The following is a 57,671-nucleotide window of genomic DNA, read 5'->3' on the forward strand; positions in this document are numbered from 1 at the left end:
AATATCGAGCACAAGCGCTTGCCTTATTTGCCCTACAACAAAATAGTAATATCAAAATAACCTTTAATGACGGCAGAATCGATTATTTTCAAGAATTCTTACCCGATGATTTAAAACATCAACTAACTTAATAGATTAAAAATCATGATTGAATCATCGTTGCTTGATATGCAAAGCCAAATTCAAAAATGAAATTATAAAATGAATTTAAATGAAGAATTATTAGAACTATTAAGAGAAAATGCTAAAAAAGGTAAAGAGATTAATTTTTTAATAAAGTTAATCAAGGATAGAGTTGATTCTAGTGACTTTAATTCTTTTCTTGTAATAAATTACTTTATGCAAGCGTATCATTTATCTTTTTGTCAAATAAAAGAGTTACCAGGTGCTTTTTGTATGGGAGGAGGCGTATACTCTGATGAGGAAATCAATGCACTTATTTATCCACATATAAAGAAAAGTTTATAACAATCATATTGCCTTTTTGTAATTGGATACAGCAAAAATATAACCTATACTAAATCTTGAACACTAGGTGTTGATAATATAAAAAGATTAAGGTTCCCATATGATGAAAGTCAGAATAGAACTGAATCAACTAGAAAAGCGCAGTAATTACTACTTTTATAACGATACGCCATTTAATGGCGAAGCTTACGATCATCGAGATAATCAACTTTATCAGGTATACGAAATTACCGACGGTATTATTACAGGTAGTCGAGATTATGGTGTTTTTGAAGCCAATGGTATGATAAAGGTCGATTATGAATTGTTACATAGCGGTGACTTTGATTATGAAATGAACGACATCCGTTATTCTTATCAAGGAAAACCATTTACAGGTTTATGTTATCAATATAGTTTTGGTTTTGTACAAGTCGAACATTTGTGTATTGATGGTTGGTTTGTTAAAACTATCGGTTATTATCCCGATGGTACAGGCCGAATAAAAAGATACGAAGAAAAACAAATTGATATTACCGAAACAACTGGTGATAGAGAGTGGTTATTGGAGTGGGAAAATAATGTATGTAAAAGGATTGAATCTCGCTATTTAGATTATGCAGAAACAGATCATTCAGGTAATATAAAATTATATTTCAACGATCAAAAACAGATCAGCCGAGCAATTATTGAGGATGATTATGTTTATGTTTCCTTATTAGTACCTAGAGATGATTTAGGTCTTGATTTTAAAACCTTTGATGATTTATTGGCAAAACAGGATATTTTTGCCGATAACCTCTCTCTTTGGTCAATTGATGATTCATTATTTAACCAACTGTTAGATCGCGGGCTCTTAAATCAGATAACGCAGTTAGAGTTATTTCACACTAACGTTCAACCGTTAACGATAACAAAAATACAAAAGTTACACTCTTTACAGCAATTAAAAATATCAGAATGGAAAATTTATGAAACTGATAAGCCTTTATTCATTAAACAACAAAAACAACGCTTTTATGAGTTAGCCTCAGCACTCTTCTTATTGAAAGAAAGTTGCTCTATTGACGTCATTTTAGCGGATGACGATGAAAATATTTTCGAGAAATATTTACCCGATGACTTAAAACAACAGCTTACTTAACAGATTAAAATATCGTGCTAATACAGAACAAAGCAACGAATCAACAGTAAGTAATCAACTTAATCGTAAGTTTACCGTAGGCCAACAACGCAAAGTGTTAGTGGCTGATTTAACTTATGTGAGAGTAAAACAACAATGGCATTACCTTTGTATGATTATTGATGTAAGCAATCGAGAAATCGTGGGACGAAGTGCAGGAAAACATAAAAATGCTCAACTGGTTATGGATGCTATCAGCCAAATCCCTATTAACTTAAATTCAGTTGAGTTATTTCATTCAGATAGAGGAAAAGAATTTGATAATCATCTACTTGATGAATGTTTACAGGAGTTTGGCATTGAGCGTTCATTAAGCCATAAGGGATGCCCTTATGATAATGCTGTTGCTGAAGTAACATTTAAAGCGGTGAAAACTGAATTTGTGTCAAACACGATTTTTGATTCACTTGAACAACTCAGGTTACAATTTAACCACTATGTGGATTGGTTTAATTACAACAGGCTTCATTCGTCTTTAAATTACCAGTCACCCATTGAATATAAAATGAATCTATGACCTTATCTTTTTGGTACTAAAAAGTGTGGACATACCAAAGAAACGAGTTAATCAATTATGGACGACATCTTTATCTTCTTCTGCATTAAATATTTTAAAGGAGACATTTTTTGATATTAATGGTGAAATTATAATTGCGCCAAATAAGGTTTATCCATTAGATATTAATTTAGGTAAATTAGGCGAAAGCCATGCATGGCTTGCATTAGCACTGGCTGCTGATGGGGTAAATCAGGGACAAAAGGGGCAAATGATTGCTGCGCAAGGAAATAACGATATTTATATTATGCAATTATCGGATAGAACCGTCCAAAGTAACGAAGAAAATGACGAATTATTTATTTTCCCTATGGTTTATTTTTTTAGTCTTGTTTTTTGTCTGTATTCTATTATTGCTTTATTGGCCGTTCATTATATTGAATTGAAGGATATATTATCAATAATCGTTTTTAGTACTTTTTTATCGATGATTGTAGTTTGTATTTCTCTTTATTTTAAAATCCAAATTTATCAAGAGGAGTTTGATGAAATTTGGTGTGAATCTTTTAGATGATAACTTAAAGGTCGTTTGTATGCGGGGGAAGTGACGTTAGTTAGCTTCAGCTTTATAAAGTCATTGTTGTAATATTCTAAAAAAGAAGTGCCAACTATAAATTTACCCCTCGGTGAACATTCATCGAGGGGTAAAAATTGATGTGATGTGGTATCAATTTTTTACTGAAACGTAGATGTTATTTGAAACTTTTTGACAAAAAATTAGTTTTTTGCTGTCTTTTTTACTCGCTCAACAAACATCATCACAACAAAAGCAATAACCGTTAAATAGATGATAAAGATCCCATAGGTTGAAAGCATATCAATAAACGAGCGCCCACGCATAGCGCAGTCACGGAAAAATCGGAATAACCAAACTAATGGAAAGGCATGACTGGCATAATAGGCCCAAATAGGCATAATTCCGACCGCCATGGTTGAGCCGCCCATGATGAATCCCGGTGGCACTAAAAATATCATTCGGCTTGCCCCTTCACCAGGATGGTTAGTGTTCCAAGAAAGTAAAAATCCTAGCCAACCAAATGCGAGTCCTGTCATAAATACGCTAGGTACGAATGCAAAATAGTTACCATCAAAACGCAGTTGTCCAAAAATGACCAATATGGCGGTAATTAACGTTAGCGCGGTGGTGTAAAATAGGGCATAAGGCACGGTTCGCGCCAATAGTGGCAAAAATCCACGCTCGACAACGGTATTCCACATTCCTGTGCTTTTTAAGCGGCCGATAATCATTAACGATGTTAGTCCATAAGTCAGCGACGAGAAGAAGTAAACAAAATAAATAATTGTCGATATTGTTGATGAGCTCGCCGGGTTAAACATGTAGCGTGTTTTTAATTGCATTGGTGATAAAGTCGCTTCGGTTGCTTCTCTTCCTTGCCCTAATGCAGCAACTTTACCAACGCTTAATTCTACCCCTAGCTCAGGAATGATTTCGTTAAGACTTTGCATGACTTTAGCGTTTTGTGCATCATTCGTATCATCAACAAAGTAACCTAATTTAACCGTTTGATCGCCTTTCTTTAATGACTTTTCCAGCCCTTTGGGAATATATAGCACCCCTAAATTACGATCGTGTGAAACTAAGGTAATTGGATTTATTGGTGAGTGAATGACCTCAGATATTTCAATAAAAGGCGAGGTATTCACTTTGCTGATTAGTTCAGTGGAATAATTCGAACTATCTAAATCAATAACCGCAATTTTTCCTTCAAAAACAGAGCCATGGCTCAATACCATTGAAAAAATAAGCGACACGATAGCGGCTAAGCCCAAACACACTTTATAATAAGGGATGAAGTGGCCTGATAGCATCGCATCAAGCTCTTCAAGCATAGATTTAATGATGTTTTGCATCATTGATTAACCTCAAGTGTCATTCCAGTTAATAATTTAGGAATGGATTCTATATAAATTCTGACTTGGTAAGATGTTAAATCGGCTTGGCCGCGTTCGCGAGTCATGCGTAAATCAGCAAACGAAGGCGCCGCGGTTGCAAAACGTACGGTGCCTTTTACTGTTTTGTCGAGTGCAATAACGTTCGCTTTTACCTGAGTACCTGGCTGATAATCATTAACCATTTTTTCGTTAACATAAATATCAACATATTTGCGATCAGTTTCTAACAATACCGCAGGTGCACCAGCCGGCACCATTTCACCATCTTCAAACATCAGCTTTAGTACTTTGCCATCCTCTGGTGCAACCAATGTAAGGCGGTTGTAATTGACTTTGAGCTGTTTTAAATCGGTTTCCGCTTGTGCTAATTGAGCTCGGATCTGAGCAAGTTGATTTTGACGATTTTGCAATTTTTGTTTAGCAATTGTGATTGATTGCAATGTCATACCGGTTGCATTTCGGGTTTGTTCAAATTGCGTCATTTGTTCAGGGGTTGCGCCAATCATTAATGTTGACAATTGGCTTTCAATCTGGACAACTTGCATTTTTGTGCTGATGTAGGCATTGCGCGCCGCGTCGAGCTGCGATTGTGAAGATCCACCTGCTTTTCTTAATTGAGTATGGCGTTGAAATTCAGTATTAGCCAAATCTCGAGCTGATTTGGCTGCCTCTAAGCCTGCTTTGACTTCTTCTATTTTGCGCCATGTTGATAGTTCATTAAGATTGATTTCGTTTTCAGTGATTTCGATTGCTGCTTGTTCTTGATTGACCGCAGCGGTTTGGCTATCGACCAATGCTTGTAAGCGATCGATAGATAACTGGGTATCAATATCTTCAAGTTGCATTAAAGGATCGCCTTTTTTTACGAATTGTGATTCTTGAACAAATCGTTTTATGACCTTCCCACCAACATTTTGGAATGCAATATTGATTTCATCAGCAGTTAATACCCCTGATTTGATACTTTTTGCCACAGTGACGGCATCGTTTCTGGAACCAAGACAAATTAGTATTGAGCCAAAAAGAAGTAGCAATAAAAAGATAACAGGGATTTTAATGTTTTTAGGTAAATTATTGAAGTTTAATTTATTTTTCATTTATTTAGTCAGCTAAGTATATGGTTAAAATATTACGATTATTAATAAATACTAGCAATTATTTCCGCAATAATTTGCGCAACATTGCAATTAAAGATTCTTGCTCTTGTGGATTTAAGACTTGAGCAAAAGCGCGAATCGATTTTAAGTGATCAGGTAATGCTTTTTGAATAAGATTCACTCCCGTCGTGGTGAGCGTGATGAGTCGGGAGCGGCCATCTTGTCCACTTTTCGTCATTGATATTAAAGGATCTTGGGTAGCTAACATTCGTTTTACCATTACCGAAACGGTTGCCGGTGTAACGCCGACTCTTAATGCGAGCTCGCTAGCACAAGTTTCTCCTTCACTATACAAGGACATTAACAACGCAAATTTTCCTTCAGATACATCATAATCTTTTGCCAGTTGCGCATAAATATTTGAGCGAATTAAATCGGCGGTAGTGATTAAACTAAGGACAAGATCGACACCGGAAACCTCAATGGTTTCATCAGTAAATCTTTGCGCTTTTGCTAAAGTTTCGCGTGAAGGAAGTTTTCTTGAATTGTAATTCAATTATCATTACTCAATTTATTTAGTCGGCTAATTATATAAAGTTAATTATAATTGGCAACTTTTTTAACTATTTTTTATGGGTTGGTTATGGGAGTTGAGTCGATATTGTTTTATAACTAATTGTCATTGTTGCTTATTTTCAAATAAACTTTTTTTAAAATAGCCTTATCTTTACCACTAAAGTAGTAATCCTTGAGAGTAGTTATATTCTGTACAAAGTTTCATACAATGTGAGCAAAATAAAAATTAAATGATTAAATTAAAATAAATTTGGAGTTGTTGTATGAGTAAAACCAACCTCGTTATCATTGGTAATGGAATGGTTGGGCATCGTTTTGTTGAAGAGTTAATTGATAAAATGTCGCCTAATCAATTTAATATTACTATTTTTTGTGAAGAGCCTCGCCTTGCCTATGATCGCGTTCATCTTTCCTCTTATTTTTCCGGTCATACTGCTGAAGCACTTTCTTTAGTTCGTGAAGGGCTATATGAAGAAAATGGCATTAACATATTACTTAATGAACGCGCTATTTTAATCAATCGTCAGCGTAAAGAAGTTCATTCACAGACGGGGCGAATTGTTAGTTATGATAAATTGATCATTGCAACAGGATCTTATGCATGGGTTCCACCGATTAAAGGCGCTAATGGTTTAAATTGTTTTGTTTACCGAACCATTGAAGACCTTGATGCTATTGCTGAATGTGCTAGCCACTGTAAAACGGGGGCGGTTGTTGGTGGTGGCTTGTTGGGGCTTGAAGCTGCCGGTGCATTAAAAAACTTGGGAATACAAACACATGTCGTTGAATTCGCACCAGTATTAATGGCAGAGCAACTTGATGTAATGGGAGGCGAGCAGTTACGCCGAAAAATTGAAAGTATGGGCGTTAGCGTTCACACTAGCAAAAATACCCAAGAAATTATTCACACACCATCGGGTAAAATTATGCAATTTGCTGATGGCACATCACTTGAAATTGATTTTATTGTTTTCTCAACAGGTATTCGCCCGAATGATCAGCTTGCCAAAGCATGTCAGCTTGAAATTGGCCAACGTGGTGGCATTGTGGTTAATGACTATTGCCAAACTTCTGATCCTGATATTTACGCTATTGGTGAATGTGCTTGTTGGCAAGGCAGAGTATTTGGTTTAGTTGCACCAGGATATAAAATGGCGCAGGTTGCCTTGGCGCATTTAATGGGTGAGCAAAATCCATTTGAAGGCGCAGATATGAGCGCTAAATTAAAATTAATGGGAGTAGATGTCGGCAGTATTGGTGATGCTAAAGCGAAAACAATCGGTAGCCGTAGCTATGTTTATTTAGATGAAACGGTTCCTATTTATAAAAAATTAGTTGTCTCTCAAGATAATAACAAGTTATTGGGCGCAGTGCTTGTTGGTGATACTTCAGACTATAGTAATTTATTACAATTAATGCTTAATGATATGGATCTGCCAGAGCACCCCGATACTTTGATATTGCCTGCTCATGCAGGAGCAAAACCTACGATGGGCGTTGAAGCGCTTCCTGATTCGGCCCAAATTTGTTCTTGTTTTGATGTAACGAAAGAAAAAATTGTTAATGCAATTAATGCAGGTTGCCATACCGTTGCAGCAATAAAAGCCGAAACAAAAGCGGGCACAGGGTGTGGGGGGTGTATTCCCTTAGTGACCCAAATCCTTAATATGGAATTAGCTAAACAAGGGATCGAGGTTAGTCACGCATTATGTGAGCATTTTAAATATTCTCGTCAGGAGTTATACCATTTAATTCGTGTTGAGGGTTTAACGTCATTTGATCAAGTGATTAAAAAACATGGTCAGGGCTATGGTTGTGAGGTTTGTAAACCTACCGTTGGATCGTTATTAGCCTCAAGTTGGAATGATTATATTCTTAAAGATGATTTAATCCCTTTGCAAGATAGTAATGATATTTTCTTGGGAAATATTCAAAAAAATGGTACTTATTCGGTGATTCCGCGTAGCGCCGGTGGTGAAATTACGCCAGAAGGGTTAATTGCTGTTGGTCAAATAGCTAAAAAATATCACCTCTATTCTAAAATTACTGGTTCACAACGTATTGGCTTATTTGGTGCGCAAAAAGATGATCTTCCAGCTATTTGGAAGGAGCTTATTGATGCCGGTTTTGAAAGTGGTTATGCATATGCTAAAGCATTAAGAATGGCAAAAACTTGTGTTGGTAGCACATGGTGCCGATATGGTGTGGGTGATAGTGTGGGTTTTGGCGTTGAGTTAGAACATCGCTATAAAGGTATTCGGGCACCGCATAAATTTAAGTTAGGTGTATCAGGTTGTACGCGTGAATGTGCCGAAGCCCAAGGTAAAGATATTGGTGTGATTGCTACAGAGAAAGGGTGGAATCTTTACGTTTGTGGTAATGGTGGTATGAAGCCTCGCCATGCTGATTTACTTGCGGCTGATCTAGATAAAAATACGCTAATTCAATACATTGACCGTTTTCTTATGTTCTATATTCGTACCGCTGATAAGTTACAACGTACATCCGTCTGGCTTGAAAATCTAGACGGGGGTATTGATTATTTGCGTAGTGTTATTGTTGACGATAAGTTAGGGATTAATGCTGAACTAGAAAGCGAAATGGCGCGCTTACGTAAATTAATGGTGTGTGAGTGGAAAAAGACGGTTGAAAATCCTGAAAATCAAGTTCGATTTGCTCACTTTATTAATAGTAATCAGCGTGATGAAAATGTGCAAATTGTAGCGGAGCGCGATCAGCATCGACCTGCTACAGCAGAAGAACGTAAAATAATGTTAGGGGAATAGTATGAGTCAATGGATAACGGTTTGTAAGCTTGATGATATTTTGCCAGGCACCGGAGTTTGTGCGCTTGTTGGTCATGATCACGTTGCTATTTTTCGTCCATATAATAATGCTGATCTTTATGCGATTAGTAATATTGATCCTTTTGCTAAGGCAAGTGTGTTATCGCGAGGCATTATTGGACAGCATGAAAATGAGCTATATGTTGCCAGCCCACTAAAAAAACAGCGTTTTCGTTTAAAAGACGGTTATTGTTTGGATGATGAACAATATTCTATCGCCTATTATCAAGTGAATGTTAATGATGATGGTACTGTGCAGGTTAAATCAAATTAAATATCTTTTTAAGAGGGTAAAAATATGTATACAGAGACAATCAATAAATGTGCTGCTAATGCAGCGCGTATTGTTCGCTTGGCAAAAACCAATCCATTCGGTTTTTGGGTAAGTTCAGCCATGGCGGGTGCTTATGTAGGTTTTGGTATTATTTTAATTTTTACTTTGGGTAATTTGGTTGAAACTTCAATAAGACCTTTAGTTATGGGGGCGACATTTGGGATCGCATTAACGTTAGTGGTAATTGCTGGATCAGAATTATTTACTGGGCATACCATGTTTTTAACGCTTGGGGTGAAATGCAAAAAAATTACACACACGCAGATGTGGTTAGTATTGCCACAAACATGGCTGGGAAATTTAGTTGGTTCAATTTTTGTTGCGGCACTGTATTTTTATGCGGCAACGCCTTTATTATCTACCGATACTAGCCTTGTGCATACTGCGGCTTTAGCAAAAACATCGGCCGCGGCTTGCCCATTATTTTTTAGAGGTGTGTTATGTAACTGGCTAGTTTGTTTAGCAATTTGGATGGCTAATCGTGTTGAAGGGTCTGCAAAATTTATTGCAATTTGGTGGTGCTTGTTAGCATTTATCGCTTGTGGTTATGAGCACTCAATCGCCAATATGACGCTTTTTTCGCTTTCTTGGTTTGGTAACCATAGTGATGCTTACACGCTAACTGGAATTGGTCATAATCTATTATGGGTATCATTAGGAAATATTGTTTCTGGTGCGTTATTTATGGGGCTCGGATACTGGTATTCAACGCCTAGAGCTGAGCGACCTTAAGTACTGCTGAATAAAAAGTTGGTTATTCAACTCATTAGCTTAAATCGGAGGGGCGATATAGCGAATTTCCCCTCTTTCAATAAAGAATGTTTAATGAGCATTGTGTTTGGCGTTGATTGTTACAAGTCATACAAAATAGCAAGGTAGTTAAACACAGAATAATGCATAGAGTGCTATTGTTAGATTGATTATCAGTAAATTGTTAAAAAGATGTTTTATTTTGAGGTGTTATGGATTATTTCCCCTTATTTTGTAAGTTAGAAAACCGTGATTGTTTGTTAGTCGGTGGTGGTGAAGTTGCTGAACGTAAAGCGCGGCTATTACTTGAAGCGGGCGCACGTCTTACGGTTAATTCTCAATCGTTTAATGAGCAATTTATGTGTTGGCATGAACAACAGCAACTTACCCTAGTTCAAGGGGAATTTAATGCACAATTACTTGATAATAAGTGGCTGGTTATTGCTGCCACAGATTGCCAAGATATTAACCAAAAAGTGAGCCTTGAGGCTGAAAAACGGTGTGTTTTTTGTAATGTGGTTGATTCTCCTAAGGAGGCTAGTTTTATTATGCCTTCAATTATCGATCGCTCGCCTATTATGGTAGCCGTGTCTTCAGAGGGGCATGCTCCTGTTTTGGCTAGATTATTGCGTGAGAAATTAGAATCTATTTTGCCCGAACATTTAGGAAAACTGGCTAAATATTCAGGTTATTTGCGCAATAAAGTTAAAAAAACCTATCAAACAATCACTGAGCGCCGTCGTTTTTGGGAAAGGTTGTTTTCTCATGACAGGTTGGCTCAAGCAATTGCAAATAATGATTCTGAGCGTGTTGAGAAGCTCACTAATGAGTTATTTGATGCCTCGCTTGATTCTCGAGGTGAGGTTGTGTTAGTCGGAGCGGGTCCTGGTGATGCTGGGTTATTGACTTTAAAAGGATTACAACAGATCCAGCAGGCAGATATTATTGTCTATGATAGATTAGTCTCAGATGAAATTATGAATCTTGCTCGCCGAGATGCTAAACGTATTTTTGTTGGTAAACGAGCCGGATTTCATTGTGTGCCTCAAGAACAAATCAATCAAATTCTTTTACAGCAAGCTAAAAAAGGTAAGCGTGTTGTGCGTTTAAAAGGTGGCGATCCGTTTATTTTTGGTCGAGGTGGTGAAGAGTTAGAAACATTATTTAACGCTGATATTCCTTTTTCGGTCGTGCCAGGCATTACGGCAGCGTCGGGGTGTTCTGCTTATAGTGGCATTCCATTAACGCATCGAAGTTACGCGCATAGTGTACGGTTAATTACAGGGCATTTGAAAGATGGTAGCCACCTTGATTGGCAAAGTTTAGCAGCCGAAAAACAAACACTGGTTTTTTATATGGGTTTATCTCAAGCTGCAAACATCGAAAAACAGTTAATTAAGCATGGTATGGATGCAAATACGCCAGTTGCCATTGTAGAAGAAGGTACAACAACGAAGCAAAAAGTTATATCGGGTTTGTTATGTCATTTAACGCAACTATCATTACAAGCTTGTAGTCCGAGTTTAATTATTATTGGCCCGGTTGTGGCATTACGTGAAAAACTGAGTTGGTTTTCTGATAGTAATGGGAACAGCTAAATTAGTTTTAGTTGTGCGCAATGCTACGATTGTATTTTTTCGTTACTTATAAAAGGTTCAGTTATTCACTTTAAAAAATGGCTAATGAGATGAATCATTAGCCAATGAATAAAGTATCTACTAATTTAATACGGCATGGTGCCTGCTAAATAATAAGACAAAATATTAGGTCGGTGTATCGACATCATCCCAATCCGCATTTTCAAAGCAAGTTAACCAATTTAATGCATAATGGCGCTCTTGAATAACGTCACTTATTATTGAAGCGGGTGGTTGCTTATCTTTCATTTGATAATCTGTGGTTATCCAATGTAAGCGGTAATGTAAATCTAAAGCATCTAACAATTCACTAACTGGTCTTAAGGTTACTGTAGAATTATCTTGCTCACAGTGTTGCATCCCTTCGTCAACTAACGATGAAACATTACAGATGGTATCAGCAAAAGGGAGCTCAGATTGCCACTTGATTGCCCATTGTAAAGGTAATAGTGCCTCATATTTCCAAGACATATCTATTACATCTTGCTCTGTTGGTTGCTCGCTATAAATAAAGTCACGTTCATTATTTGATAAAGCCGCAAACCCCGTTGGGCAACGTTCTTTAAATTCCATCGGATTAATCGGATCATTTTCTCGAAAACTTTCGGCTTGAATACCTGTTAACATTATCGCCAAAGCACGTGCAGCGACTTCTTCTGGTGTTCTAAGTATGACTTCTGATTCAGCAATAACCGGTGGTAAATGTGTCGGTGCATGTAATCCTAATTTAGCTAAATACTGCTCCGTTTTTGCTTTGCGCTTTAATGCTTCTGGTGGGTAAGGCATAGCTGCATCTAAATCAATATCCCCATCAGGATCTTGTAAGACGTCGCCATCAGGATTTTGGATCGTACCATCTGGCATAAATATAATGGCATTTACCTGCCACCCCCAAGTAGTAAATTCATTGAAATTATCTTCTTCAATCTCAAAGGTCCATTGGTGTTTAACTCGTTGGATATGGCGATACAAAGCATAACGACGTGAATTCATCTGCCCATCGCCTGCTTGCATGACATAACCGATAAAACCATCAAGGTGTTTCATCAATTCAGGATCATCTAATCCACGATGACATAAACGTTCACAAGGGAAATCAATGGCTGGTGGGTGAGTGACTGTCGAATAAGCATTAATCAATATTGGCATTTCAAATATTCCTATTGTAGATTTTGTGTGTATGGCTATAAATAGCAGCTATTTATTTGCACAATTCTATTATAAGTTATCATATCTTTCTAGTTTTCAATGCTTTGTTTGATTTTTGTGATGTTTGTTATTTTGTTAAATGAATAATGTTATTTACTAATTCGCCGAACAGGAAGTTTTTATGTTATAAATTGTTTTACTCTATTAAACAAAGATAACGTATAACGATTTATCTATTTTTATTTTTCAATGGATAAGATTATTCCTTACTTTGTAGATACCATACGGTCATTTCCATTCGTGATTTAAAATTAAGTTTTTTGAATATGCTTTTGATGTGTACTTTTACAGTACTTTCTACGATACCTAGCTCTTTTGCAATTAATTTATTCGGCAGGCCTTGAACTAATAAATTAAAAATTTCATTTTCTCTTGGTGTCAACAGGCTTACATCGTGAGTTTGATTAGTAAGCTGTTCTTCACCATGACGCATGTAATTGAGGATAATATGTGAAATCGCATCATCCATAATTAGCTTTCCAAGCGAGATTTCTTTGAGTGATTTTAGAAAATCCTCTGGTTCCATATCTTTTAATAAATACCCATCAGCACCTGTTTTTAGTGCCGTGATAATATCTTCTTTTGCGTCCGATACGGTGAACATAATAATGCGACTTGCGATGTTTTTCTCCCGTAAATAGCGCAATATTTCTAGCCCATTGACATCTTGCATATTGATATCGAGCAGAATAATATCAGGATCGAGCTCTTGGGCTAATTTAACCCCTTCGATACCTGAGCCAGCTTCTCCCACAATTTCAAAATGGTTTACTGTGTTTATTAATTGTTTCACGCCATTTCTTAACATTGGGTGATCATCAATAAGAAGAATTGAACTATTTATTTGTTCCATTTTTTACTCATCTATTTTTTTTAATGGAATGGTTTTGTTTGCTTTAAATGCTACCATAATTTGTGTTCCTACATGAGGTTTGCTGTTGATTGATAAATTGCCATTTAGTATTTCAACCCTATCACGCATAATAATTAGTCCATAACGATTATCCTGTTTAATATTGTTTTGTAAACCAATACCATTATCTTCAATACAAACAGAAACAATTTGATCATCATTCATTTTTAAATTGACAGCGACTTGTGTGGCTTTTGCATGTTTGTATATATTATTTAGCCCTTCTCGAATAATCTGTAATAAATGAAATGCATATTTACTATTAATAATATTAAGTGGTAATTGGTATTCAAATTGAATATTGAATTGTAATTTTTGGTTAAACTCTTCAATGAGTTCGATTAAACTTGCATAAAAGCCTGTGCGATTGAGACGTAAACGGAAAGAGGTAATAAGTTCTCTTAATTGTGAATAGGTAAGATTGATCTCTTTACGCATGGTTGCCAATAAATCAATACTGCTTTGCGATGTGAGATCTGATTGCATTTGTAAGCAACTAAGGTGTATTTTTAAACAAGAAAGTGATTGTGCTATCGAATCATGCAGTTCTCTGGCCATAGCAGAGCGTTCTTTCATTAATAAATATTGTTTCTGTTGTTCTATTTTTCTCTCTAGCTTCATTGCTGTAGTCATTTGCTCAATGAGCCCCATAATTAAGCTTTCTTGCTCATCGGTTAATATTAATCCCGTTGGTTGCAAAGCAAATAATATCCCATATTTTTCTCCGTTTTCTTGAAGATACCAATGGCGTTGAAGGTTTTTTTCGGAACCATGCTTGGACGAGATTAAACATGCATTGCATTTAGGGCTTTGGCAATAAGGTAATTTTTGCTCGTTATCGTAACTGGCTTGTTGATAATGCTCAGGATCATCGGATTCATAAAAGCGAATTTGAAAGTGAGTTAATGGCACTAACTCTTCTAATTGACGTAGGATTTTTAAAAAACGGGCACATAATGGCTCTGAAGTATGTAGTTGCTTCGTTGCTTGGTATTGAAATGAAACGATTTTATTGGTTTGTTGTAGCCTGGCTGTTTTTTCAGCAACTTGTTGTTCTAGCAATAAATATTGTGATTCGATCTGCTCTGACATCCGATTAAAAGCCAGCCCTAGTAAATCAAACTCATTTTTTGGGGTTCTAATATTAAAACGTTCTTTAAAATTGTGATTTGTAATAGCTTCAGCCATATCTAGTAGCTTTTGCCATGGTGCAAGCAGGTAATAACGCAAGTAATAAATTTGAACAATTAAAAAACAGACAATAATGGCAATAAATAATTGTTGTAATTGAGAAATATAGTAAATTTTACTTTCGGTTTTTTGATCAATCTTATGCACCAAATGGTTGATACGAGTCACATAGTTTTCAATGTCAGTTTTTATCTCATTCAATTTTTTTGCTTGCTGTATTTTAATGGCAATGTGAGTATTCCAATCAAGTTGTAATTGATTAAATTCATTCATTAAGTCATAACGTTGTAAAAGCATTAAATGCGGTTGTGATGAAGCAATATCACTAAATATATTTAAACGGACATAGTCTTTTTCGTTCAGTGGAATCATAGTAAGCAATTGGTAGTTTTTCATTCTCAGTAGCCCCAATTGATTTACCATGTATGCGCCACCTTTGGCATCGTTGGCTACCTGAATTGAAAACGATAATGCGACTAAAGCAATCATCCCTAAAAAAAACAATAATAGCGTTAAACGGTTAATAATTGATGCGGTGTGGCCAATTTTTCTTTTCGGTGTATAAGCACTCATCATTATTTTATAATTTGTTTTGGGTAACTAATAATTTATGATTATTGTAGCTTGAAAAAAGTGTACCGCTGATCTTTTTTGTAACTTTTTGCGATCTTTTGGTAAACAGCGCTTGCAACAAGCATAAATTTTGCGTAAAATTCACGCCCTATAAGATTAATCAATGCAGACATATATGTTTAATCAAGTAATCGTCTGCTTTTTATTGCGGAGTTAAGTATGTACGCAGTTTTCCAAAGTGGTGGTAAGCAACACCGAGTTAGCGAAGGGCAAGTCGTTCGCTTGGAAAAAATTGAAGTCGAAACAGGTTCAGAAGTTGTTTTCGATAAAGTTTTAATGGTAGCAAATGGTGAAGACATCAAAGTTGGTGCTCCGTTTGTTGAAGGTGCAACAATTAAAGCAGAAATTGTTGAGCACGGTCGTGGTGACAAAGTGAAAATTGTTAAATTCCGTCGTCGTAAACACTATCGTAAACAACAAGGTCACCGTCAGTGGTTCACTGATGTGAAGATCACTGCAATCGCTTAATAGGAGTATCGCACAATGGCACATAAGAAGGCTGGTGGTTCATCACGTAATGGTCGTGATTCCCAAAGTAAACGTTTAGGTGTTAAACGTTATGGTAGTCAAGAAGTTCTTGCGGGTAATATTTTAGTTCGTCAACGCGGAACTCAATTTCATCCAGGTACCAATGTAGGTTGTGGTCGCGATCATACTCTATTTGCCTTAATTGATGGGCAAGTAAAATTTGAAGTTAAAGGACCTAAAAACCGTCGTTATGTTAGCGTAGTTGCAAATAGCTAACTTAATAGCGGGTCAAAAGTTATAAAAGCCTCACAGTTATTGTGGGGCTTTTTTCTTTTCTTTAAACGCATATAAAATCGATAGCGATATGATAAAACAGCAAAATGTTAAATTAGGTTTTGCACTTGCCATGTTAACTGCGGTGATGTGGGGTATTGTGCCAGTTGCAATGAAATATGCACTAGTGGTTGTTGATCCCTTGACATTAGCCTGGTCTAGGTTAGCTATTTCAGCGCTTGGGATTACCATTTGGTTGGCTTACAAAAAGCAATTTCCTAGTTTAATGATGTTTAAAAAACGCCGTCGCTTTATTTTATTGATAATTGCTGGATTTGGATTGCTGGGTAATTTTGCTTTATTTGCTAGTGCAGTTCAATACCTTTCAGCCACAACAGCCCAAGTTGTTGGGCAAACTGGCATTGTGATATTTATGGTGTCAAGCGCTTTAATTTTTAAAGAGCGACTAAGACCAACTCAGATCATTGGTATTTTAGTCTTACTAATTGGGTTAGGGCTATTTTTTAATAAAAATATTGCAGATCTGTTTTCTAATATGTCTTCGTATGGTATAGGGGTTTGGCTTGGTTTACTTGCTTCGGTCTCATGGGCTTGCTATGCACTTGCTCAAAAGGTGTTATTACGTAAATTACGTGCAGAACAGCTACTTTGGTTAATTTACCTTATTTGTACCGTGTTTTTAATGCCATTTACTTCACCAAGCAGGATTGCAAATGCTGATGCAACGCAACTTTTTGCAATTATATTTTGTGGTTTAAATACTATCATTGCATATGGTGCGTTAGTGATGGCAATGGAGCGGTGGCAAGCGGCACAAGTTAGTGCTATAACAACCCTAACGCCATTATTTGCACTTGTCTTTTCAGATCTGTTTGCATTAATTTGGCCTGAAAAGTTTGCTATGCAATATTTAAATATTTTAGGTTATATTGGCGCAGTGTCTGTTGTTGCGGGCGCAATGTTTGCGACCATTGGGCATTATATTTGGCATCCAAGAAAAGGCTGGCTAATTAACCGCAATAAAGGGGAAGAATAATGAAATTTGTAGATGAAGCTTCAATTCGAGTCGAAGCTGGAGATGGTGGAAATGGTTGTGTTGGTTTTCGCCGAGAAAAATATATACCTAAAGGTGGCCCTGACGGTGGTGATGGTGGTGATGGTGGTGATGTATTTTTTATTGCTGATGAGAATTTGAATACACTTGTTGATTTTCAGTTTGAAAAAAATTACCGTGCTGAACGTGGTCAAAATGGGCAAGGTTCTGATTGTACCGGTAAACGAGGTCGAGATATCACTGTTAAAGTGCCTGTAGGAACGCGAATTACGGATAAATATACTGGTGAAGTTATTGGCGATTTAACGCATCACCAACAAAAAGTATTGGTTGCTAAAGGTGGCTTTCATGGCCTAGGAAATGCACGTTTTAAATCATCAGTAAATCGTGCGCCAAGGCAAAAAACGGACGGTACGCCAGGCGAAAAACGCGATGTGTTATTAGAGTTATTATTACTTGCTGATGTGGGGATGTTAGGCTTACCTAATGCGGGTAAATCAACGTTTATTCGTGCTGTTTCAGCAGCCAAGCCAAAGGTAGCGGATTACCCATTTACAACATTAGTACCTAGCTTGGGTGTGGTTAGAATGGATAACGAACAGAGTTTTGTTGTTGCTGACATTCCCGGATTGATAGAAGGTGCATCTGATGGAGCAGGGCTTGGTATTCGTTTCTTAAAACATCTTGAACGTTGCCGAGTGTTAGTACATTTAATTGATATCGCACCAATTGATGGCTCTGATCCGATCGAGAATGCAAAAGTCATTATCCAAGAACTACATCAGTATAGTGAAAAACTAGCTAATAAACCGCGTTGGTTAGTGTTTAATAAAATGGATGTATTAGGTGCTGAAGAGGGGGCTGAGAGAGCGGCTGAAATTGCTAAGGCACTTGGTTGGCAAGATAAATATTATACTATTTCTGCAATTAACCACGAAGGTGTAAAGGCTTTATGCTGGGATTTAATGGAATATATTAATGCACATCCACGTGAAACCGAGCAGGCAGAATCATCGCCAGAAAAAGTGGAGTTTATGTGGGATGATTATCATCAACAAGTAATGGATGAAGCTTTTGATGATGATGAAGAATTTGAGGATTGGGACGAAAGCGATGAAGAGGGTGTTGAGTTTATTTATCAAAAATAATAAGGATGATTGTCTTAATCTAAAATAATTTATTCATTGCGTGAAATCGTATTATAAAAGCAGAAGGGAAAGCTTCTGCTTTATTTTTTTGTATTGAGCAACTGTAAATTTATTATTTATAAAATAAGAGAATAATAAATTTATTGCTATGTAACTAGAAGTAGTCAAAAAAACGCTTGATTTTAATAATGATAATCATTATCATTATCATTAATTCGTACTTTGTTAGAGCGTAGAAAGGCTTCTGGAAAGTATGACATTGCTCACATTGCTTCCAATGTTTGCCAGCTTAATTAAGCTGGCTTTTTTATTTTACAGATAGCAGTTTAGTGGTAATCAACCCAATATTAAAATTAGTTTTCTTTTCTAATTTATTGCTAAATAATTTTGGGTATTGCACTTTAACATTTTTCCTAACCTCTCTATACCTATTTATCTCTATCATATGATTTTTTTGTTTTTCCATTATGTTGAATATTTAGTCATCCATTTTATACGGATATTTTTTGCTATGAAAAATGAGTGTAACAAAGATATATTTTATGCGACAACGTCAATATTTTGTTCGACAACAATGATTGCTTTGTTAGCTATATGTTGTGAGTCGTATAACAATAAATATTATGAAATAATATGATTGAATATTTTTGAATATATCGATGAGATATATGTTATTTTAAATATTTGTTAATTCATTAATATCAAATAAAATCAATAATGCAGCACTACCACCAAACTCTTTGGGGGCTTGATGAAAACAGATAATACGTGGATGTTGTGCAAGCCACAGTGGTGTTTGTTTTTTTAGTATATTTTTACCATGACCATACATAATACACGCACAATGCGCTCTTTCTCTTAAACATGCAGCGATAAGGGCTGCAATTTCTTTTTTAGCTTCTTGTTGAGTAAGCCCGTGCAAGTCTAAAAAGAATTCTGGATTATAAAATCCACGGCGCAATTTTTTTACTTCGTAAGGATCAGCATTTTCTCTGCTATAGCGGATAGGATCTTCTTGCAATAATGGTTGGTAATTATCGGAAAAGTAAAATTCAGCATGATCTTTTTCATGTTGTAATTTTTTTGTTTCTACCGTTTTTTGTGAGCGTTTTATCGGTTTATGAATAACGGTATCTTGCTTAATCTTTTTGATATTACCAATACTGTTTTTAAATAAGTCGATATCTTCATGATCTAATTTAAATTTATTTAGCATGATTCTCACTCTGGGTAAATTTTTTCTTTAAATTCGCATAAATCTTCAATCACACAAGAACCGCACCGAGGCTTACGCGCAATACAGGTATAACGGCCATGCAAAATTAGCCAATGGTGGCAATTGATTTTGTACTCTTTAGGTACAACTTTCAGCAATTTTTCTTCAACAGCCTCAACTGTTTTTCCAGGTGCAAAACCAGTGCGGTTGCTGACTCGAAATATATGAGTATCAACGGCAATAGTTGGCCAGCCAAAGGCTGTATTTAAGACAACGTTAGCCGTTTTTCGTCCAACGCCAGGCAGTTCAATAAGCGAATTAAAATCTTCTGGCACTTCGCCTTGATATTTATTAACTAAAATTTGGCATGTTTTTATAATATTCTCAGCCTTACTATTATATAGCCCAATAGTGCGGATATAACTTTTTAATTTATCAATACCAAGCGCCAAAATTTGCTCAGCAGTATTGGCAACAGCAAACAAGGGTTTAGTGGCTTTGTTTACACTCACATCAGTTGCTTGTGCTGAAAGCACAACGGCGATTAGTAGCTCAAAAGGTGTTTGATAAATTAGCTCTGTTGTTGGATCTTTAATATGATCCTTTAGTCTTTCTAAAATTTGGATTCGGGTTAATTGTTTCACGAAATAATGATATTAAAAGTTATTTAGACATATTATATACTTTTATTTATTGTTTATCTGTAGGTCATTGTTAGTTTTTCTAGAGTTATAAACAATAAAATTGGTAGTGTACTAATTGATAGTGTACGAAATTACAGATTGTGAGTTGAATTTATTTGAAAAATTATATCGGTTTTATTTATTTGCGTATTTACATTCATCATCACTGTCTTTTTAGCATGCTGATTTTATGGTAAGCTAGCCGACTCTTTTTAATTTCATCAAATAAGGTTTTTTTTAATATGTCCTTACCCATGATTGTTACCTTTGCTGTGTACATTTTAGGAATGATTGCGATTGGCTATTTTGCGTTTCGATCAACGCAGAATTTTGGTGACTATATTTTAGGTGGGCGTCGTATTGGTAGTGTTGTGACTGCGCTTTCGGCGGGTGCATCTGATATGAGTGGCTGGTTGCTGATGGGGTTACCAGGTGCGGTTTTTTTGTTTGGTATTTCTCAAAGTTGGATTGCCATTGGACTTATCATTGGCGCATACCTCAATTGGTTATTGATTGCTGGGCGATTGCGTGTTTTTACTGAAGTCAATCATAACTCTTTAACATTACCTGATTATTTTGCGCGGCGATTTGATGATAAAAGTTCTTTGCTTCGCATTATTTCAGCTTTGATTATTCTTATCTTTTTTACCATTTATTGTGCTTCGGGTGTGGTTGCTGGAGCAAAGTTATTTGAAAGTACATTTGGTATGAGTTACGGCTGGGCTATGTTAGCTGGTGCTGGTGCAACAATTATCTATACCTTTATTGGTGGTTTTTTAGCAGTAAGTTGGACAGATACCATTCAGGCTAGTTTGATGATGTTCGCCCTTATCTTAACGCCAATTATGGTTATGGTAAATGCAGGTGGTTTTTCTGATGCAATGGTATATATTGAATCACTTAACCCTGATTATACCAATTTATTGGCTCATATGGATTTTATTTCTGTTATTTCCTTATTAGGTTGGGGGCTTGGTTATTTTGGTCAACCTCATATTTTAGCTAGGTTTATGGCGGCTGATTCTCATGAAGTTATGAGAAACGCGCGTAGAATTAGTATGACTTGGATGGTTTTATGCTTAGGTGGTGCAATTACCGTTGGCTTTTTTGGTATTGCCTTTTTTGCTCATCATCCAGATTTAGCTTATTTGATTAATAATGGTAAACATGAACGTATTTTTATTGAGCTATCTAAGTTGCTTTTTAATCCTTGGATTGCTGGTATTTTGCTAGCGGCTATTTTAGCGGCAGTAATGAGTACATTAAGTTGCCAATTGCTGGTTTGTTCAAGTGCACTAACAGAAGATTTTTATCGTGCATTTTTTAGACCGAAAGCAAAACAAAAAGAACTTGTTTGGGTTGGTCGTATTATGGTGTTGTTAGTTTCAGTTATTGCTATTTTATTAGCCATTAATCCAAATAATAGCGTACTTGATTTAGTGAGTCACGCTTGGGCTGGATTTGGTGCGGCATTTGGACCTATAATCATATTTTCTGTTTTTTGGTCTCGTATGACTCGTAATGGTGCTCTAGCTGGAATGATAACAGGTGCTGTAACGGTATTGCTATGGATTAATTTTAATTGGTTTAATCTTTATTCACTTATTCCTGGGTTTGTTTTTTCTTCTATAGCAATTATTATTGTTAGTCTTATTGATAAAAAACCTAACAATATAGTGGAAGATCATTTCAAACAAGCGTATAAACGTTATCATAACAAAACAGAATAACATTTTATTTAAACTAGAATATAAACGTAATAAATTTAATAGGTAAAATATCATGACAAAAAATGTGATCAAACAACTACAGGAACGTGGGCTGATTGCTCAACTTACCGATGAAAAAGCGCTAGTAGAACAAATTGAGCAAAATTCAATTGCGCTTTATTGTGGTTTTGATCCAACTGCAGATAGTTTACACCTCGGCCATTTAGTCCCATTACTTTGTTTAAAACGATTTCAGTTAGCAGGCCATAAGCCTGTAGCTTTAGTCGGTGGGGCAACAGGATTAATTGGTGATCCAAGTTTTAAAGCGGTTGAACGTAAACTTAATACTGAAGAAACAGTGGTTGAATGGAGTGAAAAAATTAAACAGCAAGTTTCTCCATTTCTTGATTTTAATTGTGGTGAAAATGCAGCCATTGTTGCCAATAACTATGATTGGTTTAGTGGTATGAATGTACTGACCTTTTTACGTGACATTGGCAAGTACTTCTCGGTTAATGCGATGATCAATAAAGAATCAGTTAAACAACGTATTGATCGCGATGAGGCGGGGATCTCATTTACTGAATTTTCTTATAGTTTATTACAATCTTATGATTTTGCTTGTTTGAATAAATCGCATGATGTTGTTTTACAAATTGGTGGTTCTGATCAGTGGGGTAATATTACTGCTGGTATCGATTTAACCCGTCGCTTACATCAAAAACAGGTTTATGGTTTGACTGTACCGCTAATCACTAAATCAGATGGTACCAAATTTGGTAAAACAGAAAGTGGTGCAGTATGGTTAGATCCGAAAAAGACAAGCCCTTATAAATTCTATCAGTTCTGGATCAATACGGCAGATGCTGATGTGTATCGATTCTTAAAATTCTTTACATTTATGCCATTAAGTGAAATTGATGCATTGGAAGAAGAAGATAAAAATAGCGGTGTTGCGCCAAGAGCTCAATATGTGCTTGCTGAACAAGTTACGCGCCTTGTTCATGGTGAAGAGGGTCTGGTTGCGGCAAAACGTATTACAGACAGTTTATTTTCTGGTAAATTAGCTGACCTATCAGAAGCTGATTTTGAACAATTAGCTCAAGACGGTATGCCAACGCTAGCCGTTGATTCGGAAGTTGATTTACAACAAGCGATCGTTAATGCACAGTTTGCTCCTTCAAGAGGGCAGGCAAGAACGATGATTGAATCTAATGCTATTTCTATTAATGGTGAACGTAATACAACAACAGATTACCGTTTTGCTGATAGCGATAAGCTCTTTAATCGTTATACTTTACTTCGTCGTGGTAAAAAATATTACTGCTTGTTAATTTGGAGCTAATTTCATGAAAAATATTTTATCGATTCAGTCTCATGTGGTATTTGGTCATGCTGGAAATAGTGCAGCTGAGTTTCCTATTCGTCGATTAGGTGTCAATGTTTGGCCTTTAAACACCGTACAATTTTCTAATCATACTCAATATCGCCAATGGACTGGAACGGTAATGTCGGCGTCTCATTTAACCGAGATTGCCGATGGGATCAATGAGATTGATGAATTAAAACGTTGTAATGCTGTGTTAAGTGGTTATATGGGCTCGCCAGAGCAAGGTAATGCCATTATTGAAATAGTTAAAAAAGTAAAAGCTGTCAACCCTGATGCCATCTATCTTTGCGATCCTGTAATGGGACATCCAGAAAAAGGATGCTTTGTTGCTCCTGGGGTATCTGAATTTTTATGCAATACAGCACTGCCTATGGCAGATATGATGGCACCCAATATCTTAGAACTTGAAGAGCTAAATGGCAAACAACGGATTAATAATGTTGACGAAGCAATTTTAGCTTGTCGTGAGCTATGCAAAAAAGGACCTAAAGCTATTTTAGTTAAACATTTAAGCAGAGCTGGCTATAAAAATGATCGTTTTGAAATGTTGCTTGTAACTAAAGACGAAGCATGGCATATTGATCGTCCATTAGTTGATTTTGGCGTAAGGCAACCAGTTGGTGTTGGCGATATGACTAGCGGGTTATTTTTAGCTAATATTTTACTGGGGAAATCATTGGTTGAAGCCTTAGAACATACTACTTCAGCTGTCTATGCTGTTATGCTTGAAACGTTAAGACAAGATGAGTATGAGTTACAATTAGTGGCAGCACAACATGAAATTGAAAAACCAACACAATGGTTTAATGCAAAAAAAATTGATTAGTTGTAGAATATGTAAAGAAGGTGTTTTACAGCGGTTAGTATTAAGTTTATGAGGGGATAATGGACAATATTTCACTAGGAGTGATGCTCACTGATTTACGAGAACAAATGGGATTAACTCAAGATGATATTGCCAATAAAATTCATGTGCGGAAAACGGTAGTTGCTGATATCGAAAAAGACCAATTGCCTCACGCCCCTCTTGTTTTTGTAAAAGGTTATATTCGATCTTATGCCGATATTGTCGGTTTACCTGTTGATCAGTATCAACCTTATATTGATGAGTTAACCCAACAATCTCAATCTCAGCAAAAGAAATACCAAACGCAAGCATTTATAACTAAAAAGCCAGGAAAGCTCCCCTTTATTTTTATTGCCTTATTTATTCTTTTTTGTGCTCTCGGTATAACGTTATATTATGTGAATAAAGAAAGTAAAAATAACCTTATTGAAGTAAGCCATTATATTTCACCATCCCCATCTACTCGTGTTAATAGTTAGCAAATTTTCTTATTCTCATACAGACATTTGTCTTAAATCTTGTTAAGATTGCTGGCTAGTTATTTTGTAATATAGTTAAGAGTGTATGAGCCATCAAGATTCGCCAATTTTTAGACGAGAATCTACCCGAATTTATGTCGGTAATGTCCCTATTGGTTGCGGAGCGCCAATTGCGGTTCAATCGATGACAAATACTCGCACCACTGATGTAGAAAAAACCGTAGCCCAAATTCAAGCGCTTGAGCGTGTTGGTGTGGATATTGTGCGCGTTTCCATTCCAACGATGGATGCAGCAGAGGCATTTAAATTTATTAAACAACAATCCAAAGTTCCGCTCATTGCTGATATTCATTTTGATTATCGTATTGCTTTAAAAGTGGCGGAATATGGTGTTGATTGTTTGAGAATTAACCCTGGTAATATTGGTAATGAGTCAAGAATTAGGGCTGTTGTTGATTGTGCCAAAGATAAAAATATTCCTATACGCATTGGTGTTAATTCGGGTTCGCTGGAAAAAGATATTCAAGAGAAATATGGGGAACCAACACCAAAAGCGATAGTTGAGTCAGCAATGCGCCATGTTGATATACTTGATAGGTTTAATTTTGATCAGTTTAAAGTGAGTGTAAAAGCTTCAGATGTATTTACTGCAGTGGATGCTTATCGATTGTTAGCGAAGCAAATTAAGCAACCATTACATTTAGGTATAACTGAAGCCGGTGGCGTGCGTAGTGGTGCTATTAAATCGGCGATTGGATTAGGGTTATTGTTATCAGAAGGCATCGGCGATACGCTCCGAGTATCTTTAGCCGCAGATCCTGTTGAGGAAGTTAAAGTTGGTTTTGATATATTAAAATCACTGCGTATACGGTCTCGGGGTATTAATTTTATTGCATGCCCAACCTGTTCTCGCCAAGAGTTTGATGTGATTAATACAGTCAATATACTAGAACAGCGATTGGAAGACATTATTACACCAATGGATGTATCTATTATTGGTTGTGTGGTCAATGGTCCAGGGGAAGCATTAGCTTCAACTATGGGAGTTGCTGGCGGTCATAACAAAAGTGGTTTTTATGAAGATGGTGTGCGTATTGGCCGTATCAATAATGAACAGATGATTGATGAATTAGAAGCTAAAATTCGTGCTAAAGCATCCATGTTGAAAAATAGAATTGCAGCAACTGAATTATAATTTTACTAAATAGCGAATAAATAAATGACTGAGAAAAAGATCCAATCAATACGAGGAATGAACGACTTACTTCCAACAGATAGTGCAAGTTGGCAACAAATTGAAAAAATTGTCAAAGGCGTATTAAATAGCTATGGTTATAACGAAATTAGAACACCGATTGTTGAAGATACGGCACTATTTAAGCGAGCTGTTGGTGAAGTCACTGATATTGTTGAAAAAGAGATGTATACTTTTAACGATCGTAATGATGAAAGTATAACGCTGCGCCCAGAACTCACCGCAGGTTGTGTTCGTGCGGGGATTGAGCATGGTCTTTTTTACAATCAAGAGCAACGCCTTTGGTATTTAGGACCAGCTTTTCGTTATGAAAAACCTCAAAAAGGACGTTATCGCCAATTTCATCAATTTGGTGTAGAAGTATTTGGACTAGAGGGTCCAAACATTGATGCGGAGCTTATTTTATTAACAGCTCGTTTTTGGAAAGCGCTTGGTATTGAACAATATACTTCTCTTGAGCTTAACTCAATTGGTTCGTTAGAAGCCAGAGCCAATTATCGAAATGCACTCGTTGCTTTTCTTGAACAATATAAAGATAAATTGGATGAAGACTGTGTGCGTAGAATGTATACTAATCCATTACGCGTACTTGATTCAAAAAATCCAGTGGTACAAGAGCTACTAAACCAAGCTCCTCAACTATTTGATTATATAGATGAAGAGTCCAAAATTCACTTTGAAGGTTTATGTCGATTATTGGATAATGCTGGAATCAAATACAATATTAATCAAAGATTAGTTCGTGGGTTAGATTATTATAATCGTACTGTTTTTGAGTGGGTCACAAGCAGTTTAGGTGCTCAAGGTACCGTTTGTGGTGGTGGTCGTTATGATGGTCTGGTCAGTCAACTGGGTGGTCAACCAACACCAGCTGTTGGTTTTGCCATGGGCGTTGAGCGTTTAGTGTTATTAGTTCAGGCGGTTAATCCAACATTAAATTGCGATAATTCGATTGATATTTATATGATATCATCTGGTGATGAGAAGACAATTGCAGCCACACAGAGTGTTGCTGAGCTGTTGCGTGATGGTCTACCTGATTGGCGAATTATGACAAATTACGGTAGTAGTAATTTTAAGAAACAATTTGCTAAAGCCGATAGGTTAGGTGCTAAAATAGCTGTTATCATTGGTGAAAATGAACTAGCTAATCATTCAGTAATGATTAAAAATTTACAAACAGGCGAACAAGTTGAAGTTGCACAAAAAGACGTAGTTCAAACTTGCTTGTCAATTAAGTAAAAAATAGGAGAAAAACGTGAGTCATCAATTATCGAGTGAAGAACAACTTGAAGAGATAAAGGGCTTTTTTGCTAAAACATGGAAAATTATGGTTGCGGTTCTTGTGATCGGATTATTCGCTTTTTATGGCTGGCGTTATTGGCAATCTTGTAAAGCTGAAAAAGCGATAGAATCATCAGATAAATATGAGCAATTACTTACTCAATTAGATGATAATAAGCCAGATTCAGTTAATGAATTGGTTTCTTTTGCGAAAGATGACGATACTATTTATAGTGTGTTTGCGAATTTACGCGCTGCAAAATTTTATGTTGAAGTATTAAAAGATTACCCTGGTGCACAAGCATTATTATCTGATGTATTAAAGAAAACCGATTCAGAGCCTGTCAGAACCATTACCCATATTCGTATTGCACGCTTACAGTACCAACAAGGTCAATATCAAGACAGTTTAACATCGTTAAGCAATGTAACAAGCGAAAGTTGGGGAGCTGTTGTTAATGATATCCGTGGTGATGTGTTAGTTAAAATGATGCGTTATGCAGACGCAGTTAACGCTTATAACGTTGCTCTAACTTCTAATCCAACCAAAGATTTAGAAGGAAATATTAAAATGAAGTTGAATCAAACTGAATATTTGCAATCAAAACAACAAGTTGAACAAGAAGCCCAAGCAGCTAAAGAAAAGGCAGAACAAGAAGCTAAGGCAAAACAAGCTGTAACTGACGAAAATAAAAATTAATTATCCTGCGATAAGGGGCTATACAATGAAGTTATCAAAATATCTTTTTACTGGTGTTTTAATGTTTTCACTTGCTGGGTGCTCTTTATTCGGTGGGGAAGAAGAAATTGTTCAAATTTCACCTTCACCGAAAGTGGATAACCAATTTTCTATCCAACAAGTGTGGAAAAATAGTACGGCTGGCAATACTCATATTTACTCATTATTAGGACCAAGTAATTATGATAATGCTATTTACGTCGCCAGTCGTAGTGGACAAGTTAAAGCCATTGATTTAGCTAGCGGTAATACTATATGGGATGTAAATTTATCTCAAAGCACCCTTTTTAGTAGTAAAACCGCACTATTTTCAGGGGGCGTAAGTGCCGATGATAAATATGTCTATGTAGGTAGTGAGCGCGCTGTTGTATATGCATTAGATCGCTTAGATGGTAAAGTGGTCTGGGAAAAGCCTGTAAAAGGTGAAGTGCTTGCTCGCCCTGTATCTTCTCAAGACAAATTAATTATTCATACAGCAAGTGGTATTTTGCAAGGTCTTAATCGCGATACCGGTGATAATTTATGGGATGTTTCTTTCGAAGTTCCTGCACTGTCGTTAAGAGGTAACTCTACACCAACGATTGCCCATGGTGCAGCCATTGTTGGCGATGATAATGGTCGAGTAAATGCTTACTATATTAACGACGGCCAATTAATTTGGCAGCAACGTATTTCTCAGCCATCAGGCTCTACTGAAATTGCTAAACTAAATGATGTTGACTCTAGTCCTGTAGTTGAAGGTAATTTAGTCTATACTGTTGGTTATAATGGTAGTGTTGTTGCACTCGATTTAAGTAATGGTCAGCCTGTTTGGCACAAAGAACTTGGCTCTATTCATAACTTTGCGGTTGATACACATCAATTATTTGTTATTGATCAAAATGATAATGTTCAAGCGATTGCTAAGAACAGTGGGGCTGAGCTTTGGACTCAAACAAGCCTTTTACATCGCCAGTTAACAGATCCTGTTATCTACCAGAATTATGTTGTATTTGGTGATTTTGAAGGTTATTTATATTGGTTGAATGTTGAAAATGGCGAAATTGTTGCTAAGACAAAAGTCAGTAGTAGTGGATTAATTTCGAAACCATTAGTTGTGGATAATAAAATTATTGTTCAGGCTAAAAATGGTGATATTTACGCATTCACAAAAAAATAAAGTAATTGAGAATAAATATGATACCTGTTGTCGCACTAGTTGGTCGTCCGAATGTTGGAAAGTCGACTTTATTTAATCGATTAACTCGAACTCGAGATGCCTTAGTAGCTGATTTCCCTGGATTAACGCGTGACCGTAAGTATGGGCGCGCAGAGATCAAAGGGCATGAATATATCGTCATTGATACTGGTGGTATTGATGGCACCGAGGATGGGGTTGAAAGCTTTATGGCTGAACAATCCTTACAAGCAATAGAAGAAGCAGATATTGTGCTTTTTTTAGTTGATGCAAGAGCTGGTGCTATGCCTGCTGATCATGCCATTGCTAAACATCTTCGTTCTCGTCAAAAAGCAACATTTTTAGTTGCTAATAAAATTGATGGTATTGATGCTGATAGCGCTATTTCTGATTTTTATAGTTTAGGATTAGGTAACATTCATCCGATTGCAGCAAGTCATGGTCGTGGTGTTAATGTGTTAATCGAAACGGTATTAGATCCTATTTTTCATTTTGAAAATGATCAGCATGAGGTTTTGTCTGATGAGCCTACCGATGATGAGCTTCTTGATGCTTATGATGATGTTGAAGATGATGCTGAGTCACTGATTAACCAGCCAATCAAAGTTGCTATTGTTGGTAGACCGAACGTTGGTAAGTCAACACTCACTAATCGAGTTTTAGGTGAAGAACGCGTCGTTGTCTATGATATGCCGGGTACGACGCGTGACAGTATTTATATACCTATGACACGTGATGATCGTGAATATGTCATGATTGATACCGCAGGTGTTCGTAAACGCGGAAAGGTTACCGAAACTGTCGAAAAGTTTTCAGTTATTAAAACATTACAAGCAATTGAAGATGCTAACGTTGTTATTTTGGTTATAGATGCCAGAGAAGGTATATCTGATCAGGATTTATCATTACTTGGTTTTATTATTAATAGTGGGCGATCACTTGTGATAGCCGTTAATAAGTGGGATGGTTTATCTCAAGATATTAAAGAGCAAGTAAAGTCAACGTTAGATGATCGGTTAGATTTTATTGATTTTGCACGTGTACACTTTATTTCGGCACTTCATGGCAGTGGCGTTGGTAATTTATTTGATTCCATTCAAGAAGCCTATGATTGTGCAACGCGCCGAGTTAATACCGCTTTATTAACCAAGATTATGCAAATGGCGCAAGACGATCATCAGCCACCTTTGGTTCGAGGGCGTCGCGTTAAATTAAAATATGCACATGCGGGTGGCTATAATCCTCCAATTGTGGTGATTCATGGTAATCAAGTTGAAGATTTACCTGATTCTTATAAGCGCTATTTAATGAACTACTTTAGACGATCGTTAAAAATTATGGGGTCACCAATTCGAATTCAATTTAAAGAAGGAGCCAACCCATTTGAAGGGCGTAAGAATAGTTTGACGGCTTCTCAACAACGTAAACGTCGCCGTTTAATGAAACATGTACGAGGTCGTAAATAGCTGATGACAACAAAAAAGAGCGTTGATGGTGGTGGGCAAGAAGGTATTTGCCCAAAATGCCATAATAAAATGAGTACTGTGTCGCCACAACATTACGACTGTCCTCATTGCAAACAGCATTACCTAGAACAGTATGTCTGCCCCATTTGCCAGCAGAGTGCTCAAATGGTTAAAGGTTGTGGCGCTATAAACTATATTTGTCACACTGATGGCTTAATCTCCAGCAGTAAAGTGATATTTCATTATTTACCAGAATAGAAAATTGTATCTATATTTAAAGCCATAAGAGGTTATTTTATGCGAATTATTTTATTAGGCGCACCAGGAGCAGGAAAGGGAACTCAAGCACAATTTATTATGCAAAAATACGGTATTCCCCAAATTTCAACGGGTGATATGTTACGTGCAGCGGTAAAAGCGGGTACGCCTCTTGGTTTGCAAGCAAAAGAGTTAATGGATGCAGGTAAATTGGTTACCGATGAGCTTGTTATTGCATTGGTTAAAGAGCGTATTGCGCAAAGTGATTGTGCAAATGGGTTTTTATTAGATGGCTTTCCACGTACCGTTCCGCAAGCAGATGCAATGAAAGCAGCTGGCATTAACGTTGACTATGTACTTGAATTTGATGTGCCCGATGCAGTGATTATTGATCGTATGAGTGGCCGTCGTATTCATGCTGCTTCAGGTCGTGTTTACCATATTCGCCATAATCCGCCAAAGGTTGAAAACATTGATGATGTGACAGGTGAGCCCCTCACCATTCGCAAAGATGATAATGAAGAGATCGTTCGTAAACGCCTTGTTGAATATCATGATTTAACTAAACCACTTATTAATTATTATCAGCATGAAGCAAAAGAGGGACGCACAAAGTATTTCCGTGTTGATGGAACACAGCCTGTCGCTCAAGTAACAGAACAATTAGCGAAAATTTTGGGATAATTCGTTATCGATTAAAAGCGCAAGAGGGTTAACATGATCTTGCGCTTTTTTAATTCATTAGGTTAATTTTTCTATTTATACAACAATAAACTAAAAGACAATATATCATAAACTTTACTAAAAAACATTCAGAAAACCCATTGATTTTATTGAATTTTTTTATTTTTAGTAACGTGCCGATTTTTCTCAATTTTTTAGCTATCGGATTGATTCAATTCAACCTATTTTATAATCAATAGAGAGTCTTATTTGTGAAAATAAGACTCTATTTTTAATAAAAAATAAAATATTATAAAACCATTCTAACAATATCGATTTCGCTTAATTCTTTATAAAGATTTTCAACTTGATCAATATGAGTGGCATTAATAGTAATTGACACAGAATGATAATTACCTTTGCTACTTGGTTTAATTGATGGCGTATAATCACCAGGAGCGTGGCGTTGAATCACTGATACCACTTTGTCTACCAGCTCTGGCTTTGCTTCTCCCATGACTTTATAGGTAAAAGAACAAGGAAACTCTAATAATTCATTTAATTTTGTTTTTTGCATAATTGTATTTTTCTCACTTAATTGGAGCAATGTATCAGTAAGACTACTAAGAATAGTCACTATATATAGGCAATTTAGTCTTCTTCAAGTAATGAAATATAAACATTGCTTTTTAAAGGCTATAATTTGATCTATGATAAGAAAATTCTAACAGCTTGATAAATGTATCTTGCTATTCATTCTCTATAAGGTTAATACAATATGTTATCTCAGCTCAGTGATAAAGAACCTTTCGGAACATTATTAGGTTATGCGCCAGGTGGCGTTGCCATTTATTCTTCTGATTATGAAACATTGGATCGAACCCAATACCCGACTGATGCATCATTTCGTAGCTATTCTGGGTATGAGTATATGGGATATAAATGGCAATGTGTTGAATTTGCAAGGCGATTTTTATTCTTAAATTACGGTATTGTATTTACTGATGTGGGTATGGCTCACGAAATTTTTTCACTACGCTTTTTAAGGCAAGTTGTTAACGAAGCCATTTTACCTTTACAGGCGTATGCTAATGGCAGTAAAAAAATACCAGAAGCAGGATCTTTATTGATATGGGATGATGGCGGTGTATTTGATAGAACAGGTCATGTCGCTGTTATTACTGAAGTGTTTGAAGATAAAATTAGGATAGCTGAGCAAAATGTAATACATACCCGCTTACCCATTGGGCAACAATGGACGCGCGAACTTAAAATGACAGTGAGCAATGAGGGCTATCAATTACATGATACGTTTGATGACACGAAAATCTTAGGTTGGATGATTCAAACTGACAAAACCGAATATACTTTACCACAACCAACAATTCCTAAGCCTTTACTTGAAATCCACAGCGCTCATATTAAAAATGAAAGCCAATTTGCTAAAAAATGGTTAAATGAATCAGACCCATTAGAAAATGCGTATGTATTAGCAGCAGGTCATGCGATTAGCCATGATGATCAATATCGTTATTTCACCATTTCAGAAAGTGCCGAACAAGAGTTAATTCGGGCAACAAACGAATTACATTTAATGTATTTACATGCTACCGACAAGGTGTTAAAGGATAATAATTTATTAATTAATTTTAATGTTCCTGAAATATTATGGCCAAGATTACGTCTTTCTTGGCAGCAACGCCGTTATCAAATGATTACTGGACGATTAGATTTCTGTATGGATGAGCGTGGCTTTAAAGTTTATGAATATAATGCCGATTCGGCCTCTTGTCATACGGAAGCGGGGCATATTTTACAAAAATGGGCAATCCAAGCGGGATTAACCCGAGGAACTGATCCTAGTTGTGGCCTACTTAATTCTTTAGCTAACTGTTGGGTGCATAGTGACGCCGAACCTTTTGTTCATATTATGCAAGACAATGATAGTGAAGAAAATTATCATGCACTATTTATGCAAAGTGCTCTTACTCAAGCTGGATTTAGTAGTAAGATTTTACGGGGCCTTAATGGGCTATGTTGGGATAAACGTGGGCGGCTTGTGGATGATGAAGGCCGTCAAGTAACTTGTGTCTGGAAAACATGGGCTTGGGAAACGGTTTTAGAACAGCTTCGAGAAGAAAGTGAAGCACAAGTTGCTGGGTTACCTATTCGTACAGGGCACCCTGAAAATTCAGTGAGATTAATTGATGTATTATTACGGCCAGAAGTGTCTGTTTTTGAGCCATTATGGACGGTTATTCCAAGTAATAAAGCTATTTTACCTGTGTTATGGTCATTATTTCCTAACCACCGTTACTTATTAGAATCGACTTTTGAACTTAATGAAAACCTAATTAAAAAAGGTTATGCTATTAAACCGATCGCAGGACGGCGGGGTAGCAATATTGAATTAGTCAATAGTAAAGAACAAGTGCTTGATAAAACACTGGGTAAATTTGCAAAACAAGAAAACATCTATCAAGAATTATGGTGTTTACCTAAGGTCGATGAGCGGTATCTACAGTTATGTACTTTTACTGTTGGTGGGCATTATGGCGGTGCTTGTTTACGGTCAGATCCTACATTGGTTATAAAAGGTGAAAGTGATATGCAACCATTACGCGTTTTAACAGATGATGAGTTTATAAAGTGAATTTTTGTAGAGAGGTTTCGGATAATTCATACGTTTTAGTATAAAACAGAAATAATAGCAATTGCGCTTATTGGATAAAATTAACCGGATAATCGCGTGGCTTTTTTAAAATAATTTTTATATAACCTATTATTTTTTATGATGAATTGATTGTATTTTGAGTTAAAAAACAGATGAAAAGCTCATAATATCGGCTAGCAAACCAATTACAACATTCAAGTTTTTCTGTTAGAATTGATATAATCCTATAAAAAGATAAATAAAATTAAGGAATAAAAAGGAATATATGGCAAATACATTACTTCGAAGTGGTGATATCAAAGATTTCAAAATGTTAGGGCATGATGGTAAGGCTGCCTATCTCGTTGCAACTCAAATCCGCGAAATGTTTCGAGTTAAATTAGGTAAGCAATATGCTGATTGTTTAGCTATCCCCCAACGTAATGATCAAGGCAATATTATTGATTGGTATATTCCTTTTGACTCAGACCAGCCTGATGGCCAATATTATATCGTACCTTGGAGCTCTGCTAGCGAGTCTGAGCAAGAATCAGCACTAACTTTGCTTAGAGAATTTGAACATAAAGTGATGAATTTCGGTAAGCAACTAGCGAGTAATCCTAATTTAGAAGGGGATCAACTCCTTTTTAGCCGCCTTATTTATGATCCCAAAAATAATGCCGACAGCGCTGAGCCTAATTTGATGGCGATACGTTTTCCAAGTAATCAATTTGTTTATATCGTTAATGACAAACCCGTTATTACTTTTTGGGGATTTGTTTATCCGCACATACCTCAAGTTAATTCTCCATTCTATTGTTTAGAACCCGCAAAAAAAGTTGCATCAACAGCAACGGTGCCTCCAGTTCAGACACCTATTAATAATAAACCATGGTGGAAGCGTTGGTGGATATGGTTACTGGGATTATTACCTTTATTGTTGCTTTTGCTAGCATTGTTTTTATTGCGTGGTTGTTGGTTAAAACCTGAAATATCAATTAATCCAAATTTGTCTTTAGAAAATGCTCCAATTAATCAAGCAGAAAAAAATGAACAACAAGATGAGAAAAAACCTAACGTTGCATTAAAAACTGAGCCAAAAGATGTCGTTGTAGAAAATCGGTTAGGCGCGACCAATAACGTGATACCAAATGACACAACTTTAGGTGATACGAATAATGTTAATCGTGTTCCTACTAATGCTGATGCAACTGGTGATTCGGTTGATCATCCTGTACCAGCTGATAGCACAAATGATGATAAGAATACTCCAAAACCAGATGCTAAAGATAATGAAAATGGGCCGATACCATCTCCAGATCTGGATAAAACTGATGGAAAGGATGAAAAATCCAATGTTCCCGATCCGGATCAAAAAGATAATGTTGACGAGAAAAATAGCCAAGATGGCACTGACCAAACGACTTCTCCAACCGATAAAAATAATAAATCAGACTCGACTTCAGCTGCTGATCAGGCTGACCATTTAGCTTTGCCTACTGATGCAATCAAGCAAGGAACCACCGATTTCTTAAATGGTCAATGGTCTGCAAACGGGGGGATCCAAGATAAAGCTACCGGCAAGCCATTGCAATTAAGTTATAACTTTAATGATGGCAATGGTGAAGTGACTATAACACGTAGTGATGGTGTAAAATGTACAGGTAATGTTAGCACTGGCATTAAAAACGCTAATTTAGATATAACAGGTAACACTGAGGCTGTTTGTAGTGACAATACCAAATATCAATTACCAAAAATTCAATGTACGCAAGGCAAGGATAATAAAGCCAATTGCCAAGGAATTTATAATAATGGGACTGCATTCCCAATAACGATGAAAAAACAATAAAGGTTGTATATGCTTCCAGAATTACGCAATTATGGTCAAGAAGTGACACTTATTATGAATAGCGGTATTCAGTTTCTTGACTTTGCTCTTAAAATTGATTGGAAAGATAACTATTGGCGCAATAGAGTTAATGGTAACTTTATTGATCCCTCCGAAAGTGGCGCACTGATTAGATTGATTGAAGATGTGGATAATGGTCAATTTTTTTCGCCAGATAATCCAACATTTGCCGTTAATCCAACACAAGAAATAAGTGTTGAGCAATCGTTAAAATTATACGACGGTATTTGGTTACCAGTGCCTGTTTTACGCTCAATACCGCCTGAACGCTTTGATAAAGGACCTCATAACTGGAGCCGAGTTCGAATTGTTAGTATTCCTGAAGGGGAAGATCCCGATGGTAATACACATCGAATTACTTTTGCTTTTGATACAAAAGTGTTTGCTAATTTACAAGATGTGGCTTACCTTGCACCAACGGAAAATGATGTAATGACTGGTGCCGTATTTAGTTTAGCACATCGTTCAGATCACATTTCCTGGTATTTAGAACTAAAATGGATCACCAATTGGTTAATTGATCTTTTTCAAGAGTTGGCGGGTGATCCCCAGCGCTTAAAAATTCACAGAGATGATCTTAATATAGAGATGAAAAATAAAGCTTATTATGGTCATTATCTTAATATCATCCATTTACTTGCCGACTCATTACATTTACCGACAATTAAAATTGTCTCAAATACTAAAAATGATTTGGTGAAATCAATTCCTGTTGACATGATTTTAGATGTAGGAAACTCTCGCACTTGCGGCATTTTAATTGAAGATCATGTTCAAGATAAAGATAGTTTAAACCATCGTTATGAGCTTGAAATTCGGGATTTAACGCAACCAGAGCATATTTATAATGAACCATTTGAAAGCCGAGTAGAATTTTCCCAAACCTTTTTTGGTAAAGAGCATTTTTCTTTGCAAAGTGGGCGACGAGATACGTTTCGTTGGCCAAGCATTGTTCGTGTTGGTCAAGAAGCAAGCCGGCTTGCCAGTAGGCGGGAGGGCAATGAGGGGGCAACTGGGCTTTCAAGTCCAAAACGTTATTTGTGGGATCAAGATAAATACGAACAAGGTTGGCGTTTTAACTCTCATTATGTCAAAAGCGATCATGAACCGTTTGCAACCGCAGAGCCTTTTTCAAGTTTAATTAATGAATATGGGGAAGCGTTACACATTCTTAGCAATGATATTCAAGAAGAATATGATCGCAAAATGCCCGTTTTCCATCCAAAATATTCTCGCAGTTCTTTGATGACATTTATGCTCTGCGAAGTATTAATGCACGCATTAATGCAAATCAATAGTGTTGCCCAACGTAATAAACTTGAACATGCTAAAACACCGCGTAATTTACGTTCAATTATTTTAACGATTCCTCCAGCGATGCCTAAGCCTGAACAAGCTATATTCAAAAGCTGTGTATATCAAGCAATCGGCTTGGTTTGGAAAAGCCTTGGTTGGGATAGTTCAGATGACAATATTGACTTCAATAATCCAGAGCAATTACAAAGTGTTTGGCCAAATATCCCTGAAGTTTATATTCAATGGGATGAAGCAACGTGCGGTCAAGTTGTGTACCTTTTTAATGAGACACAAAATAATTATAATGGACGTAGTGAAGAATTTATTGCTTCCATGATTCGCCCAGACAAAGAAAATAAACAAAAACTGACCATTGCAACGGTTGATATCGGTGGTGGTACAACCGATTTAGTCATTAATGATTATCAATTAGACTACGGCGTCAGTGCGCAAACCAATAGTAGTAATGCCTATATCGTACCTACACAACGTTTTCGTGATGGATTTAAAGTTGCTGGTGATGATATCTTGCTTGATATTATCCAAGATACCGTGTTAACGGCTTTAACAAATGGCTTAAAACAAGCGGGCATTGCTGACCCGAATCCAATTTTATCCACAATTATTGGCTCACAACAACTATCTATACAAGATGCAGTATTGCGTCAGCAACTTACTTTACAGTTATTTACGCCTGTTGGTTTACAAATATTAAAAGCGTATGAGCTTTACGATCCGTTACACGCAGAACAGCATGTGTATCGCTCTACCTTTAGGGAATTATTACACCATAACATTATGACGGATAACGTGCTTAGTTTTATTAATGATCCAATTAAGCGCGCATTAAACAATCCTGATTTTTCGGTGCTTGATTTAACTATCGAAATTAACTTAAAACGTATTCATTATTTGTTTATTCGTGGTGATTATTACAATATTTGTAAAACCTTTGATGCACTATCGGAAATTATTAGCTGTTATCAATGTGATGTGCTTTTATTAACTGGTCGTCCTTCGCGTTTACCGGGTATTCAAAGTTATTTTCGATCACGGTTATCAATACCTGCTGGGCGAATTTTACCATTACACGGATATCACACTGGTAGCTGGTACCCATTCCATAAACAAGAACGTATTGATGATCCTAAAACGACAGCCGCAGTGGGAGCTATGCTGTGCTTTTTAAGCAAGAATTTACGATTACCTAATTTCTATTTTAGATCATCTAATATGGATTTATATTCAACTGTTAAATACATTGGGCTGCTAGATAATTTGAATATGATTAAAAAGGAAAATGTCTATTACCAAGATATTGACTTGGATAATCCTGATTATGATTTTCCTGAACTATCATTTGAAATTAGAGGAACCACAAGGCTTGGATTTAGGCAGCTTGAAGTTGACCGTTGGCCTGCATCGCCTATCTATATTTTGACAATTGAAAATAGTGACGTGGCTAAACGATTGAGTGCTGAAGGTGTGGTGTTACAAGTGACTTTAGGTATAAAGAACAAACAAAAAATGGTTGAAAATTTTTATATTAAAGATTTAAAAGCCTCTGACGGGCGGGCTTGTAATAAAAATCAGGATATTAAACTCAGCTTAAACACAATGGTTAACTCTGGTTTAATTAGTGCACAATATTGGCTTGATAGTGGAATGATAAAACGATGAATAACTTAAATGAACAACTTCCTAAATCTTGGGATCAGGTCTATCAAGCGTCCGCAAAGGCTATTGAATGGGTGCATCAAACACGTCATTCATCCAAACGTTTAAATAGTGAAGCCGATAATTTAATTCTGGATTTGCGCCGTTTGCGTAATAGTGCAAAACGATTAGGTGATGTTTCTGCCAAATCTGTTGCAGTTGGTTTTTTTGGGTTATCACAAGCGGGCAAATCTTATCTTATTTCAGCATTAGCCGCTGGTGAAAATGGTAAACTTGAAACCATTGTGGATAATGAAGTTCTCGATTTTATCGATCACGTTAACCCAGTCGGAAGTGGCAAAGAGGCAACAGGCCTTGTTACCCGCTTTAGCCGTATTGCCAAAGGTGGCATACCTAACTATCCATTAGAATTGAAATTATTTAAAGAGATAGAAATTGTCAAAATCTTGATAAATGCTTACTTTAAGGATTTTGATCAACAAAAAGTCTCCAATAAAATTGAGTTAGTACAGCTAAATCAGTTGATTCAACGTTTAGAAACTAAAAAACAGACCAGTTATGTAGGCGGTGTTAACGAAGACGATATTGTTGATCTTTATGATTACTTATCTGAAAACTTTGGTAATTCCCTTGATGAGTTGAAAGGGGGATATTGGGAAAAAGTCATCCTGTTGCTCCCTTACTTACCAATAGCTGAGCGAGGGGAGTTATTGGCTGTTTTGTGGGGTGGGCTTGCTGAGCTCACTACAATTTATACTCAATTAGCCACAACACTATCGAGTTTAGGTCATGTTGAAACTGTGTATGCGCCACTTTCTGTATTAGTTAAAGATAATAATGGCACTAAATCACAAATAGACAGTATTATGAATGTTGATATTCTTGAACGATTGAACACTAATAAAGATTCATCAGTGACCATAACGCCGTTCAATGGAGTGCCGACAGATATCTCTTTAGCTCAACTGGCTTTTCTAACCGCTGAATTACTCTTCCCCTTAGTTAATAAAACCAGAGTGCCAACCTTTGAAAACGTCGATTTGCTCGATTTTCCTGGATATCGTGGTCGCTTAAACTTGGTTTCAGTTTCAGATGTTAAAGAAGGTAACCCTATTGCTCAGCTTTTATTGCGAGGCAAAGTTGCTTATCTTTTCGAAAAATACACAGATAGCCAAGAGATGAACGTGCTAGTTGTTTGCACACCGTCAGATAAACAATCTGATGTTAATGATGTGGGTCCCGTTCTTGAGCGTTGGATTGATAAAACTCAAGGTGAAACTGCTGAAAAAAGAGCCACTAAAAAAGCGGGTTTATTATGGGCAATCACTATGTTTGATAAACGCATTGGTACCTCATTAACACTATCAGAAGATAATCTTAAAAATAGTTGGGGTAAAGGTGGTTTGCTACAACAAACTATTTTAGAACGCTTTGGTAGTTATGATTGGCTAAGTAACTGGTCCAACGAGCATAAATTTAATAATGTCTTCTTAGTTCGCAAACCTGGATTTGATGTGCCATTTTTAAATGTCGATTCAAAAACTTGCCAAGAACAAGCTTATAATGAAAATTATCAAGATAAAATGAATGTATTAAGAAGCACATTTATTCAAAATAGTGATATTAAAGAATATGTTTTTCAGCCAGAGGAAGCGTGGGATGCTATGCTAAAACTCAATGATGGCGGTATAGGGCGAATTAGTCAATACTTAGAACAAGTTGCTATAACTGAAGTTAAACAACAGCGGATTGTTGAACAACTTAATGAAAAAATTGATTACATTATTAATATGCGTTTTGATACTTGGTATCAAGCAGATAGTAATGAAGAGCTCGTTAAGAAAAAACAAGTTATCGCTAATGTTGTTAAAGAACTACAAAATAAAGCTTTATTATTAGGCGAACTACTTAAAACGTTTGAATTACCCGATCAAACAATTCGAGCACTTTATCATTCTAATACGATAGAAAATGAAACACAGCAAGATAGTAATGATAATTTGTTAGATAATTTATCAAATGATTTCGGATTAAATGCGGATTTTGAACTATTTTCTGATGTGAATTCATCGTTAACTACCAAACAAGCAACTATATTAACAACAGAATCAAAGTTTGCAAAAACGGTTTTTTCGGCATGGTTAGAGCATTTAAGAAATATCGTTTTAGATAAACATATTTTACAGTTTTTTGGAATTACTCAAAAATCACTTTCTTTTATTATAGAAGAACTTATTACTGCTGCGAATCGCATGAAACTTGAAGCAAGTTTAAGTGAGCATATTTTGAATAATGAAAATATGGGTAGTAAACGTGATGATCTTGAGTCTAGGCAAATCAGTACTATTCATAATTTACTGGCAGACTTTATTGCTTGGTTAGGTTTTATTCAAGGTCAAGTAACTGATATACCAATGAGCAAAGTTAATCAAGGTAAGCCAATATTTTCTTCACCATTAAGTGAATTTAATGTTCAATCATCGCATTCATTACCAAAGCTAGACGATAATACTAAAAATTATTCTCAATATGCGATCTTTGATTGGTTTATTGCGTTTGCGGTGCTTGCGCAAGAAAATGTAGGCCACCATGCAGGGCGAGAAATTAGTCAAGAACAAAATAGTCGATTAGGCGAAATTCTTGGCTTTTTCAAGCAATCGCAGATTAATTAAAAATAAATAATAACGTATTGACTAAATATAGTAAATGAGCCTTTTTGAATAAAAGGCTTATCACTCGATAGAGTGAATGATGCTCAAAGTTTGGGTATAAAATAGAGGATATCATGGCATTAAGAATTGAATTAGATGGTTATAAACCCGGTGTTGCGAAGTTTTTAGCTCAAAAATGGAAAGGCAGTTCTGAAATTGATATGCTTATACAACGTAATCAGGATGGGTACTATTTATCTGATTTGAATCAGTGGGCTCCTGAAAAAAGTTGGCATACAGTTGAAAATATGTCTGTAGAGAATGAACAGCTAACAGGGCAAGTCAGTGAATGGTTGGTTGACACTTTGTTGTCACAGGGAAATCAGGTTCGTTTTCTTATACAAATTCGTGATAAACAAAATGAGAATTATATTGATGGCGGGGTTGTTAGTATTGCTGACACCGTGTTTGCATCAACGGCATTAAATGTGCAGGCAGCATTACCTAATGACGAACCAGTTATAGCAAAACCAGAATTAGCAAACGAATCTATTGTTGAAGAAGAGACGCCATTAATTGAAGAGTCGAGCATGGATACTGAGAAGACAATGCTGGCTGAACCTGTTGAAACGGAAACAATACCAGAGCCTGAACCTGAAATACCGCTTGAATCGGTTAAACCGAAAAGTCGCTTAGGATTAATCGTTGCTATTATAATTGGTTTTATGATGTTAATCGGGATTGCTTTTGCTACTTGGTATTTTTTCTTTTTCAAAAAGCAATCACAACCAATAACACCGGTGCAAATTAGTGCCCAATGCAGTTTAAATAATGGTTTTACCAATGACTTAACTTTTATTCAACAATGTTTACAAACCAAGCCAGAAGTTGATGCAATTATTCAGATAATTACTGAAGCTAAAAAAGCTGAAAAATGTAATATTGCTCAACGATTATATGCAAATCAAGCTCAGCAAAATGCGAAGATTGCTATACTTTATGCTAAAGAGTACGACGAGAAGTTTTATGAAAATAATAGTTGCTTTAAAGCAGATAAAGAAACCGCTATTTATTGGTATGAAACATCTTTGAATCATGATCCTGATAATACCCTAGCCAAAAATCGCTTAGCTGAATTGCAAAAATAGTGAGGAAAGGATATGAAAAAAATAGCAATTTCAAAACTCGTTATTGGTCTAAGCCTCGCTTGTGTACCTTGGATAGCTTCGGCAGCTGAACCGCTCAAACAAGAAGGTAAAAAAACCTTATATCAGCGTGTATTAAGCACACCAACGTGTGAATTAAAAAATAATATTACAGATCCTACCGGCAAATCTGTGCCAGCATTTTCACGCTATTATGTTTATGAACGTAAAAACGACAATAATCAGCAATGGCTTAAAGTTGGGCCTGATTCTTATGGAAAAACGATAGGTTGGATTAATAATTCATGTGCAGTTGCTTGGAATATGCAAATGACATTAGTTTTTACAAACCCTGTTGATCGTGATCCTTTGTTATTTTTCAAAGATAAGGCTGCATTAACCGCTATTGTTGATGCTGATAAGCCAGAGGTTTTATTAAAGCCTATTCGTGACACGTTAAAAGCCAATAAGCCAGCTTCAGATGTGGTTGCTCAAGAGCCTAAAGAGTTTGTTGATTTTAAAAGTAACTTCTATTTATTACCTATTTTACAAGGTGAAGAGGTTATGAATGGGCAAGGTTTTTATGAGCGAGTGCTAGAAGTAGCATCAGTAAGTAAACAGGATTCATTGGTAAAAAATAATACAAAACCAGCTAATGGTCAAACTACTGATGATAGCACTAATCAAGTTGCTCCATTTAAAGCCGCCATTGTGTTTGTTATTGACTCCACTATTTCAATGGATCCTTATATTTCAAGAACTAAAGAAGCGGTAACGCGAGTTTATCAGCACATTGAAAAAGAAAATTTACAAGATCAAGTTAAATTTGGATTGGTTTCATTTCGATCGAGTTTAAAGGCCTCGGATAAACTTGAATTTGTTTCTAAACTTTTTGCCGATCCCAATAAAGTGAAAGATAAAGAGGATTTTAAACAGCTAAGCGCTTCGCTTAAACAAGCTTCTGTATCAACCGCATATTTTGCCGAAGATTCTTATGCTGGGGTTGCTCAAGCATTAAATGATATTAATTGGAATAGCTTTGGCGCGCGTTACATGATTTTGATAACAGATGCTAGTGCAATTCCCGGTGATGATAAACTTTCTAGTACAGGAATGGATGCTGCGCAATTAAGACTTGAAGCTCAGCATAAGGGCGTCGCTATTTACGCACTACATTTAAAAACGCCAAGTGGTGAAAAAGATCATCAGATTGCTGCAACGCAATATTCGGATCTAACTTATAATGATTTCATTCATAAATCGCTTTATTATCCTGTTAATGCGGGAGATGTACATCAGTTTGGCCAAAAAGTTGACTTGCTGGCAAAAGCCTTATCAGAACAAGTTAAGCTTGCGTATAAAGGCGAGGCTTCTGTCGGCAATGCACTTAATGCAAAAGATGATAATTCTGATATGTTAAAAGATGCATTGCTACTCAGTAAGGCCATGCAGTTAGCTTATTTAGGCGATACCAAAGGGACTAAAGCGCCAACCGTTTTTAAAGCGTGGATTGCAGATAAAGATTTCGTTAAACCGACGATTCCAACAGCCGAGCCTCGTATATTATTAACTAAATCGCAACTTAGTGATTTGAGTGATATTGTCAGCAAAATTGCTAATGCGGCTAATGATGGGTTAATTTCAGCCGATGATATGTTTTCCCAGCTTCGCTCTGTTGCTGCTGCAATGGGGCAAGATCCAAGTAAATTAAAATCAGATTCTGTGACCAAAATTGCTGATTTAGGTCTGCTTGGTGAATATCTAGATAACATTCCATATAAAAGTGATGTGACAGGGCTTGACCAAGATACTTGGAAAAGCATGAGCGGGCTTGAGCAAGAAAAATTTATCCGTAATTTAAATAGTAAAATTCGTTACTATCAAAAATGTAATGCCGATGTCGATCGTTGGATTTCGTTAGCCGAAGGCAGCGATCCTCGCGAAAATGTTTATCCTATCCCATTAGAAATGTTGCCTTAGACATATGTTAACTATTAAGCAGTTATCTATTTTGCGCACAACAGGTAAATCCTTTTTTAGTGTTTGCCTGCCAGAGCTAACCGTCAAAGCTGGTGAAGTTGTTGTTATTCAGGGCGATAGTGGTGCAGGCAAAAGCACATTACTTGAAATGGTAGGAATGATTTTAAAACCAGATGAAATTGACCACTATAAATTGATTGTTGATAATTATGCAATCGACATTGCAACGCTAATCGAGCAAAACCAGCTTGATAAACTGGCTGATATTCGAGCTCAGTATTTGGGTTTTATGTTACAAACAGGTGGATTACTACCTTTTTTGACAGTTCGTGATAACATTTTATTATCATTGAAGTTATTACAAAAAAAAGTGGATAACAGCCGGTTTGATTATCTAGTGCAAAAACTTAAAATTGACCATTTGCTAAACAAATATCCTAAACAGTTATCTATTGGTGAAAGGCAACGCGCTTCTTTTATTCGTTCCATTATTCATAAACCGGCATTATTACTTGCCGATGAGCCAACCTCGGCATTGGATCCCTATAATGCAAGTTTACTTTTTGATTTAATTATTGAGCAAGCTCAGCAAGACAATATTGCTGTGATGATTGTAACGCACGATTGGCAACGCATTGCAAGCAAAGGGTTATTTACTTTATCAGCTAACTTAACTTCCCCCCAATCCTCAGTATTTTTACCATTACAAGATAAGGCGTAAAAAATGACTAAAGCAATATTAAAATGGTTACTTGTTACTCGCTTATCTTTAGCTGACTTATGGTATGACAAAAAAGTTTCGTTTTGTATTATTGCCTCGGTGATCTCAGTGATTACGCCATTATTATTGTTATTTAGCTTAAAATATGGTGTGGTTTCTCAACTTAGAGAACAATTACTTAATGATCCACAAAATTTAGAAGTCAAAATCGTTGGTAATTTACAGTTTACGAGTGAAATGTTTGAGTGGATAAAAAAACAGCCTGAAACGGCTTTTGTTATCCCTCTAACACGCTCATTAAATACACAAGCTGATTTAATGAAAGATGCGAGTCATTTTGTGAATAATGCCGAAATTATTCCTACGGCTACAGGTGATCCAATAACAGAAGCTACGCCTTTGCTTAATAATAAAAATCAAATTATATTAAGCGCATTATCGGCAGAAAAAATGCAAGCAACTATCGGTAGTCGTGTGAAAATGGTGATAACAAGGCAGCTTGATGGAAAACTGGAAAAAGGCATAACCACATTAGATGTGGTAGATATTATTCCCGAGAGTCGTTATAGTCGAGCAGCTGCTTTTGTTTCTTTAGATTTACTTATTGCCATAGAAGATTTTTATGATGGCTACCAAAGTGATATTTTTTTAACGTCTACTGGGCAATCAAATCCGCCAAAACATACTTCGTTTGCGCGAGCCCGTATTTATGCCAATTCACTAGATAATGTCGCCCCATTAGCCTTTAAATTACGAGAAAAAAATATAGAAACGCGTACACAAGCTAATGCGATTGAAAACATGCAAGCAATCGATCGAGTGCTCAATTTTATTTTTAGTGTCATTGCAATTACAGCTGTTTTAGGGTGTATTTTGTCATTTACAGGGGCATTTTTATCAAATATTGAACGTAAACGCAAAGATATTGCCTTTATGCGATTACTTGGATTTCGTTCAAAAAGCATTATGCTTTATTTAATCAATCAAGCAATGATTTTAAGCTGTTTAGCTTTTGTTATCTCTTGTGTGCTTTTTGGATTAGGAAATAGTGCCTTTAATTTAGTTTTAGGTAAAAATTTGATTTCACAATCCGTGGTGAGTCAATTACAATTTTATCATCTTATCGTTGCTTTTTTACTGACTTTATTTATATCAAGCGGCGTTGTGGTTATAGGAGGGCGACGTGCTATTAAAATTCAACCAGCAGAAAGCTTACGTGAAGCATAGTTATCCCCAATGTATTCGATTGGCTTATTGGGGATTGGCTACAATAAGCTTACTTCCCTCATTAAGCTTTGCTGAGCCTTGGGACAGTAAATTTTATAATCCCAAACCAGCCAAAGATGATGTCATTTTACCCATGCCGTGTGATGGTAGTTTAGTGATGAAAAAGGTATTTACTCCTACCAATAAATCGTTAGATGATGTCAAAGTTATTTTAGGAAGTAATCAAAAAGAGCTTGGTTTTGCTGAATATGCGACACCCAACTATATAGCAGGAAGTTTTTCTGATGCAGGTAAAGAACGGTACTATTTGATAGGTAAATATGAAATTACCGTATTGCAATATCAATCTGTAATGAATGACACCTGCCCAATACCTAAAGTGAACCTCTCTTTTCCTATCACTGATATTAGTTGGTTTGATGCTATAGCTTTTACAAATAAATATAATCGTTGGTTAATTGAAAATCGGTCAAAGCTAAAATCAATTAGTTTGCCTAATGGTTATGTCCGTTTACCGAATAATACCGAATGGGAATATGCTGCACGAGGTGGTTCGAAAGTAACCGAATCAGAATTTCGTGAATCACGGTTCCCAATGACGGGTAATCTTGAAAATTACGCGTGGTTTTCTGGTGCCAAGTCAGCTAATGGAAAATTACAACTTATTGGACGGCTTGAACCTAATCCGTTAGATTTATTTGATATCTTAGGTAATGCAAGCGAAATGATGTTTGATTCGTTTCGAATGAATAAGCTCGATCGTTATCATGGTCAACAAGGCGGTATGACAGTGCGTGGTGGTAGTTATTTGACACCTGAATCATCAACTACCAGTGCTTTTCGTACCGAAAAACCTTTTTATGATGATAAAGGTGCTTATAAGAGTAAAGATGTTGGGTTTCGTTTGGTTTATACAACAGAAGTGATGAATTCTAGTGATAAAATCAAAGAGTTAGAAAAAGAATGGAACCAATTAGGTAGCGAAACGGAAAGCTCAGAAAATGCTAATGTTGTTAGTGAGCTTGAAAAAATCACCAAACAAGTGGAAGACGAGAAAACAAAAAAAGAATTAAATCAACTTAATACACTGTTACGTAGTGCTAACCAAGCTCGTGATGAACAACGAGATCGATCCATTCAGTCAGCATTACAATTAGGTGCATTTTTGTGTGCGAATGTTTCTGATTTAAGCAGTAAATTTGAGTATAATGACAATTTATATAGAACAATGACTAATGAGGTTTGCGATCCAAAAGAAAGCGATACTTTAGATGATGACAATATGTGTTCAAAAGTGAAGCTAAATAATTTGAAACAAGTTGTTGATGAGTCTAAAAATGCTCGGGACTTTATATTGAAATATTATTCCGATACTATTGTTAATACTGCGTCAAATTACGAGAAAGTTACTATTAATGATCAAGTTAACTCTACTCAATTTATTTTAGAAAATAGTGGCAAAGCTAATATGAGTGACTATTTAAAACTCTATTTCAAACATATTAATCAATATATTGAATCGGGGAAAATTGCGAGATCAGCTTGGCTACAAACATGCAATGAAATAAAAGGAAAAAGATGATGAATAAAATTATAGTAACGCTGTTTTTGTGTGTATCGCTTATTTTAACTGGCTGCCAAGGGGGAGGAGGAGTCAGCTCTAGAAATGCCGACCCTGCTTTAACAAAAAGTAACACAGCTAAGTTTTTTAGTAAATCAGCGTGGCAGTCTTGTGCTGTTGGCGCGGGTTTAGGCGGTATTGGTTGTATGTTAGCAGGTGGAAAAGCTGGCGTTTGTATTGCATCTGCTGCGGTTGGTTGTGGTGTGATGATGGGCGCTAACTATTATCTTGACAGTAAACGAGCTGAATATGCTAATGCCGAAATGCGCCTTGATGTTTACATCCAAGACATTCAGCAAAATACTTACGAAGTTCAAGCCGTAACCGAAACAGCTAAAGCTGTGTTGGATAAAAATTTAGCGACTCTTAAAGTGTTAAATAATCAAATCAAAAAAGATACGTTAAATAAAAGACAAGCTAAAAATGATTTAACGCAAATTGATGCTAATATTGCCTATTTAAATGATAAATTAAAACGCATGAGAAAAGTTGAAAATGATTGGGTTTTAATCTCTTCTCAAGAACAACAATCAGGCGTTAATGTATCAAAACTCGATAAACAAATAAGTCAATTACATAAACAAATTACAGTACTTGAAAATCAAATTAATCTTGTTACACAACAACGTTCAGCAGTTAAGGTTAGCTAATTATGAAAAAAACACATCTTCTATTACTCAGCCCGCTTATTTTTTTAGCTGGTTGCTCAACAACTCCCGAACAGTGCGATCCGACTAATACTAACATTGGTATTATGGATAAAATTAGCTGTAATTATTCAGGAAATTACCAAGCTCGGATCGATCAGAAAAAGCAAACTCTGGAAAATGAAGTAAGAGCGAATCAGCAGTTTAAAGAAATCTATGCGACAATTGAAAAACAGAAAAACGATACCTCATTAAGTGTTAAACAAAAACAAGCGCAACAACAAAAATTGAAAAATGATTTAACTAAATTAACAAACGAAGTTAAACAAAAGGCTAAAGGTCGTGATGATCTACAAGCTCAAGTTAAAGACATTGAACAGCAACTAAAAAAAGCTAACAATTCAAATAATTCACAAATTGAAAAGCAAGTTGAGTTAGAAACGTTAAACAAAAAACTTCAACAGTTGCAAAAGGCATTAAATATATAAATTTTTGTTTAATCGCTTTTTTATAACAGTATAAGAAATAAAAGGAAACAGTTACGCAATGCAGCGAATAGCAAGGTTTATGTGTGATCATAATAATTCCGAAAAGATGTCTTTATTAGATCAATATAATTCTTTGCTAGCGCTGCTAGAGCCACATTTAACCGAGCGTACTTTTTCAATTTTAGCTATACCGAGATTGATTAACGATAATCAATATATTGGTTGGTATACCCTTTTAGAAGGGCAAGCTGTCTTATTGAGTGAGATTTGTAATCAATCACAGAAAAGTAAGATAGAAAAAACATTGCAAGATCGTATTAACGATATCGAAGCAGTGGTTAAGTCAATGCCAATAACTGCTGAGCAGCAAGGATTTATTTCATCATGGTTACCTAGAATTAAAAGCTTAGGTAACCCTATTTATGTTATTAATGACGAACCCGTTATCATTAATAACTTTGAAGATCCGATTTTGCCTCCCGCGCCACCTCCTATTATTCCACCAAAAACATTCTGGCGCTGGTGGCATTTTTTACTTTTAGCTTTATTATTGCTTGGTCTGTTTGGGCTCCTTTGGTATTTATTTTGCCCATATGAAAAACAAAAGCCTGTGGCTCAAGTTGCTGAACTAGCCATTACTCAACCAGTAGAAGAAAAGAAACCAGAACCTGTTGTGGAACCCCGCAAAGAAGAAGTTGAACCCGTTGTAAAATCGACATCAGAGCCAACTTCAGAGCCAACTTCAAAGCCAATGGTCGTTGCACCTAAGAGCTGTATCGCCCGTGAAGAGATTGTCAGTAACAGTGACGCACCTAAAATGGTTATGATATTTGATAATTCAGCATCAATGATGTTTACATTGATGGAGTCTCAAGCAGCTATTAATAAATTCTTGAATACAGAAGATTTAATGTCGCCAGAAGAAGCTGAGGCTTATATAAAACGCATGACACGCCTGCCTAATCGGTTATCAAGTAGTAAAAAAGTAGCATTAGCAAGCATTGATAAAATACAAGCAAACGTTGATATTGCATTAGTCACACTCTCATCTTGTCCTGTAGCACAAACTACACCGTTTTATAGTTATGACAATAGAAGTAAGTTAAAAAATAAAATTAACAGGTTAAAACCACTAGATAATAACAGTGCAACGCCATTATATAGTGGCATAAAACAAGCCAGCAAAATGCTTGATGGTGTAAACCGTGATGATTACATATTAGTTATTAGTGATGGTCAAGACAATTGTGCCAAAGCTAATATTTGTTCGTTAGCGAGCAAAATAGCCACTCAACAGCCGCGTTTAAAGATAAATATTGTGGATATTGCTGGGAAGCATAAAATTGATTGTGTAGCTAATAAAACTGGCGGTAAAGTCTATGTAGCTCAAAGTCCAGCACAGATAGTTGCACAAATGAATAGCGCCGTTTCAAGTATGAATATTAGCAAACCACTATGTGAATAATTATTTTCAAATGATGCTATATAAATGTATCTAGCATCATTTGTATTTCTGTTTATGGGCATGTTTCAAAATGAGTACAGTTTTAGTCTAAAATTGAACTATAAGGGATTAAATTAATAATGCAGCGAATAACTCGGATAGCTTTTGAACACCATGACTCCGAAAAGATGTCTTTATTAGATCAATATAACTCTTTGTTAACACTGCTAAAACCGCATTTAACAGAGCGTGCTTTCTCGATTTTAGCAACACCAAGATTGATTAACGATAATCAGTATATTGGTTGGTATACGCTTTTAGAAGGGCAACCTGCTTTATTGAGTGAGATTTGTAATCAATCACAAAAAAGTAAGATAGAAAAAACATTGCAAGATCGTATTAACGATATCGAGTCAGCAGTTAAGTCAATGCCAATAACTGCTGAGCAGCAGGGATTTATTTCATCATGGTTGCCTAGAATTAAAAGCTTAGGTAACCCTATTTATGTTATTAATGATGAACCCGTTATCATTAATAGCTTTGAAGATCCGATTTTGCCTCCCGCGCCACCTCCTATTATTCCACCAAAAACATTCTGGCGCTGGTGGCATTTTTTACTTTTAGCTTTATTATTGCTTGGTTTGTTTGGGCTCCTTTGGTATTTATTTTGCCCATATGGAAAACAAAAGCCTGTGGCTCAAGTTGCTGAGCCAGCCATTACTCAACCAGTAGAAGAAAAGAAACCAGAACCTATTGTGGAACCCCGCAAAGAAGAAGTTGAACCCGTTGTAAAATCGACATCAGAGCCAACGGCCATTGCACCTAAAAATTGTGTTGCTCGTGAAGAGATTGTCAGTAACAGTGATGCACCTAAAATGGTTATGATATTTGACAATTCAGCATCAATGTCATTGACGTTGATGGAATCTCAAGATTCTATTAATAAATATTTGAACACTGATTTCTATTCAATGTCGCTAGAAGACGCTGATGCCTATGAAAAACGCATGACACGCCTGCCTAATCGGTTATCAAGTAGCAAAGAAGTTGCATTAGCAAGCATTGATAAAATTCAAGCAAACGTTAATATAGCATTAGTTACACTCTCAGCTTGCCCTGTAGCACAAACTACACCGTTTTATAGTTATGATAATAGAAGTAACTTAAAGAATAAAATCAACAAGTTAAAACCACTGGATGATAACAGCGCAACACCATTATATAGTGGGATAAAACAAGCCAGCAAAATGCTTGATGGCGTAAACCGTGATGATTACATATTAGTTATTAGTGATGGTCAAGACAATTGTACCAAGGCTAATATTTGTTCGTTAGCGAGCAAAATCGCTACCCAACAGCCACGTTTAAAGATAAATATTGTGGATATTGCTGGGCAACATAAAATTGATTGTGTGGCAGAGCAAACTGGTGGTAAAGTTTATGTAGCTCAAAGCCCAAAACAAATAGTTGAACAAATGAACAATGCTGTTTCAAGTATGAATATTAGCAAACCGCTATGTGAATAATTATGTTGAAATAATATTATATAAATGCATATAGCATTAATTGTATTTCTGCTTATGAGCATGTTTTAAAATTAATGTAGCTTTAGTGTAAAGGTAAAATGTAAGGGATTAAATTAGTAATGCAACGAATAACTAGAACTGTCTTTGAACATAATAATTCAGAGAAGATTTCTCTACTAAACCAATATAAATCCTTACTACTATTACTAAAGTCACATTTAACTGATCGTACGTTTTCAATTTTAGCAACACCAAAGTTAATTGATAACAATAAATATATTGGCTGGTATACTAATCTTGAAGGTCAACCTGTTTTACTTGATAGTATTGCTAATGAATCACATAAAAATCAAATAGCTAAGACATTACAAACACGTATTAATGATATTGAACAAGCTGTTAAATTGATGATCTTAAGCGATGAAGATCAGCGTTTAATTTCGTTTTGGCTTCCAAGAATTAAGAGTTTAGGTAATCAGATTTATGTTATAAATGAAGATCCTGTTATTATTAATGCCTTTGAAGAGCCTGTTATGCCCGCACCGGCTCCTGTTATTGTGCCTAAACCATTTTGGCGTTGGTGGCATTTTTTACTTTTAGCTTTATTACTGCTTGGTTTGTCTAGTTTCCTTTGGTATTTATTTTACCCCTTTGATAAAGAAAGGGCAGTTGCCCCTCAGCAGCCAGCGCCAGTTATTTCATCATCTGTTGAAACAAAACAAGTAGAACCTAAAACAGAGCCAGTTGTTGAACCACAAGATCTTTTGCCGACATCAGAACCTGCGCCAATTGTAACATCTGAGCCTAAACCAGAGACAGTGCCTGTACCTGAGCCAGCACCAAAGGTAAAAAATCCACCTAACTGTATAACCAAAGAAGAGATGAATAAAGATCCTAATCCATCTAAAATGGCAATTGTGTTTGATAATTCATTATCCATGACGGTGACATTGAATGAATCGCCATCAGAAGTGGAGCAATATTTTCAATATTTGACTTATGGTTATAGGAATATGTCCGAGCAGGAAAGAATCCAATACGAAAAGCGAATGACGCGCTTACCAACTCGTTTATCAAGTAGTAAGAGTGTGGCTACATCAAGCATTGATAAGATACAACCGAACATTGATATCTCGCTTGTGACACTAACAAATTGCCCAGCAGCATATGTTTCGCCATTTTATAATTATGCTAACCGAGGAACACTAAAGCGTAAAATTAAAAAATTAACACCAACTGCAGCAGGAGGGGGAGGGACACCTTTATATAACGGGCTAGAAAAAGCCAGCAAAATGTTAGATGGTGTAAAACGTGATGACTATATACTTATTATTAGTGACGGCGAAGATAATTGTACAAAAAATAACATTTGCACCTTAGCGAATTATATTGCTACGCAAAAGCCTAGGTTAAAAATTAATATCGTTGATATTGCCGGTGAACACAAAATAGACTGTATTGCTAATGCCACTGGTGGCAAAGTTTACATTGCTCAAAGTCCAAAAGATATGATCAAACAGATGAATAAAGCGGTTTCAAATTTGAAAATTAATAGACCAGTATGTCAATAAAAAAACACAAAAAATAGTGGATTTATTAGCTAATTTATTGATATAGATTATTGATAATTATGCTATCATCTATTTTCTATTTATAAATTATTAAGCGTTATCACAAGATCTAAGTAAAAATTTTCACAACTTGATTTAGCGTTTAATATTTAGTTTTGTCAGCTATTCATTCGGTACACTTCGTGTTTGTTCCAAATTATTCAAAAAGCATAAATATTGGCTAATACTATTTGTTCATTAGTCATTTAATTTTTTATGCGGAACCATTCTTAACAAATCCTTACAAATATTTTAATCGCAAAAGTGGTCAATTTTTTTTCAAACGTTATAATTCAGGTGATAACAAATTAATTTAACTTATTTTACTAGCCAAAAGTTATAACAGAGTTAAATAAAACAGATAAGTAATTGAGGAAAGGAGTATTTTGTGCATTACCGCGATAGAATGCAGCAGCTTTATGTTTTAAATCTATTAAATCACTATTGTAGACAGGTTTTCTCGTTCACTTCATTAATATTAGTAAAATTCCCTATAACATTATCCCTGTTATTGCTATTGCCGTTTTCGTTCGATTCTCAGGCATTATCAGCTACCACAACAAACACGATTCAAGGTAGTGCGCCTTATTTAACGTTTAATAACGGTAAAACAAAAGTGATAAATACAGAAGATTTATTAGCTATTACCTTATCAGATGGCACTACCATTACTCCAATTACTAATACTTCAGCAACAAACCCAATCGTACTTCCTCGTGTTGGAGAGACTTTTGCTGATGTTGGCATGTTAGTACCATCAACAACTGATACGATAGAGTTAAAAGCACTTATTGATGCGCCTTATTATTATTGGGGTGATGGTGATGGGCAGGAGGTTAATGGCGTAACGGCTATGGGTAGCTTAACCGTTAATATTACAGATAAAAATAATCAGGTAGTTGGTCGCGCTGATACTTTAGATATTGCTAGAGCGCCTTATAAAGTAGTGTTAAGTAATACAAATAGTAGTTTAAGTACCCAGTATGGTGTACCTAATCGTAGTACTTTTAACGCTGGCACAGTGACTTACTACATCATTCCAAAATCATCACCAGCCGTTCTTTATGCTAAGCCTAATTTGAGGCTTGGCGGAAATAATGAACCAGGCTTTAATGGGTGGAAATTTGCTGGTCCAGCTAATATTTGGCAGCCAAACAGGGGCTTTCTTCCTCAATCTATAATACCGACATCATATAACCTTAACTTCCCAACCACGGGCGCAAATGGCCTATATTTTGATTTAGATATATCGGAAGGTACCCAATTGACTTGGCCTTCCATTACCCATGAGGGAATAACGGCTATTATGACACCCAATGCGAATGGCACCCGTGTGCGAGTTTTGCTAACAGGTCCTGTGGCAACTGATGATCAAATAAAGGAGGCAAACCCAGCTCGAATTTACACACCAGCCTTACCAAAAACTTTTGAGTTAGTTGGTTATGATAGTAGCGGTGCAGCAGTGATAAAATATGGGTTTGTGTTACAGAAGTGGTTTGTCAGCCGTGGTGAAAGGTCAGCAACCAACATCGAAACTGAAAATTGGTGTACTAGTTTAGGTTATCGTCTTCCACAAGCAAAAGATCTTACTAATGCGGTCTGCTCAGGAGCAAACGAAACTATTTACTGCCGAAGTTTAGTTGGTGCCACGCCAGCATCAAGTGGCCATCATTATCAGCGTCAAATCGGTGCTGGATTTTTCTCTGAGTGGGGGGATATAACCCATTATAAAGGTGCTGGTATTGTAAATGCTTGGTTCTGGACGAGTGATCCCTATGGAGGATGGAGATTTCGTATCGATTCAACTTCTGGTGCTGCTGATGGAAGTTATCCTTACAGTCACAACAATGGGTTGTGTATCTATCCGTGATGATAATTAGCTTGACAAGCAGGATTATCAGCTAATTAAGGCTAAGCATTAAAGAAGTTGCCTCAACTTAAAATGGAGAAAAACGCAATGATAATATTGAAGAATAACGTGCTTATTATTAATGTTAATCAACAACAATAAGCGTCGTTTCAATATAAAGCTAAAAGGATCAAAAAGAATTCTATACTGAAACGCATACCTAATTAAAAATTTTTAACAAGATTCTGTTTTTCTTTATAACTTGTTAATTCAATTTGTTATTTCTCTTGTTTTAATCAATAAAAGACTAGGTTGGGTGCCTAGTCTTTTATGTTGTATATTAAAATAGCGTGACCTTTAAAAATCTAAATTGGCTGCTTTAAGAGCATTTTCTTCAATAAATAATCGACGAGGTTCGACTTCATCACCCATGAGAGTTGTAAACAATTGATCTGCTTCAATAGCATCTTTTATGGTGACTTGTAACATGCGGCGACTGGTTGGATCCATTGTAGTTTCCCATAACTGTTCTGGATTCATTTCTCCAAGGCCTTTATATCGCTGAATTGTTAAGCCTCGGCGAGACTCTTTAATTAACCACTCAACCGCTTCTTCGAAGGATTCAACTGGCTGTTTTCGTTCACCTCGTTGAATAAATGCGCCACTTTCAAGTAGATCTTTCAATTGTGCTCCAAGGTGGCAGATATTACGATACTCATTGCTATGAATGAAGACTTGATCTAAAGGGTAATGAGTATCTACACCATGGGTTCTGATTTTAATAATTGGCACATGTAGTTGTGTTTTTTCATTATATTCAGTTGAATAAAGGTAGCTACTACCATGTTGCTCCTTGTTGGATAATTTTTCAACAATAGTTTTTGCCCAATTTTCTGCCATTTGTTGATTTTGTAAAATATTTTCGTCTAATACCTCATGATACACTAATTCAGATAGTAGCGCTTTTGGATAGCGGCGTTCCATCTTGGTAATGAGTTTTTCGACTTTTTGATATTCAGCAATTAGCCTTTCGAGAGCTTCGCCGGCAAGCGCTGGTGCATGATCGTTGACGTGCAATGATGCGTCTTCAAGAGCTAAAGCGATTTGAAATTGTGTCATTGCTTCATCATCTTTAATATATTGTTCTTGCTTCCCTTTTTTGACCTTATATAGTGGTGGTTGAGCAATATAGACATAACCACGCTCAATAATTTCAGGCATTTGACGATAAAAGAACGTTAATAATAATGTACGAATATGTGATCCATCGACATCGGCATCGGTCATGATAATAACACTATGGTAACGCATTTTATCTGGGTTATATTCATCACGACCAATTCCACAACCGAGAGCGGTAATTAATGTTCCCACTTCTTGCGAAGAAAGCATTTTATCAAAACGGGCTTTTTCTACGTTTAAAATCTTACCTTTAAGTGGTAATATCGCTTGGTTTTTACGGTTACGACCTTGTTTTGCCGAGCCACCCGCAGAGTCCCCTTCCACTAAGTAAAGCTCAGATAAGGCAGGATCTTTTTCTTGGCAATCAGCAAGTTTACCGGGTAATCCGCCTAAGTCTAAAGCGCCTTTACGACGGGTCATTTCTCGAGCTTTACGGGCTGCTTCACGGGCTCTTGCGGCGTCAATGATTTTCCCAACTACAATTTTGGCATCACTTGGGTTTTCAAGTAGATATTCTGCTAATTTTTCGCCCATTACTGATTCAACCGCAGATTTAACTTCTGATGACACTAATTTATCTTTGGTTTGTGAGGAAAATTTAGGATCTGGCACTTTGACTGAGACTA

General features: G+C 36.2%; 47 protein-coding genes and 1 pseudogene (1 of these 48 running past the window's edge). 38 read left to right on the forward strand and 10 right to left on the reverse strand.

The genetic code is table 11. From position 1 onward, the window contains the following. Positions 1-201 precede the first annotated feature (201 nt). The 4 genes and pseudogenes from A9G28_RS02745 (at position 202) to A9G28_RS02760 (ending at position 2,700) form a co-directional block, all read left to right on the forward strand. Positions 202-468, forward strand: a complete 267-nt coding sequence (locus A9G28_RS02745) for a hypothetical protein (RefSeq protein ID WP_065568307.1) — start codon at positions 202-204, stop codon at positions 466-468. A gap of 100 nt (positions 469-568) precedes the next feature. Further along, a complete protein-coding gene (locus A9G28_RS02750) occupies positions 569-1,591 on the forward strand; it encodes a hypothetical protein (RefSeq protein ID WP_141674673.1) in 1,023 nt (340 codons plus the stop codon). Positions 1,592-1,604: 13 nt separating this feature from the next. After that, positions 1,605-2,147, forward strand: a pseudogene (locus A9G28_RS02755) (IS3 family transposase); the annotation flags it as partial. A 25-nt stretch (positions 2,148-2,172) separates the two neighbouring features. Further along, a complete protein-coding gene (locus A9G28_RS02760; protein ID WP_065579704.1) occupies positions 2,173-2,700 on the forward strand; it encodes a hypothetical protein in 528 nt (175 codons plus the stop codon). Between the two features lie 203 nt (positions 2,701-2,903). Here the strand turns inward: A9G28_RS02760 and A9G28_RS02765 are convergent, their stop codons facing one another. Genes A9G28_RS02765 through A9G28_RS02775 form a run of 3 tightly spaced genes read right to left on the reverse strand, consistent with a single transcriptional unit; the run spans position 2,904 to position 5,753 of the window. Further along, entirely contained in the window at positions 2,904-4,061 is a 1,158-nt protein-coding gene (locus A9G28_RS02765; protein WP_218057312.1) for an ABC transporter permease, read from the reverse strand. After that, on the reverse strand, positions 4,058-5,197 hold the full coding sequence (locus A9G28_RS02770) for an HlyD family secretion protein (RefSeq protein WP_065579705.1): 1,140 nt from the start codon (positions 5,195-5,197) through the stop codon (positions 4,058-4,060). The genes A9G28_RS02765 and A9G28_RS02770 overlap by 4 nt, the downstream gene beginning before the upstream one ends. Before the next feature lie 58 nt (positions 5,198-5,255). Further along, the gene (locus A9G28_RS02775) at positions 5,256-5,753 is read right to left on the reverse strand and encodes a MarR family winged helix-turn-helix transcriptional regulator (protein ID WP_065568427.1); all 498 of its coding nucleotides are present in this window, start codon (positions 5,751-5,753) and stop codon (positions 5,256-5,258) included. 283 nt (positions 5,754-6,036) lie between these two features. Between A9G28_RS02775 and nirB the strand changes: the two genes are divergently transcribed. From nirB to cysG, 4 genes are all read left to right on the forward strand, one after another. Continuing rightward, a complete protein-coding gene (gene nirB / locus A9G28_RS02780) occupies positions 6,037-8,559 on the forward strand; it encodes a nitrite reductase large subunit NirB (protein ID WP_065579706.1) in 2,523 nt (840 codons plus the stop codon). 1 nt (position 8,560) lies between these two features. Then, the gene (nirD, locus tag A9G28_RS02785) at positions 8,561-8,893 is read left to right on the forward strand and encodes a nitrite reductase small subunit NirD (RefSeq protein ID WP_065568425.1); all 333 of its coding nucleotides are present in this window, start codon (positions 8,561-8,563) and stop codon (positions 8,891-8,893) included. 24 nt (positions 8,894-8,917) lie between these two features. Continuing rightward, on the forward strand, positions 8,918-9,685 hold the full coding sequence (gene nirC, locus A9G28_RS02790) for a nitrite transporter NirC (protein ID WP_065579707.1): 768 nt from the start codon (positions 8,918-8,920) through the stop codon (positions 9,683-9,685). A gap of 230 nt (positions 9,686-9,915) precedes the next feature. Then, positions 9,916-11,301 (forward strand): siroheme synthase CysG, encoded by a 1,386-nt coding sequence (gene cysG, locus A9G28_RS02795; RefSeq protein WP_065568423.1) that lies wholly within the window; start codon positions 9,916-9,918, stop codon positions 11,299-11,301. A 165-nt stretch (positions 11,302-11,466) separates the two neighbouring features. Here the strand turns inward: cysG and A9G28_RS02800 are convergent, their stop codons facing one another. The 3 genes from A9G28_RS02800 to narX all read right to left on the reverse strand — a co-directional run bounded on the left by A9G28_RS02800 (position 11,467) and on the right by narX (position 15,229). After that, positions 11,467-12,489, reverse strand: a complete 1,023-nt coding sequence (locus A9G28_RS02800) for a DUF4272 domain-containing protein (protein WP_065579708.1) — start codon at positions 12,487-12,489, stop codon at positions 11,467-11,469. 259 nt (positions 12,490-12,748) lie between these two features. Then, positions 12,749-13,402: a two-component system response regulator NarL gene (gene narL, locus A9G28_RS02805; protein ID WP_065568421.1), complete on the reverse strand. Its 654-nt coding sequence runs from the start codon at positions 13,400-13,402 to the stop codon at positions 12,749-12,751. A gap of 3 nt (positions 13,403-13,405) precedes the next feature. After that, positions 13,406-15,229, reverse strand: a complete 1,824-nt coding sequence (gene narX, locus A9G28_RS02810) for a nitrate/nitrite two-component system sensor histidine kinase NarX (protein ID WP_065579709.1) — start codon at positions 15,227-15,229, stop codon at positions 13,406-13,408. Between the two features lie 216 nt (positions 15,230-15,445). Here narX and rplU point away from each other — a divergent pair, with 216 nt between their 5' ends. The 4 genes from rplU to cgtA all read left to right on the forward strand — a co-directional run bounded on the left by rplU (position 15,446) and on the right by cgtA (position 18,250). Then, positions 15,446-15,754 carry a 50S ribosomal protein L21 gene (gene rplU / locus A9G28_RS02815; protein ID WP_034948580.1) on the forward strand — a complete coding sequence of 103 codons (309 nt, stop codon included), beginning with the start codon at positions 15,446-15,448 and terminating at the stop codon, positions 15,752-15,754. Positions 15,755-15,769: 15 nt separating this feature from the next. After that, complete coding sequence (gene rpmA, locus A9G28_RS02820) at positions 15,770-16,030, forward strand: 50S ribosomal protein L27 (RefSeq protein ID WP_034915250.1); 261 nt, start codon at positions 15,770-15,772, stop codon at positions 16,028-16,030. Positions 16,031-16,118: 88 nt separating this feature from the next. Continuing rightward, positions 16,119-17,084: a DMT family transporter gene (locus tag A9G28_RS02825; RefSeq protein ID WP_065579710.1), complete on the forward strand. Its 966-nt coding sequence runs from the start codon at positions 16,119-16,121 to the stop codon at positions 17,082-17,084. Next, a complete protein-coding gene (cgtA, locus tag A9G28_RS02830; protein WP_065568418.1) occupies positions 17,084-18,250 on the forward strand; it encodes an Obg family GTPase CgtA in 1,167 nt (388 codons plus the stop codon). The genes A9G28_RS02825 and cgtA overlap by 1 nt, the downstream gene beginning before the upstream one ends. Before the next feature lie 676 nt (positions 18,251-18,926). Here the strand turns inward: cgtA and smrB are convergent. Together smrB and nth are read right to left on the reverse strand one after the other, a co-directional pair. Beyond that, the gene (gene smrB / locus A9G28_RS02835; protein ID WP_065579711.1) at positions 18,927-19,466 is read right to left on the reverse strand and encodes an endonuclease SmrB; all 540 of its coding nucleotides are present in this window, start codon (positions 19,464-19,466) and stop codon (positions 18,927-18,929) included. 5 nt (positions 19,467-19,471) lie between these two features. Then, a complete protein-coding gene (nth, locus tag A9G28_RS02840) occupies positions 19,472-20,110 on the reverse strand; it encodes an endonuclease III (protein WP_065568416.1) in 639 nt (212 codons plus the stop codon). A 281-nt stretch (positions 20,111-20,391) separates the two neighbouring features. On the opposite strand from nth, the gene putP reads away from it, so the two are divergent. The 11 genes from putP to adk all read left to right on the forward strand — a co-directional run bounded on the left by putP (position 20,392) and on the right by adk (position 31,437). Beyond that, positions 20,392-21,879, forward strand: a complete 1,488-nt coding sequence (gene putP / locus A9G28_RS02845; protein WP_176700682.1) for a sodium/proline symporter PutP — start codon at positions 20,392-20,394, stop codon at positions 21,877-21,879. A 52-nt stretch (positions 21,880-21,931) separates the two neighbouring features. Further along, the gene (gene tyrS, locus A9G28_RS02850) at positions 21,932-23,203 is read left to right on the forward strand and encodes a tyrosine--tRNA ligase (RefSeq protein ID WP_218057043.1); all 1,272 of its coding nucleotides are present in this window, start codon (positions 21,932-21,934) and stop codon (positions 23,201-23,203) included. Positions 23,204-23,207: 4 nt separating this feature from the next. Further along, the gene (gene pdxY, locus A9G28_RS02855; RefSeq protein ID WP_065568413.1) at positions 23,208-24,074 is read left to right on the forward strand and encodes a pyridoxal kinase PdxY; all 867 of its coding nucleotides are present in this window, start codon (positions 23,208-23,210) and stop codon (positions 24,072-24,074) included. 59 nt (positions 24,075-24,133) lie between these two features. Beyond that, complete coding sequence (locus tag A9G28_RS02860) at positions 24,134-24,574, forward strand: helix-turn-helix domain-containing protein (protein WP_065579712.1); 441 nt, start codon at positions 24,134-24,136, stop codon at positions 24,572-24,574. Between the two features lie 85 nt (positions 24,575-24,659). Further along, complete coding sequence (ispG, locus tag A9G28_RS02865; protein ID WP_065568411.1) at positions 24,660-25,769, forward strand: flavodoxin-dependent (E)-4-hydroxy-3-methylbut-2-enyl-diphosphate synthase; 1,110 nt, start codon at positions 24,660-24,662, stop codon at positions 25,767-25,769. 24 nt (positions 25,770-25,793) lie between these two features. Further along, complete coding sequence (gene hisS / locus A9G28_RS02870; protein WP_065568410.1) at positions 25,794-27,071, forward strand: histidine--tRNA ligase; 1,278 nt, start codon at positions 25,794-25,796, stop codon at positions 27,069-27,071. Positions 27,072-27,087: 16 nt separating this feature from the next. Beyond that, positions 27,088-27,813 (forward strand): YfgM family protein, encoded by a 726-nt coding sequence (locus A9G28_RS02875; RefSeq protein WP_065568409.1) that lies wholly within the window; start codon positions 27,088-27,090, stop codon positions 27,811-27,813. Between the two features lie 25 nt (positions 27,814-27,838). Then, positions 27,839-29,011 carry an outer membrane protein assembly factor BamB gene (bamB, locus tag A9G28_RS02880; RefSeq protein WP_065579713.1) on the forward strand — a complete coding sequence of 391 codons (1,173 nt, stop codon included), beginning with the start codon at positions 27,839-27,841 and terminating at the stop codon, positions 29,009-29,011. 17 nt (positions 29,012-29,028) lie between these two features. Beyond that, positions 29,029-30,495 carry a ribosome biogenesis GTPase Der gene (gene der, locus A9G28_RS02885; protein ID WP_065568407.1) on the forward strand — a complete coding sequence of 489 codons (1,467 nt, stop codon included), beginning with the start codon at positions 29,029-29,031 and terminating at the stop codon, positions 30,493-30,495. 3 nt (positions 30,496-30,498) lie between these two features. Further along, positions 30,499-30,753, forward strand: a complete 255-nt coding sequence (locus A9G28_RS02890) for a YfgJ family double zinc ribbon protein (RefSeq protein WP_065579714.1) — start codon at positions 30,499-30,501, stop codon at positions 30,751-30,753. Positions 30,754-30,792: 39 nt separating this feature from the next. Further along, complete coding sequence (gene adk / locus A9G28_RS02895) at positions 30,793-31,437, forward strand: adenylate kinase (protein ID WP_065579715.1); 645 nt, start codon at positions 30,793-30,795, stop codon at positions 31,435-31,437. Positions 31,438-31,726: 289 nt separating this feature from the next. Here adk and ybeD read toward each other — a convergent pair whose 3' ends face one another. Continuing rightward, a complete protein-coding gene (gene ybeD / locus A9G28_RS02900) occupies positions 31,727-31,993 on the reverse strand; it encodes a DUF493 family protein YbeD (protein WP_065568404.1) in 267 nt (88 codons plus the stop codon). A 201-nt stretch (positions 31,994-32,194) separates the two neighbouring features. Between ybeD and gss the strand changes: the two genes are divergently transcribed. The 15 genes from gss to A9G28_RS02975 all read left to right on the forward strand — a co-directional run bounded on the left by gss (position 32,195) and on the right by A9G28_RS02975 (position 55,884). Beyond that, positions 32,195-34,069, forward strand: a complete 1,875-nt coding sequence (gene gss, locus A9G28_RS02905; RefSeq protein WP_065579716.1) for a bifunctional glutathionylspermidine amidase/synthase — start codon at positions 32,195-32,197, stop codon at positions 34,067-34,069. A gap of 286 nt (positions 34,070-34,355) precedes the next feature. Then, entirely contained in the window at positions 34,356-35,921 is a 1,566-nt protein-coding gene (locus A9G28_RS02910; protein ID WP_065579717.1) for an SrfA family protein, read from the forward strand. 9 nt (positions 35,922-35,930) lie between these two features. Next, the gene (locus A9G28_RS02915) at positions 35,931-38,957 is read left to right on the forward strand and encodes a virulence factor SrfB (RefSeq protein WP_065579718.1); all 3,027 of its coding nucleotides are present in this window, start codon (positions 35,931-35,933) and stop codon (positions 38,955-38,957) included. Continuing rightward, on the forward strand, positions 38,954-41,626 hold the full coding sequence (locus A9G28_RS02920; RefSeq protein WP_065579719.1) for a putative virulence factor: 2,673 nt from the start codon (positions 38,954-38,956) through the stop codon (positions 41,624-41,626). Before A9G28_RS02915 ends, A9G28_RS02920 begins: the two co-directional genes overlap by 4 nt. A 113-nt stretch (positions 41,627-41,739) precedes the next feature. After that, positions 41,740-42,753 carry a hypothetical protein gene (locus A9G28_RS02925; protein WP_065579720.1) on the forward strand — a complete coding sequence of 338 codons (1,014 nt, stop codon included), beginning with the start codon at positions 41,740-41,742 and terminating at the stop codon, positions 42,751-42,753. A 12-nt stretch (positions 42,754-42,765) separates the two neighbouring features. After that, the gene (locus A9G28_RS02930; RefSeq protein ID WP_065579721.1) at positions 42,766-44,730 is read left to right on the forward strand and encodes a vWA domain-containing protein; all 1,965 of its coding nucleotides are present in this window, start codon (positions 42,766-42,768) and stop codon (positions 44,728-44,730) included. A 4-nt stretch (positions 44,731-44,734) separates the two neighbouring features. Next, complete coding sequence (locus A9G28_RS02935) at positions 44,735-45,451, forward strand: ABC transporter ATP-binding protein (protein ID WP_065579722.1); 717 nt, start codon at positions 44,735-44,737, stop codon at positions 45,449-45,451. Positions 45,452-45,454: 3 nt separating this feature from the next. Next, positions 45,455-46,678 (forward strand): ABC transporter permease, encoded by a 1,224-nt coding sequence (locus A9G28_RS02940; RefSeq protein ID WP_065579723.1) that lies wholly within the window; start codon positions 45,455-45,457, stop codon positions 46,676-46,678. Next, positions 46,635-48,260 carry an SUMF1/EgtB/PvdO family nonheme iron enzyme gene (locus A9G28_RS02945; protein ID WP_218057044.1) on the forward strand — a complete coding sequence of 542 codons (1,626 nt, stop codon included), beginning with the start codon at positions 46,635-46,637 and terminating at the stop codon, positions 48,258-48,260. Before A9G28_RS02940 ends, A9G28_RS02945 begins: the two co-directional genes overlap by 44 nt. Then, positions 48,257-48,949, forward strand: a complete 693-nt coding sequence (locus A9G28_RS02950; protein ID WP_141674500.1) for a hypothetical protein — start codon at positions 48,257-48,259, stop codon at positions 48,947-48,949. Before A9G28_RS02945 ends, A9G28_RS02950 begins: the two co-directional genes overlap by 4 nt. A 2-nt stretch (positions 48,950-48,951) precedes the next feature. Beyond that, positions 48,952-49,434 carry a hypothetical protein gene (locus A9G28_RS02955; RefSeq protein ID WP_065568394.1) on the forward strand — a complete coding sequence of 161 codons (483 nt, stop codon included), beginning with the start codon at positions 48,952-48,954 and terminating at the stop codon, positions 49,432-49,434. Between the two features lie 79 nt (positions 49,435-49,513). After that, positions 49,514-50,899: a VWA domain-containing protein gene (locus tag A9G28_RS02960; RefSeq protein WP_176702107.1), complete on the forward strand. Its 1,386-nt coding sequence runs from the start codon at positions 49,514-49,516 to the stop codon at positions 50,897-50,899. 119 nt (positions 50,900-51,018) lie between these two features. After that, positions 51,019-52,404, forward strand: coding sequence for a VWA domain-containing protein (locus A9G28_RS02965; protein ID WP_065568392.1), 1,386 nt, complete (start codon positions 51,019-51,021; stop codon positions 52,402-52,404). Positions 52,405-52,523: 119 nt separating this feature from the next. After that, the gene (locus tag A9G28_RS02970) at positions 52,524-53,975 is read left to right on the forward strand and encodes a VWA domain-containing protein (protein ID WP_065579725.1); all 1,452 of its coding nucleotides are present in this window, start codon (positions 52,524-52,526) and stop codon (positions 53,973-53,975) included. Between the two features lie 427 nt (positions 53,976-54,402). Continuing rightward, positions 54,403-55,884, forward strand: a complete 1,482-nt coding sequence (locus A9G28_RS02975) for a hypothetical protein (protein ID WP_065579726.1) — start codon at positions 54,403-54,405, stop codon at positions 55,882-55,884. Between the two features lie 336 nt (positions 55,885-56,220). Here A9G28_RS02975 and gyrB read toward each other — a convergent pair whose 3' ends face one another. Then, on the reverse strand, positions 56,221-57,671 hold the 3' portion of the coding sequence (gene gyrB / locus A9G28_RS02980) for a DNA topoisomerase (ATP-hydrolyzing) subunit B (protein WP_065568389.1). Its footprint extends 961 nt past the window's final position; the window shows 1,451 of its 2,412 coding nt (coding positions 962-2,412); its start codon lies off the right edge, out of view — the gene reads right to left on this strand; it ends in the stop codon at positions 56,221-56,223.

The organism is Gilliamella sp. Fer1-1, assembly GCF_001690825.1.
Taxonomy (GTDB): domain Bacteria; phylum Pseudomonadota; class Gammaproteobacteria; order Enterobacterales; family Orbaceae; genus Gilliamella; species Gilliamella apicola_C.

Excerpts from the sequence above, each read along its gene's own strand:
- A9G28_RS02745 (WP_065568307.1), top strand. The coding sequence starts at position 202 with ATGAATTTAAATGAAGAATTATTAGAACTATTAAGAGAAAATGCTAAA.
- A9G28_RS02750 (WP_141674673.1), top strand. The coding sequence starts at position 569 with ATGATGAAAGTCAGAATAGAACTGAATCAACTAGAAAAGCGCAGTAAT.
- A9G28_RS02765 (WP_218057312.1), bottom strand. The coding sequence starts at position 4,061 with ATGATGCAAAACATCATTAAATCTATGCTTGAAGAGCTTGATGCGATG.
- A9G28_RS02770 (WP_065579705.1), bottom strand. The coding sequence starts at position 5,197 with ATGAAAAATAAATTAAACTTCAATAATTTACCTAAAAACATTAAAATC.
- nirB (WP_065579706.1), top strand. The coding sequence starts at position 6,037 with ATGAGTAAAACCAACCTCGTTATCATTGGTAATGGAATGGTTGGGCAT.
- nirD (WP_065568425.1), top strand. The coding sequence starts at position 8,561 with ATGAGTCAATGGATAACGGTTTGTAAGCTTGATGATATTTTGCCAGGC.
- nirC (WP_065579707.1), top strand. The coding sequence starts at position 8,918 with ATGTATACAGAGACAATCAATAAATGTGCTGCTAATGCAGCGCGTATT.
- cysG (WP_065568423.1), top strand. The coding sequence starts at position 9,916 with ATGGATTATTTCCCCTTATTTTGTAAGTTAGAAAACCGTGATTGTTTG.
- A9G28_RS02800 (WP_065579708.1), bottom strand. The coding sequence starts at position 12,489 with ATGCCAATATTGATTAATGCTTATTCGACAGTCACTCACCCACCAGCC.
- narL (WP_065568421.1), bottom strand. The coding sequence starts at position 13,402 with ATGGAACAAATAAATAGTTCAATTCTTCTTATTGATGATCACCCAATG.
- narX (WP_065579709.1), bottom strand. The coding sequence starts at position 15,229 with ATGATGAGTGCTTATACACCGAAAAGAAAAATTGGCCACACCGCATCA.
- rplU (WP_034948580.1), top strand. The coding sequence starts at position 15,446 with ATGTACGCAGTTTTCCAAAGTGGTGGTAAGCAACACCGAGTTAGCGAA.
- rpmA (WP_034915250.1), top strand. The coding sequence starts at position 15,770 with ATGGCACATAAGAAGGCTGGTGGTTCATCACGTAATGGTCGTGATTCC.
- A9G28_RS02825 (WP_065579710.1), top strand. The coding sequence starts at position 16,119 with ATGATAAAACAGCAAAATGTTAAATTAGGTTTTGCACTTGCCATGTTA.
- cgtA (WP_065568418.1), top strand. The coding sequence starts at position 17,084 with ATGAAATTTGTAGATGAAGCTTCAATTCGAGTCGAAGCTGGAGATGGT.
- smrB (WP_065579711.1), bottom strand. The coding sequence starts at position 19,466 with ATGCTAAATAAATTTAAATTAGATCATGAAGATATCGACTTATTTAAA.
- putP (WP_176700682.1), top strand. The coding sequence starts at position 20,392 with ATGTCCTTACCCATGATTGTTACCTTTGCTGTGTACATTTTAGGAATG.
- tyrS (WP_218057043.1), top strand. The coding sequence starts at position 21,932 with ATGACAAAAAATGTGATCAAACAACTACAGGAACGTGGGCTGATTGCT.
- pdxY (WP_065568413.1), top strand. The coding sequence starts at position 23,208 with ATGAAAAATATTTTATCGATTCAGTCTCATGTGGTATTTGGTCATGCT.
- A9G28_RS02860 (WP_065579712.1), top strand. The coding sequence starts at position 24,134 with ATGGACAATATTTCACTAGGAGTGATGCTCACTGATTTACGAGAACAA.
- ispG (WP_065568411.1), top strand. The coding sequence starts at position 24,660 with ATGAGCCATCAAGATTCGCCAATTTTTAGACGAGAATCTACCCGAATT.
- hisS (WP_065568410.1), top strand. The coding sequence starts at position 25,794 with ATGACTGAGAAAAAGATCCAATCAATACGAGGAATGAACGACTTACTT.
- bamB (WP_065579713.1), top strand. The coding sequence starts at position 27,839 with ATGAAGTTATCAAAATATCTTTTTACTGGTGTTTTAATGTTTTCACTT.
- der (WP_065568407.1), top strand. The coding sequence starts at position 29,029 with ATGATACCTGTTGTCGCACTAGTTGGTCGTCCGAATGTTGGAAAGTCG.
- A9G28_RS02890 (WP_065579714.1), top strand. The coding sequence starts at position 30,499 with ATGACAACAAAAAAGAGCGTTGATGGTGGTGGGCAAGAAGGTATTTGC.
- adk (WP_065579715.1), top strand. The coding sequence starts at position 30,793 with ATGCGAATTATTTTATTAGGCGCACCAGGAGCAGGAAAGGGAACTCAA.
- ybeD (WP_065568404.1), bottom strand. The coding sequence starts at position 31,993 with ATGCAAAAAACAAAATTAAATGAATTATTAGAGTTTCCTTGTTCTTTT.
- gss (WP_065579716.1), top strand. The coding sequence starts at position 32,195 with ATGTTATCTCAGCTCAGTGATAAAGAACCTTTCGGAACATTATTAGGT.
- A9G28_RS02910 (WP_065579717.1), top strand. The coding sequence starts at position 34,356 with ATGGCAAATACATTACTTCGAAGTGGTGATATCAAAGATTTCAAAATG.
- A9G28_RS02915 (WP_065579718.1), top strand. The coding sequence starts at position 35,931 with ATGCTTCCAGAATTACGCAATTATGGTCAAGAAGTGACACTTATTATG.
- A9G28_RS02920 (WP_065579719.1), top strand. The coding sequence starts at position 38,954 with ATGAATAACTTAAATGAACAACTTCCTAAATCTTGGGATCAGGTCTAT.
- A9G28_RS02925 (WP_065579720.1), top strand. The coding sequence starts at position 41,740 with ATGGCATTAAGAATTGAATTAGATGGTTATAAACCCGGTGTTGCGAAG.
- A9G28_RS02930 (WP_065579721.1), top strand. The coding sequence starts at position 42,766 with ATGAAAAAAATAGCAATTTCAAAACTCGTTATTGGTCTAAGCCTCGCT.
- A9G28_RS02935 (WP_065579722.1), top strand. The coding sequence starts at position 44,735 with ATGTTAACTATTAAGCAGTTATCTATTTTGCGCACAACAGGTAAATCC.
- A9G28_RS02940 (WP_065579723.1), top strand. The coding sequence starts at position 45,455 with ATGACTAAAGCAATATTAAAATGGTTACTTGTTACTCGCTTATCTTTA.
- A9G28_RS02950 (WP_141674500.1), top strand. The coding sequence starts at position 48,257 with ATGATGAATAAAATTATAGTAACGCTGTTTTTGTGTGTATCGCTTATT.
- A9G28_RS02955 (WP_065568394.1), top strand. The coding sequence starts at position 48,952 with ATGAAAAAAACACATCTTCTATTACTCAGCCCGCTTATTTTTTTAGCT.
- A9G28_RS02960 (WP_176702107.1), top strand. The coding sequence starts at position 49,514 with ATGTGTGATCATAATAATTCCGAAAAGATGTCTTTATTAGATCAATAT.
- A9G28_RS02965 (WP_065568392.1), top strand. The coding sequence starts at position 51,019 with ATGCAGCGAATAACTCGGATAGCTTTTGAACACCATGACTCCGAAAAG.
- A9G28_RS02970 (WP_065579725.1), top strand. The coding sequence starts at position 52,524 with ATGCAACGAATAACTAGAACTGTCTTTGAACATAATAATTCAGAGAAG.